The 56,500-nt window shown below is 67.0% G+C and carries 52 protein-coding genes and 1 pseudogene (2 of these 53 cut by a window edge); 22 read left to right on the forward strand and 31 right to left on the reverse strand.

What is annotated here, in order from left to right:
* Positions 1-222: the 5' end (the start) of a GNAT family N-acetyltransferase gene (locus tag FPJ27_RS18670; protein WP_072440052.1), read on the reverse strand. 279 nt of this gene lie to the left of the window's left edge; 222 of the gene's 501 nt are visible here — the first part of the coding sequence; the start codon lies at positions 220-222; its stop codon lies beyond the left edge, outside the window.
* Positions 223-812: 590 nt separating this feature from the next.
* Between FPJ27_RS18670 and FPJ27_RS18675 the strand changes: the two genes are divergently transcribed.
* The 3 genes from FPJ27_RS18675 to FPJ27_RS18685 all read left to right on the forward strand — a co-directional run bounded on the left by FPJ27_RS18675 (position 813) and on the right by FPJ27_RS18685 (position 4,874).
* Positions 813-3,176, forward strand: a complete 2,364-nt coding sequence (locus tag FPJ27_RS18675) for a phospholipase C, phosphocholine-specific (protein ID WP_204422091.1) — start codon at positions 813-815, stop codon at positions 3,174-3,176.
* 278 nt (positions 3,177-3,454) lie between these two features.
* Entirely contained in the window at positions 3,455-3,724 is a 270-nt protein-coding gene (locus tag FPJ27_RS18680) for a hypothetical protein (protein ID WP_072440048.1), read from the forward strand.
* Between the two features lie 154 nt (positions 3,725-3,878).
* A complete protein-coding gene (locus FPJ27_RS18685; RefSeq protein ID WP_072440046.1) occupies positions 3,879-4,874 on the forward strand; it encodes a DedA family protein/thiosulfate sulfurtransferase GlpE in 996 nt (331 codons plus the stop codon).
* A gap of 55 nt (positions 4,875-4,929) precedes the next feature.
* On the opposite strand, the gene FPJ27_RS18690 is transcribed toward FPJ27_RS18685, so the two are convergent.
* The 7 genes from FPJ27_RS18690 to FPJ27_RS18720 all read right to left on the reverse strand — a co-directional run bounded on the left by FPJ27_RS18690 (position 4,930) and on the right by FPJ27_RS18720 (position 12,817).
* Positions 4,930-6,402 carry an OprD family porin gene (locus tag FPJ27_RS18690; RefSeq protein ID WP_204422092.1) on the reverse strand — a complete coding sequence of 491 codons (1,473 nt, stop codon included), beginning with the start codon at positions 6,400-6,402 and terminating at the stop codon, positions 4,930-4,932.
* Positions 6,403-6,566: 164 nt separating this feature from the next.
* On the reverse strand, positions 6,567-7,586 hold the full coding sequence (locus FPJ27_RS18695) for an oligopeptide/dipeptide ABC transporter ATP-binding protein (RefSeq protein ID WP_072440042.1): 1,020 nt from the start codon (positions 7,584-7,586) through the stop codon (positions 6,567-6,569).
* Positions 7,583-8,575: an ABC transporter ATP-binding protein gene (locus FPJ27_RS18700; RefSeq protein WP_204422093.1), complete on the reverse strand. Its 993-nt coding sequence runs from the start codon at positions 8,573-8,575 to the stop codon at positions 7,583-7,585. Before FPJ27_RS18700 ends, FPJ27_RS18695 begins: the two co-directional genes overlap by 4 nt.
* A 1-nt stretch (position 8,576) precedes the next feature.
* Complete coding sequence (locus FPJ27_RS18705; RefSeq protein ID WP_072440038.1) at positions 8,577-9,479, reverse strand: ABC transporter permease subunit; 903 nt, start codon at positions 9,477-9,479, stop codon at positions 8,577-8,579.
* A gap of 13 nt (positions 9,480-9,492) precedes the next feature.
* The gene (locus FPJ27_RS18710) at positions 9,493-10,431 is read right to left on the reverse strand and encodes an ABC transporter permease subunit (protein ID WP_047902206.1); all 939 of its coding nucleotides are present in this window, start codon (positions 10,429-10,431) and stop codon (positions 9,493-9,495) included.
* A gap of 11 nt (positions 10,432-10,442) precedes the next feature.
* Positions 10,443-12,056 (reverse strand): peptide ABC transporter substrate-binding protein, encoded by a 1,614-nt coding sequence (locus FPJ27_RS18715; protein WP_204422094.1) that lies wholly within the window; start codon positions 12,054-12,056, stop codon positions 10,443-10,445.
* Between the two features lie 179 nt (positions 12,057-12,235).
* The gene (locus FPJ27_RS18720) at positions 12,236-12,817 is read right to left on the reverse strand and encodes a cupin domain-containing protein (RefSeq protein WP_034181602.1); all 582 of its coding nucleotides are present in this window, start codon (positions 12,815-12,817) and stop codon (positions 12,236-12,238) included.
* 498 nt (positions 12,818-13,315) lie between these two features.
* On the opposite strand from FPJ27_RS18720, the gene FPJ27_RS18725 reads away from it, so the two are divergent.
* Positions 13,316-14,836 carry a peptide MFS transporter gene (locus tag FPJ27_RS18725; protein WP_072440034.1) on the forward strand — a complete coding sequence of 507 codons (1,521 nt, stop codon included), beginning with the start codon at positions 13,316-13,318 and terminating at the stop codon, positions 14,834-14,836.
* Between the two features lie 117 nt (positions 14,837-14,953).
* The gene (locus tag FPJ27_RS18730; RefSeq protein WP_072440289.1) at positions 14,954-15,160 is read left to right on the forward strand and encodes a hypothetical protein; all 207 of its coding nucleotides are present in this window, start codon (positions 14,954-14,956) and stop codon (positions 15,158-15,160) included.
* A 46-nt stretch (positions 15,161-15,206) separates the two neighbouring features.
* On the opposite strand, the gene FPJ27_RS18735 is transcribed toward FPJ27_RS18730, so the two are convergent.
* The 3 genes from FPJ27_RS18735 to FPJ27_RS18745 all read right to left on the reverse strand — a co-directional run bounded on the left by FPJ27_RS18735 (position 15,207) and on the right by FPJ27_RS18745 (position 17,957).
* The gene (locus tag FPJ27_RS18735) at positions 15,207-16,331 is read right to left on the reverse strand and encodes an OpgC domain-containing protein (RefSeq protein WP_072440032.1); all 1,125 of its coding nucleotides are present in this window, start codon (positions 16,329-16,331) and stop codon (positions 15,207-15,209) included.
* 413 nt (positions 16,332-16,744) lie between these two features.
* On the reverse strand, positions 16,745-17,644 hold the full coding sequence (rarD, locus tag FPJ27_RS18740) for an EamA family transporter RarD (RefSeq protein WP_204422095.1): 900 nt from the start codon (positions 17,642-17,644) through the stop codon (positions 16,745-16,747).
* A 16-nt stretch (positions 17,645-17,660) separates the two neighbouring features.
* A complete protein-coding gene (locus FPJ27_RS18745; RefSeq protein WP_034187849.1) occupies positions 17,661-17,957 on the reverse strand; it encodes an acylphosphatase in 297 nt (98 codons plus the stop codon).
* A 201-nt stretch (positions 17,958-18,158) separates the two neighbouring features.
* On the opposite strand from FPJ27_RS18745, the gene hpnA reads away from it, so the two are divergent.
* Complete coding sequence (gene hpnA / locus FPJ27_RS18750; RefSeq protein WP_204422096.1) at positions 18,159-19,166, forward strand: hopanoid-associated sugar epimerase; 1,008 nt, start codon at positions 18,159-18,161, stop codon at positions 19,164-19,166.
* A 108-nt stretch (positions 19,167-19,274) separates the two neighbouring features.
* Positions 19,275-20,666, forward strand: a complete 1,392-nt coding sequence (locus FPJ27_RS18755; RefSeq protein ID WP_204422097.1) for a phage tail protein — start codon at positions 19,275-19,277, stop codon at positions 20,664-20,666.
* Positions 20,667-20,789: 123 nt separating this feature from the next.
* Here FPJ27_RS18755 and FPJ27_RS18760 read toward each other — a convergent pair whose 3' ends face one another.
* Positions 20,790-21,977: a glycosyltransferase gene (locus FPJ27_RS18760; RefSeq protein ID WP_204422098.1), complete on the reverse strand. Its 1,188-nt coding sequence runs from the start codon at positions 21,975-21,977 to the stop codon at positions 20,790-20,792.
* A gap of 397 nt (positions 21,978-22,374) precedes the next feature.
* Between FPJ27_RS18760 and ispH the strand changes: the two genes are divergently transcribed.
* Complete coding sequence (gene ispH, locus FPJ27_RS18765; protein ID WP_034181594.1) at positions 22,375-23,316, forward strand: 4-hydroxy-3-methylbut-2-enyl diphosphate reductase; 942 nt, start codon at positions 22,375-22,377, stop codon at positions 23,314-23,316.
* A gap of 12 nt (positions 23,317-23,328) precedes the next feature.
* On the forward strand, positions 23,329-24,489 hold the full coding sequence (gene hpnH / locus FPJ27_RS18770) for an adenosyl-hopene transferase HpnH (protein WP_034181593.1): 1,161 nt from the start codon (positions 23,329-23,331) through the stop codon (positions 24,487-24,489).
* A 225-nt stretch (positions 24,490-24,714) separates the two neighbouring features.
* Here the strand turns inward: hpnH and FPJ27_RS18775 are convergent, their stop codons facing one another.
* Both FPJ27_RS18775 and FPJ27_RS18780 read right to left on the reverse strand, forming a co-directional pair.
* Positions 24,715-25,203 carry a hypothetical protein gene (locus FPJ27_RS18775; RefSeq protein ID WP_072440021.1) on the reverse strand — a complete coding sequence of 163 codons (489 nt, stop codon included), beginning with the start codon at positions 25,201-25,203 and terminating at the stop codon, positions 24,715-24,717.
* A gap of 223 nt (positions 25,204-25,426) precedes the next feature.
* Positions 25,427-25,804 carry a hypothetical protein gene (locus FPJ27_RS18780; RefSeq protein WP_204422099.1) on the reverse strand — a complete coding sequence of 126 codons (378 nt, stop codon included), beginning with the start codon at positions 25,802-25,804 and terminating at the stop codon, positions 25,427-25,429.
* A 489-nt stretch (positions 25,805-26,293) separates the two neighbouring features.
* Here FPJ27_RS18780 and FPJ27_RS18785 point away from each other — a divergent pair, with 489 nt between their 5' ends.
* Positions 26,294-26,647 (forward strand): DOPA 4,5-dioxygenase family protein, encoded by a 354-nt coding sequence (locus FPJ27_RS18785; protein ID WP_072440019.1) that lies wholly within the window; start codon positions 26,294-26,296, stop codon positions 26,645-26,647.
* Between the two features lie 119 nt (positions 26,648-26,766).
* A complete protein-coding gene (locus FPJ27_RS18790) occupies positions 26,767-27,198 on the forward strand; it encodes a nuclear transport factor 2 family protein (RefSeq protein ID WP_204422100.1) in 432 nt (143 codons plus the stop codon).
* Between the two features lie 57 nt (positions 27,199-27,255).
* Here the strand turns inward: FPJ27_RS18790 and FPJ27_RS18795 are convergent, their stop codons facing one another.
* The 6 genes and pseudogenes from FPJ27_RS18795 to FPJ27_RS18820 form a co-directional block, all read right to left on the reverse strand.
* Positions 27,256-27,876: a hemolysin III family protein gene (locus FPJ27_RS18795; protein ID WP_047902192.1), complete on the reverse strand. Its 621-nt coding sequence runs from the start codon at positions 27,874-27,876 to the stop codon at positions 27,256-27,258.
* Between the two features lie 196 nt (positions 27,877-28,072).
* The gene (locus FPJ27_RS18800) at positions 28,073-28,279 is read right to left on the reverse strand and encodes a YbdD/YjiX family protein (RefSeq protein ID WP_006480280.1); all 207 of its coding nucleotides are present in this window, start codon (positions 28,277-28,279) and stop codon (positions 28,073-28,075) included.
* A gap of 12 nt (positions 28,280-28,291) precedes the next feature.
* Entirely contained in the window at positions 28,292-30,370 is a 2,079-nt protein-coding gene (locus tag FPJ27_RS18805) for a carbon starvation CstA family protein (RefSeq protein WP_204422101.1), read from the reverse strand.
* A 373-nt stretch (positions 30,371-30,743) separates the two neighbouring features.
* On the reverse strand, positions 30,744-31,142 hold the full coding sequence (locus FPJ27_RS18810; RefSeq protein WP_072440013.1) for a type II toxin-antitoxin system VapC family toxin: 399 nt from the start codon (positions 31,140-31,142) through the stop codon (positions 30,744-30,746).
* Entirely contained in the window at positions 31,139-31,384 is a 246-nt protein-coding gene (locus FPJ27_RS18815) for an AbrB/MazE/SpoVT family DNA-binding domain-containing protein (RefSeq protein ID WP_072440283.1), read from the reverse strand. The genes FPJ27_RS18810 and FPJ27_RS18815 overlap by 4 nt, the downstream gene beginning before the upstream one ends.
* A 117-nt stretch (positions 31,385-31,501) precedes the next feature.
* Positions 31,502-32,990: pseudogene (locus tag FPJ27_RS18820) on the reverse strand (alanine/glycine:cation symporter family protein).
* A gap of 237 nt (positions 32,991-33,227) precedes the next feature.
* Between FPJ27_RS18820 and dapF the strand changes: the two are divergent.
* Positions 33,228-34,058, forward strand: coding sequence for a diaminopimelate epimerase (gene dapF / locus FPJ27_RS18825; protein ID WP_204422102.1), 831 nt, complete (start codon positions 33,228-33,230; stop codon positions 34,056-34,058).
* 217 nt (positions 34,059-34,275) lie between these two features.
* Here the strand turns inward: dapF and FPJ27_RS18830 are convergent, their stop codons facing one another.
* The 3 genes from FPJ27_RS18830 to FPJ27_RS18840 all read right to left on the reverse strand — a co-directional run bounded on the left by FPJ27_RS18830 (position 34,276) and on the right by FPJ27_RS18840 (position 37,495).
* The gene (locus tag FPJ27_RS18830) at positions 34,276-34,704 is read right to left on the reverse strand and encodes a PRC-barrel domain-containing protein (protein WP_072440007.1); all 429 of its coding nucleotides are present in this window, start codon (positions 34,702-34,704) and stop codon (positions 34,276-34,278) included.
* A gap of 153 nt (positions 34,705-34,857) precedes the next feature.
* A complete protein-coding gene (locus FPJ27_RS18835) occupies positions 34,858-35,988 on the reverse strand; it encodes a 3-deoxy-7-phosphoheptulonate synthase (protein ID WP_072440005.1) in 1,131 nt (376 codons plus the stop codon).
* Between the two features lie 190 nt (positions 35,989-36,178).
* Positions 36,179-37,495, reverse strand: a complete 1,317-nt coding sequence (locus tag FPJ27_RS18840) for a lipase family protein (protein WP_204422103.1) — start codon at positions 37,493-37,495, stop codon at positions 36,179-36,181.
* Between the two features lie 410 nt (positions 37,496-37,905).
* On the opposite strand from FPJ27_RS18840, the gene FPJ27_RS18845 reads away from it, so the two are divergent.
* The 3 genes from FPJ27_RS18845 to FPJ27_RS18855 are packed head-to-tail and all read left to right on the forward strand — an operon-like array spanning position 37,906 to position 40,179.
* Positions 37,906-38,460, forward strand: a complete 555-nt coding sequence (locus FPJ27_RS18845; protein WP_072440001.1) for a hypothetical protein — start codon at positions 37,906-37,908, stop codon at positions 38,458-38,460.
* A gap of 16 nt (positions 38,461-38,476) precedes the next feature.
* Positions 38,477-38,914: a hypothetical protein gene (locus tag FPJ27_RS18850; RefSeq protein ID WP_239483228.1), complete on the forward strand. Its 438-nt coding sequence runs from the start codon at positions 38,477-38,479 to the stop codon at positions 38,912-38,914.
* The gene (locus FPJ27_RS18855; protein ID WP_204422104.1) at positions 38,914-40,179 is read left to right on the forward strand and encodes a hypothetical protein; all 1,266 of its coding nucleotides are present in this window, start codon (positions 38,914-38,916) and stop codon (positions 40,177-40,179) included. Before FPJ27_RS18850 ends, FPJ27_RS18855 begins: the two co-directional genes overlap by 1 nt.
* A 96-nt stretch (positions 40,180-40,275) precedes the next feature.
* Here FPJ27_RS18855 and FPJ27_RS18860 read toward each other — a convergent pair whose 3' ends face one another.
* Positions 40,276-40,983 carry a YceH family protein gene (locus FPJ27_RS18860; protein ID WP_072439997.1) on the reverse strand — a complete coding sequence of 236 codons (708 nt, stop codon included), beginning with the start codon at positions 40,981-40,983 and terminating at the stop codon, positions 40,276-40,278.
* Positions 40,984-41,414: 431 nt separating this feature from the next.
* Between FPJ27_RS18860 and FPJ27_RS18865 the strand changes: the two genes are divergently transcribed.
* Entirely contained in the window at positions 41,415-42,170 is a 756-nt protein-coding gene (locus FPJ27_RS18865) for an SDR family oxidoreductase (RefSeq protein WP_204422105.1), read from the forward strand.
* A gap of 221 nt (positions 42,171-42,391) precedes the next feature.
* Positions 42,392-43,129, forward strand: coding sequence for a histidine utilization repressor (hutC, locus tag FPJ27_RS18870; RefSeq protein ID WP_204422106.1), 738 nt, complete (start codon positions 42,392-42,394; stop codon positions 43,127-43,129).
* A 92-nt stretch (positions 43,130-43,221) separates the two neighbouring features.
* On the opposite strand, the gene FPJ27_RS18875 is transcribed toward hutC, so the two are convergent.
* A complete protein-coding gene (locus FPJ27_RS18875) occupies positions 43,222-44,070 on the reverse strand; it encodes a phytanoyl-CoA dioxygenase family protein (protein ID WP_204422107.1) in 849 nt (282 codons plus the stop codon).
* Between the two features lie 45 nt (positions 44,071-44,115).
* The gene (locus FPJ27_RS18880; RefSeq protein WP_204422108.1) at positions 44,116-44,901 is read right to left on the reverse strand and encodes an ABC transporter substrate-binding protein; all 786 of its coding nucleotides are present in this window, start codon (positions 44,899-44,901) and stop codon (positions 44,116-44,118) included.
* A gap of 482 nt (positions 44,902-45,383) precedes the next feature.
* Between FPJ27_RS18880 and FPJ27_RS18885 the strand changes: the two genes are divergently transcribed.
* Entirely contained in the window at positions 45,384-45,863 is a 480-nt protein-coding gene (locus tag FPJ27_RS18885) for a helix-turn-helix domain-containing protein (RefSeq protein WP_072440281.1), read from the forward strand.
* Positions 45,864-46,091: 228 nt separating this feature from the next.
* Entirely contained in the window at positions 46,092-46,952 is an 861-nt protein-coding gene (locus FPJ27_RS18890) for a LysR family transcriptional regulator (RefSeq protein ID WP_204422109.1), read from the forward strand.
* A gap of 55 nt (positions 46,953-47,007) precedes the next feature.
* Here the strand turns inward: FPJ27_RS18890 and FPJ27_RS18895 are convergent, their stop codons facing one another.
* From FPJ27_RS18895 to FPJ27_RS18905, 3 genes are all read right to left on the reverse strand, one after another.
* Complete coding sequence (locus FPJ27_RS18895) at positions 47,008-47,481, reverse strand: nuclear transport factor 2 family protein (protein ID WP_204422110.1); 474 nt, start codon at positions 47,479-47,481, stop codon at positions 47,008-47,010.
* A 56-nt stretch (positions 47,482-47,537) separates the two neighbouring features.
* The gene (locus FPJ27_RS18900) at positions 47,538-48,722 is read right to left on the reverse strand and encodes an amidohydrolase family protein (protein WP_072439982.1); all 1,185 of its coding nucleotides are present in this window, start codon (positions 48,720-48,722) and stop codon (positions 47,538-47,540) included.
* An 80-nt stretch (positions 48,723-48,802) separates the two neighbouring features.
* Positions 48,803-50,002, reverse strand: a complete 1,200-nt coding sequence (locus FPJ27_RS18905; RefSeq protein ID WP_204422111.1) for an amidohydrolase family protein — start codon at positions 50,000-50,002, stop codon at positions 48,803-48,805.
* 541 nt (positions 50,003-50,543) lie between these two features.
* Between FPJ27_RS18905 and FPJ27_RS18910 the strand changes: the two genes are divergently transcribed.
* Together FPJ27_RS18910 and FPJ27_RS18915 are read left to right on the forward strand one after the other, a co-directional pair.
* A complete protein-coding gene (locus FPJ27_RS18910; RefSeq protein ID WP_204422112.1) occupies positions 50,544-51,155 on the forward strand; it encodes a glycine zipper 2TM domain-containing protein in 612 nt (203 codons plus the stop codon).
* A 427-nt stretch (positions 51,156-51,582) separates the two neighbouring features.
* The gene (locus tag FPJ27_RS18915) at positions 51,583-52,092 is read left to right on the forward strand and encodes a GNAT family N-acetyltransferase (RefSeq protein WP_072439975.1); all 510 of its coding nucleotides are present in this window, start codon (positions 51,583-51,585) and stop codon (positions 52,090-52,092) included.
* A 69-nt stretch (positions 52,093-52,161) separates the two neighbouring features.
* On the opposite strand, the gene FPJ27_RS18920 is transcribed toward FPJ27_RS18915, so the two are convergent.
* Positions 52,162-54,162: a glycoside hydrolase family 28 protein gene (locus FPJ27_RS18920; protein WP_204422113.1), complete on the reverse strand. Its 2,001-nt coding sequence runs from the start codon at positions 54,160-54,162 to the stop codon at positions 52,162-52,164.
* 262 nt (positions 54,163-54,424) lie between these two features.
* On the reverse strand, positions 54,425-55,003 hold the full coding sequence (locus FPJ27_RS18925; RefSeq protein ID WP_204422114.1) for a CS1 type fimbrial major subunit: 579 nt from the start codon (positions 55,001-55,003) through the stop codon (positions 54,425-54,427).
* Between the two features lie 508 nt (positions 55,004-55,511).
* Here FPJ27_RS18925 and FPJ27_RS18930 point away from each other — a divergent pair.
* Positions 55,512-56,500: the 5' portion of an aspartate aminotransferase family protein gene (locus FPJ27_RS18930; RefSeq protein ID WP_204422115.1), read on the forward strand. 370 nt of this gene lie beyond the right edge of the window; 989 of the gene's 1,359 nt are visible here — the first part of the coding sequence; the start codon lies at positions 55,512-55,514; the stop codon falls past the right edge of the window.

The following is a 56,500-nucleotide window of genomic DNA, read 5'->3' on the forward strand; positions in this document are numbered from 1 at the left end:
ATTCGGCTCGAACTGCAGGCCGAGATGGCCGACCACCGCGCCGTCGATTTCGGCGACGAGGCTCACGCCGCGCTCGTGCGCGTTTTCGAGTCGCTTCCGCCATTTCTCGAGCGACGGAAACGGATACTGCAACGTATTCATGTACACCGCGGGATGGGCGGCGATCTGCCGGATCGCATCGACGTCGTGCGTCTCGCTGTGCCGGATCTTGATGTCGGTCATGAGTGGGCCGGTTCCGAAAAGTCGCGCCGGCGGCGCGGACTGCGCACACGCGCAGCGACGTTTCGAGCTTAGCCGATTTCATGCATTTGAAACATGGGCGACACGTCGTCGTGCGATGCCGTTGTATCTGCAACGACACACGATCACGCCGTAGGCCGCGATTCGGAAAAATATGACCGGTTCCGCATGCGGCGATCGGTAATTCCTTACCCTCTTCCGTCACGCATCGTGTCCGGAATAATAGTTGCGCACACAACGTCACGCGCACGACATGCGATGTCATTTCTTCATCACGTCGACGTCATGTCGGCTCCCTAGACTGGACGCCGCCCAGCCCGGCATGCGCCGGGCCGGTGTGTGCCGACGTCCTGCCCGCGCATCACGAGCGCGCGGCGCGCAGGACCGCGACGACGGCCGATGCATCCGCGCGACACCGCTCGACGCCACGCGTCGCGCGATGCACGCAGATCCGCCACGCGCGGCCGACGTACTCGCACGCACACGCGTCGCGGCTCGTCCCGGGGGGAACGACGCACGGGCGCATCCAGACGAAGTCACGAACGCTCCCACCATCACAGGATCCGAACGCCATGACGTCACGCCGCAAATTCCTTCAGCAGACGGCCACTTCCGGCCTCGCCGCCGCCGCGCTCGCCGCGTTTCCGCCAAGCATCCGCCGCGCTCTCGCCATTCCCGCGTTTCACGAAACGGGGACCATCAAGGACGTCAAGCACGTCGTGCTGCTGATGATGGAGAACCGCGCATTCGACAGCTACTTCGGCACGTTCAAGGGCGTGCGCGGCTACGGCGACCGCTTCGCGGTGCCGTCGCCGAACGGCCGCGACGTGTTCTACCAGACGTACACCAAGGCGACGCCCGCCACGACCTGCACGCCGTATCACCTCGACGCGAGCCAGGGCAACGCGCAGCGCGCGGGCGGCACGCCGCACGCGTGGGCCGATGCGCAGGCCGCATGGGATCACGGCCGGATGAACCGCTGGCCCGACGCGAAAACGCCGCTGTCGATGGGCTATTACGACGCCGCGGAAGTGCCGTTCCAGCGCGCGCTCGCCGATGCGTTCACGCTGTGCGACCACTACCACTGCGGGATGCACACCGGCACGATCGCGAACCGCCTGTTCTACTGGAGCGGCACCAACGGCCCGAACGGCATCAGCCCGGCCGACGGCAGCCGCGTGAAGATCGCCGCGCTGAACAACCAGTTCAACGGCGGCAACGACATCGGCCCGTCGAGCCAGGGCTGGACCTGGACGACCTATGCCGACCGGCTGCAGCAGGCCGGCGTGAACTGGAAGGTCTACCAGAGCCTGATCGACAATTTCGGCTGCAACGAGATGATGAGCTTCCGCCACTGGCGCGCGGCGATCGAGCAGATGCCGGCCGAGCGCCGGCCCGCCTACGTCGCGTCGACGGACATCACGCAGCCCGTGACGGCGGCCGGCGCGTTCTACGATCCGGCGATCGACGATCCGCTGAGCCCGCTCGCGAAGGGCTTCGGCAACACGATGCCGTACGGCTTTCTCGAAACGTTGCGCGACGACATCCGCAACGGCAAGCTGCCGGAAGTGTCGTGGATCATCCCGCCGTCCGCGTACAGCGAACACCCGGGACCGTCGAGCCCCGCGCAGGGCGGCTGGTACGTGCAGGCCGTGCTCGATGCGCTGACGGCGAACCCGGAGGTGTGGAGCAAGACGGTGCTGCTGGTCAACTTCGACGAGAACGACGGCTTCTTCGACCACATGCCGTCGCCGGCCGTGCCGTCGCGCAACGCCGACGGCACGCTCGCGGGCGGCCACACGCTGCGGGACGCCGACGTCGCCGTCGAGTACCACGACTTCGCGCCGGCCACGTCGAGCCAGCCGGCGGCGGACGGCCGCCCGTACGGCCCCGGTCCGCGCGTGCCGATGTGGGTCGTGTCGCCATGGAGCCGCGGCGGCTGGGTCAATTCGCAGGTGTTCGACCATACGTCGACACTGCTCTTCCTCGAGAAGCGCTTCGGCGTTGCCGAACCGCAGATCAGCGCGTATCGCCGCGCGGTGTGCGGCGACCTGACGAGCGCGTTCAACTTCCGCTCGCCGAACAACGAACCGCTGCCGACGCTCGCGGGCCATACGACGAAAAGCCAGGTCGACGCGCTGAGCGCCGCGCAGCAGGCCGCGCCGAAGATCGTGCCGCCGGCCGCGCCGGCGCTGCCCGCGCAGGCCACCGGCGTGCGCCCGTCGCGCGCGCTGCCGTACGAGCTGCATGCGAGCGCGCGCACCGATGCCGCCACCGGCACGGTCACGCTGAAGTTCGCGAACACGGGCCGCGCCGCCGCCGTGTTTCACGTCTATGACAAGCTGCACCTCGAGCGCCTGCCGCGGCGCTACGTCGTCGAGCCGGGCAAGACACTGCACGGCGACTGGGCCGCGCGCGCCGACAACGGCGGCAAATATGACCTGTGGGTGCTCGGCCCGAACGGCTATCACCGCCGCTTCACCGGCGACCTGAGCCGCCTGGCCGGCGCCCGCGCGCCTCGTCCGGAAGTGCGCGTCGGTTATGCGGGCGCGAGCGGCAACCTCCACCTGCGGCTGCGCAACGACGGCGGCGGCACGGTGCGCTTCACGGTGAAGTCGAACCAGGTCTACGGGCCGCTGCCCAGCCGCGGCGCGAACGACGATCGCGGTCACGGCCACGGCCACGGCAACGAGGACGGCAACAACCAGGGCCACTATTACGGCAATGGCAACGGCACGGGCACCACGTGGATTGTCACGGTGCGCGCCGGCGACCAGTCCGAGCTGCACTGGAAGCTCGACTCGACCGGCCACTGGTACGACTTCATCGTCACCGCCGACAGCGACGCGAGCTTCTCGCGCCGGGTGGCCGGCCGCGTCGAAACGGGCCGCCACTCGGTCAGCGACCCGGCGATGGGGCTGGCCGACCGCTTCTGACGCCGCCGCGGCGATGCGGCGACGCGTGTTGCACCGCGTGTCGCCGCCCGCGCCGGCGCTGCCGAGAACGCCGGTCAGGCGCCGGCCCCAGCCGCGCGCGATCCGGCTGAAACGCCCGCCCGGCGCGGGTCAAACATCAGAAGGATGTGCGGTACAACCCTCATTTCACCCCAACGAAAATGCTCCGTGTTGCGGCCCGTTCGCGTTAAACTGCGACAAGCTGTATTCAACAAACACATCTTCGCCGTTACGGCACCCACGACACGAGGATAGGTTCGATGCGCACAACCGGCTCATCCGGGGCAATGACCCTGCTCACCGAACACGACGCGGCCGACGGTCGCCAACTGCGGTCGCTCCGGCTCGAAGCAACCGGCGACGGCAAGAGCGTGTTGCTGATCGAGATCGACGAACGCAAGCCCGGCATCCACCGCGAGGTCCGCTACGAGATCACGCCGGCCGAACTGATCGCGGCGATCCGCTCGCACGGCGCCGAGCTGCCCGGCGAAAACCATGGCGCCGCGTCGCTTGCCCGCACTCCCTCCTGATTTCGCACGGTGAGCCGCGCGCAACGCGCCGGCTCACCGGCATTCCCCTGCCGCCGTCAGGCGCTTTGCGTCATTCCCGCCGCTGTCTTGAAAATGGCCGATAATCGGCCCATCTGCGTTTCCTGCCCACGCACTTCCTTTTCGGCCAGCCGTCATGCTCCTCCGTGACCTCGTCGCCCAGTACGGGCCGCTTCTCGTGTTCGCCAACGTGCTCGCGGCGGCCATCGGCCTGCCGGTGCCCGCGATGCCGACGCTCGTGCTGTTCGGGGCGATGTCCGCGATGCATCCGGCGATGATCGGCTCGCAGCTCGTGACGGTAGTCGCGCTGTCGGTGCTCGGCGCACTGATCGGCGACACCGTCTGGTACGTCGCCGGGCGGCGTTACGGCGGCACGACGCTGAAGACGATCTGCCGGCTGTCGCTGTCGCGCGATACCTGCGTGCGCAAGACCGAGCGCTTCTTCGGCCGCTACGGCGTGCGCGTGCTCGCCGTCGCACGCTTCATCCCCGGGCTGTCGCTCGTGTCGGTGCCGATGGCCGGCGCGCTCGGCACGCGGTATCGCACGTTCGCCGGCTACGACGCGCTCGGCGCCGCGGTGTGGACCATCGTCGGACTGGTGGCCGGAATCGTGTTCTACCGGCAGATCGACTGGCTGTTCGCCGGCGCGAGCCACCTCGGCCGCGCGGTGCTGCTGGTCATCGTCGCGCTGCTGGCGATCTATGCGGCCGTGCGCTGGATGCGCCGCCGCGCGCTGATCCGCCAGCTCGCGAACGCACGGATCGGCGTCGACGAACTCGACCTGCTGCTGCGCGACGCCACCGCGCCGGTGGTGCTCGACGTGCGCTCGCCCGAGCACCGCAAGCTCGACCCGTTCACGATTCCCGGTGCGCAGTTCGCCGACGAGCGGCAGATCGGCGACATCGCCGCGCGCTATCCGCTCACGCAGAAGTTCGTCGTGTTCTGCTCGTGTCCGAACGAAGTGACGGCCGCGCTGATGGCGAAGCGCCTGCTCGACGCAGGCTTCACCGATGCGCTTGCGCTGCGCGGCGGCCTCGACGCATGGCGCGATACGGGCCGCCAGCTCACGTCGCTCGCGGAAGAGATGCCCGCCGCGAACGATCCGGTCGCGGGGCTGCACAAGCCGGCCTGATCGCACTGCTCGCAGGCCGGCCGCGCGATGCGGGGGGCCGTGCGCCCCCCTTCGATCAGAACGCGTGCAGCGGCAGGTTCACGACCAGACGATACTCGGTGTTGGTCGCATCCGAGTAGTGTGCCGAGCCGTTGTGCCACATCGCGATGAACGTGACCTTCGTGTCCTTCAGCTTGCCGCTCTGGAACGTGTACGACGGGATGAAGCCGAACTCGTGGTGACGGCCCTGCACCGGCGCGCCGTTGCTCCAGTAGATGCTCGACTTGCTCGGGTCGTTCGCCGCGCCCGCGCTGCCGTCCGCACCCCAGCCCGTCACGCCCCAGACCATTGCCTTGAAGCCCGGCAGGCCCGCTTCCTTGCCGTAGAACGTGTAACGCAGCTGCAGCGACTTTTCGTGCGGCGCGTTGTAGTCGACGTCCATCGAGTTGGTCAGGAAGATGCCGTTCGTTTCGTTCAGGTAGTCGAAGAACTGGTCGCCGAGCACCTGCTGGAAGCCGAGCAGCAGCTCGTGCGGGCCGTGCTGCGCGGCCACCGACAGGCTGTATGCGTTGTTGTCGATCTTGCCCTGCCGCGCATCGCCCGTGTCGTGCGTCGAATAGACGTTGCCGAAGCCCGTCCACTTGATCGTCTGCGGGCTGCCGATGCTGTGCTTCACCGACGCGTAGTATTGGTGCCACACATCGTCGGCCTGGTTCGCGTACAGCGCGACTTCGCCGTTCGGCGAGTAATCCCACGTGCCGCCGACATACGACAGGCGATTGATGCGCGTGCCGCCGTATTGCGTCGTCAGGTTGGTGAGCGTCGTATGACCGCGCGCGTCGGTCTTCGTGAAGCTGCCGGCCTCGAGCATCACGTTCTTGAATTCATTGCTGACGATCGTCGCACCGAGGAACGTCGGCGGCAGCGCACGGTTGTCGTGCTGCTCCATGAACGGGTTGTCGACGGCCTGCAGACCGTACTTGACCACCGTGTTCGAGATGCGCGCCTTGATGTCGTAGATGCCGGGGTAGGCCCACGCGAGCTGGTTGCCGCCGCCGCCGCCCTTCGCGATGTGCACCATGCTGCCGGCGCCCTGGCCGCCGTCGAGCTTCAGTGCCGCATACAGCGACGCGTCGAAGCCGATACCGATCAGGCCCGTCGTATAACCCGACTCGAAGTTCGCCATCGCGCCCTGGACCCACGCGTGGCGATGCGGGCCGCCCTTGTTGTCGAGCACGTCCGCATAGTTGCGGAACAGGAAGTCGAGATGGCTGTCGGCGATGAAGCCCTTCGACTTCGACTGGGCCGACGGTTCGTCGGGCGGCGTGACGGCCTGGGTCGCCTCGGCGTTGATGACGGCGTTCGGGGTCGTTGCCTGCGCAACGGCCGTGCCCGTGCCGGCGGCCGGCGCGGCCTGCGCGACCGTCAGCGGCGCGGGGGCTGCGTCGTCGGCGTGCGCGACGCCCGTCAGCGAGACGCCGGCGAGTGCCGGCAGTCCCCATGCAAGCAGCATCTTCGATGCCGTCCCGATCGTCTTCTGCTTTTTCATCGTGATTCTCGTCTTGTGTTGATATCGTCCACGCCGGTTGCGATCCGCTCCCGGCCCCCCGGCGTGCCCGGCTAAGGACGCGCCTGTACCCGCGGCGCGAAGATCGTTCGCGCCGTACCTACCCCTGTTGACCTGCCTGGTTTTATTTGTTGCGTTGCTTCAAATCACGCCGCGCCCGCGCGGATGCACGCGACACGCGCCGCCGACCCCTGCCGTACTTCCGGCAGCGGCACGTCCTGCGCGCACGCGTCGATCGCGACCGGGCAGCGCGTGCGGAACGCGCAGCCCGACGGCGGGTTGAGCGGCGAGGGCATCTCGCCCGCCAGCAGCATCGGACGGCGAGCACGCTCGCGCGCCGGCTCCGGCGTCGGCGCCGCATCGAGCAGCGCCTTCGTGTACGGGTGCTGCGGCACGCCGTACACGTCATGCCGCGTGCCGAACTCCATCACGCGGCCGAGATACATCACGAGCACACGCTGGCTGATCGCCTTCACCACGGCGAGATCGTGTGCAACGAACAGATAGGACAACGACAATTCCCGCTGCAGGTCGCGCAGCAGGTTTACGATCTGCGCCTGGATCGACACGTCGAGCGCCGAGACAGGTTCGTCGCAGATCACGAGCTTCGGCTCGCCGATCAGCGCGCGTGCGATGCCGACCCGCTGGCACTGCCCGCCGGAGAATTCGTGCGGATAACGCAGCAGGTGATGTGCGTTCAGGCCGACGCGTTCGAGCATCGTGACCACACGGCGGCGCACCTCGGTGCGGCCGAGGCCGGCGTGGTGCGTGACGAGCGGCTCGGCGACGACCTGCTCGATCGTCATGCGCGGATCGAGCGACGCGAGCGGATCCTGGAAGATCATCTGCACTTCGCGCCGCATCGCGTTGCCGCGCAGGTGATCGGGCACGACGGCTTCGCCGCGCCATTTCACGGTGCCGGCCGTCATCGGCACGAGGCCGATCAGCGCGCGCGCGAGCGTCGACTTCCCGCAGCCCGATTCGCCGACGAGCCCGACCGTCTCGCCGCGCTTCACGTCGAACGACACGCCGTCGACCGCGCGCAGCGTGCCCTTCGGCGACCACGGATAGCCGCCGAGCGGCACGCGGAAATGCACCTTCAGATCGTCGACGGACAGCAGCGTGTCGTCCGTCGCGCCGGCATCGCGGCTTTCATTGACGCTCATCGCAGACCTCCCGCCAGATCGGCCACCGGGCGGTGGCATGCGCGCACCGCGCCCACGGCGCCATAAGTTTCGAGCGCGGGGCGCGCGACACCGCAGCGTTCTTCCGCATACGTGCAGCGCTTCGCGAACGCGCAGCCGGCCGGCGCGGTGCCGGGCATCGGCGGGTTGCCGGGAATCGCGACGAGCGGCGCATCGTCCGCATCGGTCAGGCGCGGCAGCGCGTTGAGCAGGCCGATCGTGTAAGGATGCGACGGCGCCGCGAAGATCGAATCGGCCGGCGCGTATTCGACGGTGCGGCCCGCATACATGACCATCACGTCGTCCGCGAGGCCGGCGACCACGCCCATGTCGTGCGTGATCAGCACGATCGCGGTGCCGCGCTCGCGGTTCAGCTCGCGCAGCAGGTCGATGATCTGCGCCTGCACGGTCACGTCGAGCGCGGTGGTCGGCTCGTCGGCGATCAGGATTTCCGGCTCGGACAGCAGCGCCATCGCGATCATCACGCGCTGGCGCATGCCGCCCGAGAATTCGTGCGGATACATGCGGATGCGGCGCGCCGCGTCGGGAATGCGCACCGATTCGAGCGCCTCGATCGCGCGCTTGTTCGCTTCCCTGCGCGACAGCTTGCGATGCAGCTGCAGCGTCTCGGTCATCTGCCGCTCGATCGTCAGGAACGGATTGAGCGACGTCATCGGATCCTGGAAGATCATCGCGATCCGGTCGCCGCGCACCGCGTTCAGCGCGCGCGTATCCATCTCGAGCAGGTTGTCGCCGCGGTAGCGCGCGGTGCCGGTCGTCGTGCCGTTGCCGGCCAGCAGGCCGAGCAGCGCCATCACGGTCTGGCTCTTGCCGGAGCCCGATTCGCCGACGATGCCGAGCGTCTTGCCGGCTGCGAGCGAGAACGACACGCCGCTCACGGCGTCGATCGGCGGCGCGTCCTTGCGCGTGAAGCGCACGCCGAGGTTGTCGACTTCGAGTAGTGCACCCATCTCAGCGATCCTTCGGGTCGAGCGCGTCACGCAGGCCGTCGCCAACGAAGTTCACGCAGTAGAGCGTCACGCACAGCATGACGGCCGGGGCCAGCAGCAGCCACGGCATCGATTCCAGTTTCTGCGCGCCGTCCTGAATCAGCACGCCCCAGCTCGTCATCGGTTCCTGCACGCCGAGGCCGAGGAACGACAGCACCGATTCGGTCAGCACGATGTTCGGCACCGAAACAGTTGCGTACACAACGACGACGCCAAGCAGGTTCGGCACGACGTGGCGCAGCACGATCGACGCCGGCGTCACGCCGATCGCGCGTGCCGCGTCGACGAATTCGCGGCTGCGCAGCGACAGCGTCTGGCCGCGCACGACACGCGCCATGTCGATCCACGAGAACGCGCTGATGGTCAGCACGACCAGCATGAACGAGCGGCCGAACAGGGTCATCATCAGGATTGCGATCAGCAGGTACGGGATTGCGTACATCATGTCGACGATGCGCATCATCACGGAGTCGACGCGGCCGCCCGCGAAGCCCGCGGTCGCGCCCCACGCGACGCCGAACAGGCCCGACACCAGCGTGCCGAGCAGGCCGACCTCGATCGACACGCGGCCGCCGATCAGCGTGCGCACGAGCAGGTCGCGGCCGAGCTCGTCGGTGCCGAACCAGTGCTGGTTCGTCCACGTCGGCGGGAGACTGATCGAGCCCCAGTCGCTTGCGGCGGGATCGGCCGCGAGCACCCACGGGCCGACGAAGCACGTGATCGTGATCAGTGCGAGCAGCACGAGGCTGAACACGGCCGCGCGGTTGTGAAGGAAACGCGCCATCGCAAGCGCGAGCGGCGAGCGCGAACGCGGCGGCGAGTCGGTCTGCACGGGCAGGCCGACGACGGGAGTAGTCGGAGTCATCGCAGTGCCTCGCTCAATAACGGATGCGCGGATCGAGCCACGCGTACGCGAGGTCGACCAGCAGGTTGAACAGCACCGCGCAGACGGTCGTCAGCACGACGAGGCCGAGCACCAGCGTGTAGTCGCGGTTGATCGCGCCGTTCACGACGAGCTGCCCGAGCCCAGGCAGCGCGAACACCGATTCGGTGACGACGGCTGCGGTGATCGACGAGATGCAGACCGTGCCGAACAGCGAAACGACCGGCATCAGCGCAGGCTTCAGCGCGTGGCGCAGCACGATCGTCGAGCCCGGCAGGCCTTTCGCGCGCGCGGTGCGGATGTAGTTGCTCGACAGCGTCTCGATCATCGAGCCGCGCATCACCCGCGCGAGCAGCGACATGTTGATGAAGGTCAGCAGCACGATCGGCAGCAGCCGGTACTGCCAGCCGCCGTCACCCCAGCCGCCCGCCGGCAGCCAGCCGTTGCCGGCCGAGGTTTTCAGCAGGATCGCGAAGATCCACACGAGCACCGGGCCGAGCACGAACGGCGGCACGACGTTGCCGATGTTGCCGATCAGCATCACGATGCGGTCGATGAAGCTGTCGCGGCGCACGGCCGCGACGGTGCCGAGCAGCACGCCGAGCCCGATCGAGATCGGGATCGACACGCCGCCTACGCCGAGACTCACCGGCAGCGCCTTGCGCACGAGATCGTTCACGGACCAGTCGACATAGCGAAACGACGGACCGAGATCGCCGTGCAGCAGCGCGTCGAGATACAGCAGGTACTGCTTCCACAGCGGCTGGTCGAGGTGGTACTTCGCGTTCAGGTTCGCGAGCGTTGCCGCGGAAAGCTGCTTCTCCGTATCGAACGGGCCGCCGGGCGTGAAGTGCAGCAGCAGGTAGCAGACGGTGACGACCGCGAGGATCGTCGGCACCGCCCACAACGTGCGCCTCAAAGCGTAGGCCAGCATGATCGCTCCGCTCAGTGCTTGATCAGGTACATGTCCTGCGAAGCACGCATGTCGATCACGTTCTTCAGCGAGTACCCGCCCACATAGGGCTTCACGAGACGGTCGGCCGAGTACTGGAACAGCGGCACCATCGGCGTGTCGTTCAGCGCGAGGTCGTGTGCCTGCGTGAGCAGCGCGGCACGCGCCTTGTCGTCGAGCTTCTGGTTGCCTTCGTCGACGAGTGCGTCGGCCTGCTTGTTGCAGTAGCCGACAGTGTTCTGCGCGCTGCCGCAACGCAGCAGGTCGAAGAACGTCATCGCGTCGTTGTAGTCGGCGAACCAGCCGTCGCGCGCGATCTGCACCTTGCCGTCATGCCGCTCCTTCATCAGCACCTTGAACTCGACGTTCTCGAGCTTGGTGTTGACGCCGAGCTTCGTGCGCCATTCCGACGCGGCGAACAGCGCGACCTTCTTGTGCAGGTCGTTGGTGTTGTACGTCAGCGTGAACGACAGCGGCTTCGCATCCGAGTAGCCGGCCTGCTTCAGCAGGTTCTTCGCTGTCTCGACGCGCTTGGCCATCGGCCACGACGCCCAGTCCGGCGTGAACGGCTGCACGCCCTTCGTGCCGTTCGGCATCAGCCCGTACATCGGCTTCTCGCCGGCCTGCGTGAGCTTCGAGGTCAGCACCTCGCGATCGAGCACCATCGACAGCGCCTGGCGCACGCGCTTGTCCTTCAGCGCCGGATCGTTGTTGTTCAGGTAGTAGTAGTACGTCGCGAGTTGCAGGCCCTGGCGCAGTTCGCCGCCGAACTGCTTGCTGACCTGCTGGAAGATCCCCGACGGAATCGAGTAGCTGTAGTCGATCTGGCCGGCCTGGTACATGCGCATCGCGGTCTCGTCGCTTTCGATCGGCAGGTACGTGACCTTGTTGATCACGACCTTCGGCGCGTTCCAGTATTTCGCGTCCTTCGAGATCACGATGCGGTTGTTCGGCTGCCAGTCGACCAGCTGGAACGGGCCGTTGCTGACGATGTTGCCCGGGCGCGTCCACGCGTCGCCGAGCTTCGTCACCGTGTCCTTGTTCACCGGCGCGAGCGGCACCATCGCGGTCAGCTCCGGGAAGAACGCGACGGGCACGTCGGTCGTCACCTCGAGCGTGTACGGGTCGACGGCGCGCACGCCGAGCGTCGACGGCGCGGCCTTGCCGGCGATGATGTCCTTCGAGTTCTTCACGAACTCGACGAGGATCGTGTATTTCGAGCCCGTCTTCGGATCGACGAGGCGCTGCCACGCATAGACGAAATCGGCGGCCGTCACCGGCTGGCCGTTGCTCCACTTCGCGTCGTGGCGAAGCTTGAAGATCCACGTCTGCGGCGTCTTGCGCTCCCACGACAGCGCGACGCCCGGCACGACCTGGCCGGCCGCATCGATGCGGGCGAGCCCTTCGAACAGGTCGAGGCCGATCGTGTTGCCGGTCCACGATTCGATGTGCGCGGGGTCGAGCGACTCGACCTCGGCAGGCACCTGTCGCGTCAGGTCCTGCTGAGGAGCGAGCGCGACGTTCGACGGAACGGTAACGGCGTGGGCGACGGGCGTCGTCAGGGCGAGCGCGGCCAGCACGGCCGACATGGCATGCAAGGATTTCATCGTGGCAGTCTTGAGAAAGTGGGTTCGGTGAGCGTCGCGCGGCGAATGCCGCGGATTACGCGTGAGACGCTGACGGGTGCAGCGATCGAGGAGGCCCGTGATTCCCGTATTTCATCTTAGTATTCCTTACGTTTCTTTCGACAGGCATCCCGTCTTGGAAACGAAGGAATACCTGTGCGTTAGAACAGCCTCGGCGTACCGACCCAGACCACCACCGACTCGATCTTCGCGGTGTTGACCCAGCTGTGCGGGACCGTCGACTGATAGTGCGAACTGTCGCCGGCCTGCAGGACGAACGTCTTGCCTTCCAGCGTCAGAGACACTTCCCCTTCAATCACATACAGGAACTCTTCTCCTGCATGTGTCGTCACTTCCGACCGCTTCTGCCCCGGCGGCAACCTCACGAGGATCGCCTCGAGCTGTCGCCCTTCGGATACGTTCGTCAGCCGCGCGAACAGGTTCGCCGAATCGGCAAACCCGAAGAAGCGCAACTGCTCGCCTCGGCAGACCGAGCGTTCCTCGCTCGGCGTATCCACGAAGTACTGCACCGTCACACCGAGCGCGTGCGCGATACCGGCCAGCGACGTCAGTGACGGCGACGCGAGCCCGCGCTCGACTTGAGACAGAAACGGCTTCGAAATCCCCGCGGCGGTAGCGGTGTCGTCGAGCGTGCGCTTGAGTCGTTGGCGCAACGCGCGAATCTTGCTGCCCAGTACGGCGGCAGCGTCTGCTGACCGCGAGTTTTCAGTGGGGGGAACCATAGCAGGCCGAAAAGTGATCGTCAAAAAATGTTTGATGGAAAATAACTAAGTTAGATCGATATAGCTTAGTCTTCAGGTTCGCACACGCCTTCGGCGTTGAGCCCGGTGCGCTAAACAGGGCACGAAGCAAGCGAAACGACGCGCTATCTTGCCAGACTCGCCGGCTTCACAGGCAAGCTGCAAGCGGCTCTCCGGGAATCTTCGGAGGGCCCGCCCAGAAGTTTACAAATAGATGATGAGACGAATCTTCCTGAAAGTTGCTGCCATATCGGGAGTTTCCCTAAGTGGCGCATACCGGACGCACCGGACCGGCGAACGTTACCATCCGCGCGCCGGTCGGGGTCGCTCCCCGCCTCATCGGGCGGTGTTCGCTCCCGGCCCGGGCTAACCGCCCGACTGTTCCATCGCCGATGCCAAGCCTACCCGGCCCATTGTGCACAGGCGCCAGTTAGACCCAAGACGACGCGTGATCCGTGCCGTCCGTTTCAACCGAGATTGATGATGCATTCACCTGTTTCACAAACCCGATCGTTCACGACGGTCTTCCTCATCGAAATGTGGGAGCGCTTCGGCTACTACGGCATGGCCGCGCTCCTGGTCCTCTTCATGGTCGACCGGCTCGGTTTCACCGACAGCCATGCGAACCTGACCTGGGGTGCGTTCACCGCGCTCGTCTATGCGGCACCGTCGATCGGCGGCTGGATCGGCGACAAGGTGCTCGGCGCCCGCCGCACGATGATCATCGGCGCGGCCGTGCTGTGCGCCGGCTACCTGATGCTCGCGGTACCGAACGATCACCTGACGTACATGTACGCGTCGCTCGGCGTGATCGTCGTCGGCAACGGCCTGTTCAAGGCCAACGCGGCGAACCTCGTGCGCCGCATCTATGAAGGTGACGATGCGCGCATCGACAGCGCGTTCACGATCTACTACATGGCGGTCAACATCGGCTCGACGGTGTCGATGCTCGCGACGCCGTGGATCAAGGATCACTGGGGCTGGCACGCCGCGTTCGCGGTCTGCTGCGGCGGCATGCTGCTCGCGATCCTCAACTTCATGCTGATGCACCGCACGCTCGCGCATGTCGGCTCGCAGCCGGACGAACAGCCGATCCGCTGGAAGCGCCTCGGCGCGGTCGCGGCAGGCGGCGTCGCGCTCGCGCTGATCACGCTGTACGTGCTGCAGCACAAGCAGCTCGCGGTCGCCAGCGTGTGGACGGCAGCGTTCGCGATCCTCGCGATCTTCGCGTACATGATCGCGAAGTCGGAGCGCTCGGAACGCGCGGGCCTGATCGCGGCGCTCGTGCTGATCGGCCAGGTGATCCTGTTCTTCATCTTCTACGTGCAAATGTCGACGTCGCTGACGCTGTTCGCGCTGCGCAACGTCGATCCGCGCTTCATCCTGTTCGGCACGACGCTGTTCACGTGGAGCGCCGCGCAGTTCCAGGCGCTGAACCCGATCTGGATCATGCTGCTGAGCCCGGTGCTCGTGTGGGTCTACAACGCCGTCGCGAAGGGCGGCCGCGACCTGCCGGTCGCCGCGAAGTACGCGCTCGGCTTCGGCGCGGTCGCCGCGGGCTACCTGGTGTTCACGATCAGCGGCCGCTACGCGGTCGACGGCCGCGTGTCGTCGTGGTTCATGGTGTGGGGCTACGGCCTTTACTCGCTCGGCGAACTGCTGGTGAGCGGCCTCGGCCTCGCTATGATCGCCCGCTACGTGCCGGCGCGCATGAGCGGCTTCATGATGGGTGCGTATTTCGTCGCGACGGGCGTGTCGCAGTATCTCGGCAGCGTCGTCGCGAACTTCGCGCAGATGCCGTCGCACGAGCTGCCGGCCACCGAATCGCTGCCGCTCTACCTGTCGCTGTTCGAGAAGCTCGGCTGGCTCGCCGCGATCGGCATGCTGCTCGCGCTGCTGCTGCTGCCGCTGATGAACCGCCTGTCGCGCCAGCATCAGCGCTGCGCGGAAGAGCGGCGCGAGGAAGCGCTGCAGGCGCAGGCCGTCACCGCGGCCCAGTAAGTACTATCCCTTGGCGTGCGGCATGCACGCCACATTCCCCTGCCGGTTGCGCGATCGCGTCCTACACTGGTGGAAACGCATCCGATCCGTCGCGATGCGCACTGGCGGGAGAAAATCATGAAAAGCAAGACCACGAGGCTGCTGAGGATACTGTCGGACATCCGGCACGCTCAGCGCTGCACCGCGATTCGCGCCGCCCGCGCCGCAGCCGAAGCCGACGCGGTACTCGCGGAGCGCGACGACCCGGCGCCGGACGACCGAGACGACGCCGAATCCGACGACGCAACCGCCGTTCCCCGCTCCCGTATCGGCTCACCTCACTGACGCCGCGCGGCACGTTGCGTGCCGCACGCGCCTCTTCCCGCGCCGCTCACGCGGCCGCACTGCGCCACCGCGCGATCCACGTTCCCGAACCGGCCACGGCCATCATCAGCCCGAGCGCGCATGCGTCGGCCACGAGGCCCACGCCGACGTGCCGCAGATCGGCGCCGTGCGCGACCGGGTGCAGCAGCGAATCGATGACGAGCGAAATCGCCGCGCCCGCGACGAAGCAGATCAGCCCGCGCTGGCCGATCGCGACGACGGGCCGCACGCCCTGCGCGATCCGCGCGATCCAGCCGTAGCGCACGCAATCGGCCATCAGCCACGCGACGGCCGCGAAGCTCACGACGCGCGGCAGCGCGAGATCGCGCTTGAGCACGCCTTCGGGCAGCGGCAGCCCCGAGAACAGCTTGTAGCTCGCACAGCCGAGCACGACCGCGCACGCGACGCCGGTCGCCGCGGCGCCCCACCGCCCGAGCGCGATGCGCCGGTAGAACGGCTGGCAGCGCGCGAGCACGCCGGCGACGAACATCAGTTGCCATGCAAACGGGTTGAAGCTCCAGCGAAAGCCGTCGGTATCCAGCAGTTCGGGGCCGAGCCAGCCCGCCGCCAGCCACGACGCGACGCCGAGCGCGACCAGCAGCCACGGATGGCGGCGCGCGAACGGCACGAGCACCGGCGACGCGAGCGCGAACAGCACGTACATCGGCAGTACCGACGCGAGATACGGCTGGCGCTGGAACGTCAGCAATTCGGCGAGGCCCGTGAGCGGCGAAGCAAGCATCACGCTGACGTCGTCGAGCGCGAGGTTCGGCGCATCGATCCCGTAGTGATCGAGCACGGCCGACACGACGAGCATCAGCGTCGACGTCGCGAGAAACGCGCGGTAGATCTGCATCGCGCGGCGCACGAACCGGCGCTGCGCGGCGCGCGCGCCCTGCCGTTCGGCGATCGCGCCGTACGCGCTCGCGGTCGCGAAGCCGCCGAGGAAGACGAACACCTCCGCCGCGTCGCACAGCGCGAACGCGTGCAGCGTCATGCGCGACAGCACGCTCGCGCCGATGTGATCGACGACGATCATCAACAGCACGAGCCCACGGAAGAAATCGACTTCGATCAAGCGGCCGCTGTGCGACGGCTGGACCGCGACGGACGACGGCATGCTCAACGACATGAGCGCACCTGCGCAACGGCGGCGCGACAGGCGCCGGGGAATGGATCGGGAATGAGAAGGCGAGCGCGATCAGCGGCGATGCGCGTATGCCCGCATCGCGCCAAACCAGCCGGCCAGGCACGGAGATGACCGTTCATTGGAAAGCTGCATACGAAGGGAAGTCGGTCAGGCCAGTCTAATGGCCGATCCGGGGAGACCCTAAGTAACAAAATGCAACCGAATCTTCTGTTCGATTACAAGCGTGAGACCGGCGACATGAAGCGGGCAGAGCCGCCAGATTCACGCCAGCGCGTCGCCAGTTTGCGGTCAGTATCGATGTGTTCGATCACGGTTCGACCGCTGTTCGATCGTCGAGCGATACACGATGCGCGGCACGTCCCGCGCGGCCGCCGCACCGCGATCGAGATCGAAACTTATCCGCGCGCGGGCAAGCGCCGCATCAGCATTGCGCTGTGCCACGCGGTCAGCGCGACGGCGACCCAGATCGGCCCGTATGTCGCGAGCTTCGCGATGCTCAGCGTCTCGCCGAGCAGCAGCAGCGACACCGCGACGAGCAGCACGGGCTCGACGTAGCCGAGTATCCCGAACAGCGCCATCGGCAGCATCCGGCTCGCCTTCAGGTAGCTCGCGAGCGCGAGCGTGCTGAGCACGCCGAGCCCCGGCAACAGCACGGCCCACAGCACCGGATTGCTCGCGACGCGCGTCGTGCTCGCCGCGACCATCGCAAACGCGAACGGGCACAGCAGCACGATCTCGATCGCGAACGCGGCCAGCGAATCCGCGTTGATCCGGCGACGCAGCACGAAATACGGCGGATAGCCGAGCGCGACGACGAGCGTCGGCCACGCGAACGCGCGCGTCGCCCACACTTCGTGCACGACGCCGAGCGCGGCGCACGCGACCGCCGCCCATTGCAGCGGGTCGAGGCGTTCGTGATAGTAGAAGCGGCCGACGAGCACCATCGTCAGCGGCAGCAGGAAATAGCCGAGCGACACCTCGAGCATGCGGCCGTGCAGCGGCGCCCACAGGAACAGCCACAACTGCAGGCCGAGCAGCGCCGCGCTCGCGGGCAGCGCGATCAGCAGACGCCAGTCGCGCACGCTACGCCGCGCGAGGTCGACGAGCGCGGGCCAGCGGTCGCGCAACGCGATCAGCGCGAGCGCGCCCGGCGCGGTCCACAGTACGCGCCACGCGAAGATGTCGAGCCCGGTGAGCGGCGCGAGCAGCTTCGCGTAAACCGACATCAGCGCGAACAGCGTCGATGCCATCACCGACAGCATGAGGCCGCGCCCGGCTTCCGGATACCCCGTCATGGTTGTCGTGCGCCTGTTACTGCTGCTGGAAACGCTCGAAGCGCCTTTCGGTCCGGCGTTCCTCGAACGTCACCTCGGTCACGCGCGCGGCCGGCGGCCCGTGGCGCAGCCACGCGAGCATCCGGTCGATCTGCGCGCCGGGGCCCTGGATCATCGCCTCGACGCTGCCGTCCTCGAGATTCGCGACCCAGCCGCGCAGCTTCAGCGCATGCGCCTCGCGCACCGTCGCGTGACGGAAGCCGACGCCCTGCACGACGCCGCGCACCCGCACGTAGTAGGTCTCGATCCGTTCGTCCAGTTCATTGCGGCTCATCGCGTCGCCCTCCCGTTGCATTCAAGCCCGGCATTGTAGTCGGGTCGGCCGCTTCGCACACGCGTGGCGGACCGGCCGCACGCCGCCACGCAAGCACGGCCCGCCGGGGCGCCGGCGTTGCGTCGCCGCACGCGCCGACCACGTACAATCTCGCCGACGCTCAACCGCCGCGCCGCTCGCGCGCGGCCCTGAAGGAAACGCATGACTGATACCTCCCGCGATCTCGTTCTCGTCACCGGCGCGTCCGGTTTCGTCGGCTCGGCCGTCGCGCGCATCGCGCAGCAGAAAGGCTTTGCGGTGCGCGTGCTCGTGCGCCCGACCAGCCCGCGCACGAACGTCGCGGATCTCGAAGCCGAGATCGTCACCGGCGACATGCGCGACGAGGCGTCGATGCGCGCCGCGCTGCGCGGCGTGCGCTACCTGCTGCACGTGGCGGCCGACTACCGGCTGTGGGCGCCCGATCCCGACGAGATCGAGCGCGCGAACCTCGAAGGCGCGGTCGCGACGATGCGCGCGGCACGCGCCGAAGGCGTCGAGCGGATCGTCTATACGAGCAGCGTCGCGACGCTGAAGGTCACGAGCGCGGGCGACCCGTCCGACGAAAACCGGCCGCTCACGCCCGAGCAGGCGATCGGTGTCTACAAGCGCAGCAAGGTGCTCGCGGAACGCGCGGTCGAGCGGATGATCGCCGACGAAGGGCTGCCGGCCGTGATTGTCAACCCGTCGACGCCGATCGGCCCGCGCGACGTGAAGCCGACGCCGACCGGCCGCATCATCGTCGAAGCCGCGCTCGGCAAGATTCCCGCGTTCGTCGACACGGGGCTGAACCTCGTGCACGTCGACGACGTCGCGCACGGTCACTTCCTCGCGCTCGAGCGCGGCCGGATCGGCGAGCGCTACATCCTCGGCGGCGAGAACCTGCCGCTGCAGCAGATGCTGGCCGACATCGCGCAGATGACGGGCCGCAAGGCGCCGACGATCGCGCTGCCGCGCTGGCCGCTGTACCCGCTCGCGGTCGGTGCCGAAGCGGTCGCGAAGTTCACGAAGAAAGAGCCGTTCGTCACCGTGGACGGGCTGCGGATGTCGAAGAACAAGATGTATTTCACGTCCGCGAAGGCCGAGCGCGAGCTCGGCTACCGTGCGCGCCCGTACCGCGAAGGGCTGCGCGATGCGCTCGACTGGTTCGGCTCGGCGGGGTACCTGAAATAACACAAAGCGGCGCACGGCGCGCCGCCTTGCGCACTTTGTTACACGTCGCGCGCGGACCGGCACCGGCGCAGCGGTTAAAATCGCGGGTCTTACGCAGAGAAGACACGCATGAACCTGAACGATCAGATCGATTCGCTCAACGCGGGCGTCGATCAGCTCCTCCACGATCACCACGCCGCGCAGCAGGCGGCCCGCAGCGCGGAAGCCTTCGCGCGCGCCGCAGCAGCGGAAGCCCAGGCCGCGGCGCAACGTCACGCCGCCGCGGAAGCCGAAGCGCAGGCCGCAGCGCAGCGCCACACGGCGGCAGCCGCCGAGGCCGAAGCCGCGCAGCAGCGCCACGCGGAAGCCACCGCCGCCGCCGAAGCCGCCGCCCACCGTCATACGGATGCCGCCGCGCAAGCCGAGGCCGCCGTGCTGCGCCATACGGAAGCCACCGCACGGACCGAAGCACTCGCGCAACGTCATGCGGATGCCGAAGCCGCATCGCAACGACACGCAGCCGCGATCGCCGAGGCCGAGGCCGCCGCGCAACGCCATGACGCCGCCGCGACCGAAGCCGATGCGGCCGCGCAGCGCCATGCGGCAGCGGCCGCCGAAGCCGAGGCCGCCGCGAAGCGTCACGCGCAAGCGACCGCCGAAGCCGAAGCGGCCACGCAGCGCCATACAGCCGCGATCGCCGAGGCCGAAGCGCTCGCGCAGCGTCACGCGGAAGCGATCGCCGAAACGCAGGCCGCCGCGCAGCGTCATGCCGATGCGACCGCCGAGGCCGAAGCCGTCACGCAGCGCCACGCCGAAGCGATCGCGCAGGCCGAAGCCGCCGCACAACGCCACGCCGAAGCCACCGCGCAGGCCGAAGCCCTCACGCAGCGCCATACCGAAGCGATCGCGCAGGCCGAAGCCGCCGCACAGCACCACGCGAAGGCCGTCGCCGACGCCGAAGCGCTGGTCGAGGCCGTCGTCAACGAAGCCGCGACGAACGCGGTTGCCGCCCCGGCCGTTGCCGCCGAAACCGTCGAACCGGCACCGGCGGACACGCCGGCGGCGGAACCGGCTGTGAACGCATCCGCGCCGGCTGCGGCCGATACGACAGCCGACGCCGGAACCGCGATCGTCGCGCCGGCGCAAGCCGAAGCCGCGACCGAAGCCGAAACCGAAGCCGCCGCCGCCCCGGCCGACAAGGCGACGCTGCACGTGGCGCGGCCGTCGCAAAACGAGATCGCGCTGACCATCAACGGCGAATCGATCACGCTGAATCCGGACCAGCTCGGCCAGCTGATCGAGGAACTGGCGCATGCGCGCGCGTCGATGCAGCCGGAACCGCCGCAGGGCATCCCGCCTGGCTGGCGTTTCGTGTCGACGAAGAACCCGATGATGGCCGTGCAGAAGCAGTCGAACGGCGACCGCCTGCTGGTCGCCCGCCACACCGGCTTCGGCTGGGTGCCGTTCACGTTCTCGCCCGACGTGGTGATCCAGATGTACATGATGCTGACCCAGCGGTAAGCACCGGCAGCCAGCACCGCCGAAAACGACACAGCCCGACCGGTTTCCACCGATCGGGCTGTTTGCTTTCCGGCTGCCGGAACGGCAGCGTCCCGGGACGCGCGCCAACGGCGCGCGAAACGCTCAGCGCTCCACCGGCGCCTGCACGCGCGCCTTCCACTGGCCGCCCTTGCCGCGCCAGTAGCGCCACGCGGACGCGAACGTCGCGCCGACGTAGAACAGCGCGACGAGCGGCAGCGCGGGCGCCCACAGCGGCGAGCGCCGGTAGTAGCGCAGCATCGGCGCATACGCGGCGCACATCGACGCCCACGCGAGCCACGCCGGCCACGCGCGCGCGCCGTACGCGAGCGCCGCGACGGGCGGCACGAGGTAGATGACCGCCATCCCGAGCAGCGTGCCGGCCAGCAGCAGCGGCGAATAGTGCAGCTGCGTGAACGCGGTGCGCGCGATCATGTTCCAGATGTCGCGCCAGCTGTCGTACGGGCGCAGCGACACACTGCGGTCGGCCAGGTCGAGCCGGATCGGATGGCGGCCGCTGCCGCGATGCTTGATCTGCGCGGCGAGGCTGCAGTCGTCGATCAGCGCGCCGCGGATCGACTCGATGCCGCCCGCTTCCTCGAGCGCCGTGCGCTTCACGAGCATGCAGCCGCCCGCGGCGCCGGCCGTCCGGTTGCGCGGGTTGTTGATCCACGAGAACGGGTAGAGCTTCGCGAAGAAGAACACGAACGCCGGGATCAGCGCCTTTTCCCAGAACGAATCGCAGCGCAGCCGCACCATCAGCGACACGAGATCGCGGTGCTCGGCCTGCGCGCGCGTGACGAGCTGCGCGACGGCATCGGGCGGGTGGCCGATGTCGGCATCCGTCAGCAGCAGGTAGTCGGCCGGCAGGCCGAGCGTCTGCACCGCGGCGATCCCCTGCGACTGCGCCCACACCTTGCCCGACCAGCCGGCCGGCAGCGGCTTCGCGGCCAGCACCGTCAGCCGGTCGGCGCGGTTGATCGCGAGCGCCGCCGCACGGGCCGCGTCGGCGGTGCCGTCGTCGCTGTGGTCGTCGACGATGATCAGATGAAAGTCGCCCGGATAATCCTGCTCGAGCAGCGAAGTCGCCGCGCGGGCGATCACGTCGGCCTCGTTGCGCGCCGGCACGACCGCGACGACGGCCGGCCAGCCCGCGTCGGCCGCCGCACCGCGCGCGTCGGGCGGCAGCGGCCGCGCCGGCACCGCGCGCCAGAAGCCGCCGCGCGCGACGAGCAGCACGATCCAGATCATCAGCGACAGGCCGGACACCAGGAAAGCGATCACCAGCATCATCGGCGCGCCTCCGGCCGGACGCCGGCGTTTTGAATGGGGGTCAGGAACAAAACGCCCGAAACCGCTCGGGCGGCCGGGCAATACGCGTAAGAATCGACGGTCATCGAATGGCCTTGAAATGAGCGCGACGCCGGGCAGCCGGAGCGGCCGCCCGCGAAACCGCGTAGTTTACTGGGTTCCGCGCGCGCCAGCGCCGACGCGGCTCTCACGCAATTGCAACACGGAAGATACGGCACCAGAGCAAGGACTGCCCGATAGGGTTAAAATGCGCGATTAATTCGGGGTTCCGGGGCCTGGTCTGGCCGGTTCGTTCCTGCCTTCATAACTTCAAGCCGGGGCGATCGAGTTGGTGCCAGCTCTTCGAACCCCGGCGTCTGTCGTCGGAGTTCGCTCACTTATGCGAGTCATCCTTGCCCAGCCCCGCGGCTTTTGTGCGGGGGTTGTCCGTGCGATCGAGATCGTCGATCGCGCGCTGCAACAGCACGGCGCGCCGGTTTATGTGCGTCATGAGATCGTTCATAACCGGCATGTCGTCGAAAACCTGCGTAATAAAGGGGCACGATTCGTTGAGGAACTCGACGAGGTGCCGCACGGCGCTGTCGCGATCTTCAGCGCGCACGGTGTCGCCCAGACGGTCGAGCGCGACGCGGAAACGCGCGGGCTCGACGTGCTCGACGCGACCTGCCCGCTCGTCACGAAGGTGCACGTGCAGGGCCGCCAGTATGTCGCGGCGGGCCGCCGGCTGATCCTGATCGGCCACGCGGGCCACCCGGAAGTCGAGGGTACGATCGGCCAGATTCCGGCCGAGGTGATCCTCGTGCAGAGCGAAGCCGAAGTCGCGACGCTGACGCTGCCCGTCGATACGCCGGTCGCGTACATCACGCAGACCACGCTGTCGGTCGACGATACGCGCGGCATCATCGAAGCGCTGCAGCGCCGGTTCACCGACCTGGTCGGCCCGGACACGCGCGACATCTGCTATGCCACACAGAATCGCCAGGCCGCCGTGCGCGAGCTGAGCGAACAGGTTGACGTGCTGCTCGTCGTCGGCGCGACGAACAGCTCGAACTCGAACCGCCTGCGCGAGATCGGCACCGAAAGCGGTGTGCCGAGCTATCTCGTCGCCGACGGCTCGGAAGTGAAAGCCGAATGGTTTGCGGGCGTGCAGACGGTCGGCCTGACCGCCGGCGCGTCGGCGCCCGAAGAGATGGTCGAGGATGTAATCGGCGCGCTGCGCGCGCTGGGGCCCGTCGATGTCGCGACGATGGCGGGCCGTGAGGAAAAAGTCGAATTCAAGCTGCCGGCGAAGCTCACGCAAGCTGTCGCCCGCGAAGTTTAAGGAGGACATCCCTTGTCTATTCCGCTGCTCCAGCAAGTCCGTGTCGGCGCGTATATCGTGCGCCAGCACCTGTCCGGCAACAAACGCTATCCGCTCGCGCTGATGCTCGAGCCGCTGTTCCGCTGCAACCTCGCGTGCAACGGCTGCGGCAAGATCGATTATCCGGACCCGATCCTGAACCAGCGCCTGTCCGTCGAGGAATGCCTGCAGGCCGTCGACGAGTGCGGCGCGCCCGTCGTGTCGATCGCCGGCGGCGAACCGCTGCTCCACAAGGAGATGCCGGAAATCGTCAAGGGCATCATGAAGCGCAAGAAATTCGTGTACCTGTGCACGAACGCGCTGCTGATGGAAAAGAAGATGGACGACTACGCGCCGAGCCCGTATTTCGTCTGGTCGGTCCACCTCGACGGCGACCAGCAGGCGCACGATCACTCGGTGTCGCAGGAAGGCGTGTACGACAAGGCCGTCGCGGCGATCAAGGAAGCGAAGCGCCGCGGCTTCCGCGTGAACATCAACTGCACGCTGTTCAACGATGCGGTGCCCGAGCGCGTGGCGAAGTTCTTCGACACGCTGGGGCCGATCGGCGTCGACGGCATCACGGTGTCGCCGGGCTACGCGTACGAGCGCGCGCCGGATCAGCAGCACTTCCTGAACCGCGACAAGACGAAGAACCTGTTCCGCGAAATCCTGAAGCGCGGCGAAGGCGGCAAGCGCTGGTCGTTCAGCCAGTCGTCGCTGTTCCTCGACTTCCTGGCCGGCAACCAGACGTACAAGTGCACACCGTGGGGCAACCCGGCGCGTACGGTGTTCGGCTGGCAGAAGCCGTGCTACCTGGTCGGCGAAGGTTACGTGAAGACCTTCAAGGAACTGATGGAAACGACCGAGTGGGACAACTACGGCGTCGGCAACTACGAGAAGTGCGCTGACTGCATGGTCCACTGCGGCTTCGAGGCAACGGCCGTGATGGACACGATCGCGCACCCGCTGAAAGCGCTGCGCGTGAGCACGAAGGGCATCAAGACCGACGGCCCGTTCGCACCGGACATCTCGATCGCGAAGCAGCGCCCTGCCGAGTACGTATTCTCGCGCCACGTCGAGATCAAGCTCGAGGAAATCCAGCGCGCCGGCAAGGGCAAGCTGCAGAAGCCGGCGAAGCCGGCAACGGCGGCTTAAGCTTAAGCGCATTTCGCCGCGCGGCGGCCGTGCCTCCGCGCCGGCGGGCATGAATGAAGCGCCACGGAGTTCGCTCCGTGGCGCTTTTGTTTTGGGCCGCTGGATTGTGCCCGCACCACATTGTCGCGGCGGCCGCGCAATCGCCGACGTCGCGCGATTGCATCGGCCGCGCCGGTGCGGCCGGCCCTGTCTCCTCCATCCTCCCTGCAAAACTGGCGCGCGGCACTACGCAACCAGCGATGCGGCCGCGTTCATACGCATCTTCTCCGCCGCGCTCGCGACGAGCGCCGGCTGGCCGCTCGTCGCGAACACGCAGACATGACGCCACAGCTCGGCAAGCCGATGCCGCGTAAGCGTCGCAACGCAGGTATCGTGCGCCGCAAGCACGCGCTCGAGCACTGCGCATTCGTCGTCGCGCAGCGCCCATGCGCCGCTTTGCGCCGCGCGCGCCACGCCCGCATCGAGCGCACGCTCCGCGTCGACGCACAGGTCGATGTCCGCGCCCCCGCACACCGCATCGTCGATCGCCAGGAACACCAGATAGACGCTCGTGCGCAACCGCATCAGCAGCGCCTCGTTGCCGTGCTCGCCGCGCAGCGCGACGAGCGCCATGTGGCATTTCAGCGAGATGTCGCGTGCATGCGCGGGCGGCAGCGGCAGCAGCCATTCGCGGGTCAGCGGCACGCGGCGACGGTTCTTCCGGCCGGCCTTCATGATTCGCGCTCGCCCTCGGCAGCATCGCTCGACGCGAAATCCGGCCACGCGGCGCGACACGCGGCCGTGCCGCGCCCCGCAGTGCGGTTGTCCTTCGCACGGCGCCGCGCGCCGTGCCCGTCGTTGCGTCGCGGCGTCGCTCGCGCATCCGGCAACCGGCTCGGTGCCGACGCGCGCGCGACGTTGGCGAATCGAAGCTGGCAAGCCATGCTCGTCTGCCGCATCAGAACGTGTTCTCGCCTTTCAGGTAGTACGCGGTCTTCACGAAGAACGCCTTGACCGGATGGCCGCCCTGCACGTCGCGCGCGGCGCGCGCTTCCATCGCGGCCCGCTCTTCGCGCGACCGGTCGGGCACCGGATTGCGGACACGTTCGAGCGCACGCTGCATCGCGAGCGGATAGTTCTGGTTGCCGGCCGTCGTCGCGCGATAGCCGGCACGCGCCATCTGCATCAGTTGCGCGTCGGTTTCGGCACGCGCCGCCGACCAGCTCAGCCGTGCGGCATTCGGCGACCAGTCGGAACCGGCCGACTGCGCGAAGCTGACGGCGGGCAGCGCAACGAGTGCGCAAGAAAGAACGGCAACAGGAACGAGGGATCGCATGGTGGCCTCCAGATGGTTGTCCCCGCATCGATCGCGATCGTCGATGCGTTGAAACCATCGTATGTCGCGCCGCATTCCGCTTGAATAGCCGATTTCGCAATTGATATTTTCAGCCTTGCATTCGGCGTGCGATCTGCGTCATTCCCCCATCCCGCCGAAACGGAATTTCTTTATTTCATTCAACTGCCTGATTGCATTTTTCCGGTTTCCTCAAAGCACGCTCGCACCGCTTTTTCAATTTCCGAAATGACGTGTTGCCGGTGCCACCCCGGCCAGCGCACGTGCCGGCGCGGCTTCCGGCGTGATATCGCGCATGCCGATACCACAAGCCCGGTTTCGTCGGATCAAACGGTTCTTCTGATACAGGACAAATCATCGGCTTCGGATTGCCGGACCGTGACACGACGCATACGGCAAGGACGCGCGATAATCACGCATCGGCCGTTTCGCACGGCGCTTCATGCATTCCCATTTTTATCGAGTCCTTCCATGGCTGCCCTCGACACTACCGCCATCGACAGTTGGCACGCGCACGTCTATTTCGATGCGGCCAGCCGCGACGCGGCCTGGGCGTTTCGCCAGGTCGTCGACGAACGGTTCGGCGCGGTCATCGAACTCGGCCGCTTTCACGAACGCCTCGTCGGCCCGCATCCGGCATGGTCGTACCAGATCGCGTTCGACGCCGCGCGATTCGACGACATCGTGCCGTGGCTCGTGCTGAACCACGGCGCGCTCGATATCTTCCTGCATCCGAATACCGGCGACGACCTGCGCGACCATCGCGATTGCGCGGTGTGGATCGGCAAATCCTATGTGCTGAATCTCGACGCGCTGGCCGGATAAGGTCTGACGCGCGGCCGCCTTCAACCAGGGCCGCATCCACGTTTCGGGCCGACGTGAAACGTCTCGCGGCGTCGCGCTCATACAGTGGGTTCCGTTATCGACACTTCAGGGAACCCGCCATGACACACGCCGACGCCGATGCCCGGCGCATCCATGCAGGCTGGCACGCCGCCGTCGTCGCTCGCGATCTCGATGCGCTGATGTCGCTGTACGCGGACGACGCGGTGCTCGAAACACCGCTCGCCGTCGTCACGCTGCCCGACCACGGCTCGGGCGTGCTGCACGGCAAGGCCGCGATCGGCGAGTTCTTCGCGGCCGGCCTGCGCAATCCGGGCAACAGGCTCGGACGCTGGTACCGGACCGGGTCGTTCTTCTCGAACGGCCGCCAGCTCACATGGGAATATCCGCGCGAAACGCCGGAAGGCGACCAGGTCGATCTCGTCGAGGTGATGGATCTGCGCGACGGGCTGATCGCGCATCATCGCGTGTACTGGGGATGGGTCGGCTTTCTCGCGCTGCAAGCCGCGAAGCCGGCGCCCGACCGCGCCTGACGGCCGCCGGCGAGCGGGCCGCGGCCATGACCGCCGCGCGCCGACAGCGCATTCCGCTCACGCCACATACATCGCGACACTGACGAACTGGCACAGGCTGCCGGCCAGCACGAACAGGTGCCAGATACCGTGCCCGTGACGGATGCGTTCGTCGTTGATGAAGAAGTAAATCCCGGCGCTGTAGATCACGCCGCCGGCCACGAGCCACGCGGTGCCCACCGGCGGCAGCGCATGGATCAGCGGGCGCACCGCGACGAGCGCGAGCCAGCCCATCAGCACGTACAGGATCATCGACAGCATGCGCGTGCGCCGCCCGAGCGTCAGTTCCTGCACGATGCCCAGCACGGCGAGCCCCCAGCTCACACCGAACAGCGACCAGCCCCACGGGCCGCGCAACGTGACCAGCGTAAACGGCGTGTAGCTGCCGGCGATCAGCAGGTAGATCGCCGAATGGTCGCATTTCTGCAGGATCGCTTTCAGGCGCGGGTTGCGCACGCTGTGGTACAGCGTCGAGATCGCATAGAGCAGGATCAGCATCGCGCCGTACACGCTGAAGCTCACCACCTTGTACGGGTCGCCTTCGAGCGCGCCCATCGTCACGAGCGCCACGAGGCCCGCCACCGACAGCACCGCGCCGACGAGATGGGAAATGCTGTTGAAACGCTCACCGACATGCACGACGTGTTCTCCTGCGGGTTCACCGGGGAAAAATGAGTTCTATGATACCGGCCGCCGGACGTTGCCGTGCTGCGCGCCGGCAAACGACGCGGCGATATCCGCGACAGGCGCGCCGTCTGCCCCGCCAAAGAAAAAGCGCCGCGAAATCCATCGCGGCGCTTCCTTGTAAATCACAGAACCCTTTCACCGGCCCGGTTCAGCAGCACTTCCCTGCTCCCGACCCGTACCGCGCATTCTGACGCTCGCGGAAAAATTCCTCGTACGTCATCGGCTCGCGGTCCGGATGGGTTTCGCGCATGTGCGCGACATAGGTGTCGTAGTCGGGCAGGCCGACCATCAGCCGCAACGCCTGCCCGAGGTAACGCCCCGCGCTGCGCAGGTCGCTGCCAAGATCGCTGAACATCGCGGCCTCCCCTTAACGTCCGCTGCCGAGCGCCTGCGCGGCCGGCATCGCTTCGTACGGCGTCTCGCGCACGGTCGGCTTCGACTCGCGGCGCGCGCGCAGCACGGCGATCACGCCGTACACCGCGATGCAGATGACGACGAAGATGAACAGCCCGGCCAGCGCCGCATCGATATAGTCGTTGAAGATGATCCGCTTCATCTGCGCGATCGACTTGGCCGGCGCGAGCACCTTGCCTTCGTCCACCGCGGCCTGCAGCTTCGCGGCGTGCGCGAGGAAGCTGACCTTCGGGTTCGCGTCGAAAATCTTCTGCCAGCCGGCCGTCAGCGTGCAGATCAGCAGCCATGCCGTCGGCACGATCGTCACCCATGCATAGCGCTCGCGCTTCATCTTGAACAGCACGACGGTGCCGAGCACCAGCGCGATCGCGGCGAGCATCTGGTTCGAGATGCCGAACAGCGGCCACAGCGTGTTGATGCCGCCGAGCGGATCGACCACGCCCTGGTACAGGAAGTAGCCCCATGCGGCCACGCACAGCCCGGTGGCGACCAGGTTCGCGGGCAGCGACTCGGTGCGCTTGAGCGCCGGGTGGAACGTGCCGAGCAGATCCTGCAGCATGAAACGGCCCGCGCGCGTGCCGGCGTCGACGGCCGTCAGGATGAACAGCGCCTCGAACAGGATCGCGAAGTGATACCAGAACGCCATCATCGCTTCGCCGCCGATCACCTGGTGCAGGATGTGCGCCATGCCGACAGCCAGCGTCGGCGCACCGCCCGCGCGCGCGATGATCGTCGTTTCGCCGACGGCCTTCGCGGTCTGCGTGAGCATGTCAGGCGTCAGCACGAAGCCCCACTGCGTGACGGTGTTCGCGACGGCTTCCGGCGTCGAGCCGAGCACGGCGGCCGGCGCGTTCATCGCGAAATAGATGCCCGGCTCGATCACGCACGCGGCGACCAGCGCCATGATCGCGACGAACGATTCCATCAGCATCGCGCCGTAACCGATGAAGCGCGCGTTGGTTTCGTTGTCGATCAGCTTCGGCGTCGTGCCCGAAGAAATCAGCGCGTGGAAGCCCGACACCGCGCCGCACGCGATCGTGATGAACAGGAACGGGAACAGGTTGCCCGACCACACCGGGCCCGTGCCGTCGACGAACTTCGTCAGCGCGGGCATCTTCAGTTCCGGCGCGACGACCAGGATGCCGATCGCGAGGCCGAGGATCGTGCCGATCTTCAGGAACGTCGACAGGTAGTCGCGCGGCGCGAGCAGCAGCCACACCGGCAGCACCGATGCGACGAAGCCATAGCCGATCAGGATCCACGTGAGCTGCGTGCCGCTGAACGTGAACCACGCAGCGAGCGCGGGCGAATCGTGCACGGTCTGGCCGAACGCGATCGACGCCATCAGCAGCACGAAGCCGATGATCGACACTTCGCCGATGCGGCCCGGACGGATGTAGCGCGTATAGACGCCCATGAACAGCGCGATCGGAATCGTCGCGGCGACGGTGAACGTGCCCCACGGCGAATTGGTCAGCGCCTTCACGACGATCAGCGCGAGCACCGCGAGGATGATCACCATGATCAGGAACGCGCCGAACAGCGCGATCACGCCGGGCACGGTGCCGAGCTCCATCTTGACGAGATCGCCGAGCGAGCGGCCGTCGCGGCGCGTCGAGATGAACAGCACGATGAAGTCCTGCACCGCGCCGGCGAACACGACGCCGGCCAGGATCCACAGCATGCCGGGCGTGTAGCCCATCTGCGCGGCGAGCACGGGCCCGACGAGCGGCCCCGCGCCGGCGATCGCGGCAAAGTGATGGCCGAACAGCACGTACTTGTTGGTCGGCACGTAGTCGAGGCCGTCGTTGAACTTGACCGCCGGCGTCATCCGCAGCCCGTCGAGCTGCATGACCTTGCTGGCGATGAAACGGCTGTAGAAGCGATACGCGATCAGATACACGCAGACAGCGGCGATCACGATCCAGAGGGCACTCACGCGCTCGCCGTGCGCGAGTGCGATCGTTCCGAACGAGAACGCGCCGAGCAGCGCGACCGCGATCCAGAGCAGGGTACTGGAAGCCCGATTCATGGCGTCTCCTGGTCTCCAATGTGGTTTTGATGGCATGCGGCCAAGTGGCCGCACACGCGTGACGTCGATGCGTCGTGCCGCAGTCTTGCAAAGGCCGCGACAATGGGCCGTAGTATTCCGTGCGACAGGGGCGGCTTACAAGCGGATAACTACGTATGCGGGGCTACGTAGAATTACGTAGATGCGCTTTTGCCATTCGAAGGGAAGGAAAAAGGGAAATCCGTATTTTGCGGTGGATGAATGGTGCAGTACCACATCCGCCCTCCGCTCTGTGTTTTCCCATGGCTACTCAGCGGTTTTGCGCGCCTGCGCTCGCTTTGTCCGAAATCCTCTAGCAACCCAGTTGCCACACTGATATCGGCTCGCGCCGTGATTACTTGATCAACTGCATACCAGCGACCTTCGAAGCCGTCACGTCGAAAGTAGCTGTGTACTCGCACTCGGCCACGTGCCCCGACCGCTCGATCAGGCAATCCGCGAAATCCGCCTTCGCAGACGCCACGAAAACGCGAAGTGCCTTTCGCACCGTGTCAGCACCTTCAACGACCAGCTCTTTGGTGCCGATCATGGAGTCGATGATGTCGTTCATCTGCTCGCGCTCGACGCCATAGCAGCGCGCGAGCACCCATACGACCTCGACCAGGGCAACCTGCGAAACGTACCCCGGCCGTTCGGCCGACAGGGACTCCATCAGCGCCGTCGCCTTCTTCGACTGTACGGCGTCGTCCTGTGCGAAGTAACGGACCAGCACGTTCGTATCCAATCCGATCATTGCGCGGATGCCCCCTGCTCCGCGATAGCCCGGTTCATGTCCTCGATCGACACGGGTTTCGCGGGCTTCTTCACGATGCCCTTGAGGGACGCCAGCGGGCGCGTGGCCGGGTAAACCTCATACCGGCCGGTTGTCTCGTTGAGGCTGAATTCGATCCGGTCGCCAGCCTGAAGACCAAGCTGATTGCGCACGTCCACGGGGATCGTGACCTGGCCCTTTGAAGTGATGGTTGCTGCTGTCATGATGGCACCTCCAATATTCCTTACTTTATGGTAAGGGATATTGCCGTTGAAGGCAATTTCGGCGCGCACAGCTGACTCGACGCGCACAGCCGGCCCCGCGTCCGCGCCGTGCAGGCGCTACGATTGCCGTTCCGCAGTCACGACCGACGCGGTTCGACCGTCCGGTTCGCCATTTGCCGCCTCCCGCTTTTCCCAGAACGTCGCGTTCGCGATCCCGAGCGCGGCCGGATCGAACGACGGCTCGCGCCGCGCGCTTCTGCGCCTCGTAGTCGCGCAGCGCCTTGAGCGCCGGCTTCTGCAGCAGCAGGATCGCGACGAGGTTCAGCCACGCCATCAGCCCGACGCCGATGTCGCCGAGCGCCCACGCGACGCTCGCGCTCTTCACGGCGCCGTACAGCGTCGCGAGCAGGATCACCGCGCGCAGCACGAACGTGCCGGCGGCGCTGCTGCGCGTGCGGCTCAGGTACGCGACGTTGGTTTCCGCGATGTAGTAGTACGCGAGGATGGTCGTGAACGCGAAGAAGAACAGCGCCATCGCGACAAATGCCGCGCCGAAGCCGGGCAGCACCGATTCGACGGCCATCTGCGTATAGCCGGGGCCGGCCTCGATGCCCGCGGCGCCCGAGAACAGCGCGCGGCCGCTCGGCGCGACCACGTTGTAGGCGCCCGTGATGAGGATCATGAAGCCCGTCGCCGAGCAGACGAACAGCGTATCGACATAGACGGAGAACGCCTGCACGAGCCCCTGCTGCGCCGGGTGTTTCACTTCGGCGGCGGCCGACGCGTGCGGGCCCGTGCCCTGCCCCGCTTCGTTCGAATAGACGCCGCGCTTCACGCCCCACTGGATTGCCATGCCGAGCACCGCGCCGAAGCCGGCCTCGAAGCCGAACGCACTCTCGAACACCAGCGCGACGACGCCCGGCAGGCGTTCGATGTCGAGCGCAATCACCACGCACGCGATCAGGATGTAGCCGAGCGCCATGAACGGCACGACGATTTCCGCGACGCGCGCGATCCGCTTCACGCCGCCGAAGATGATCAGGCCGAGCAGCAGCACGAGCACCGCGCCGGTGACGGGCTTCGCGATGCCGAACGAATTCTCGATCGCGGACGAGATCCCGTTCGCCTGCACGCCGGGCAGCAGCAGCCCGCACGCGAGCACGGTCGCGATCGCGAACGCCACCGCGTACCAGCGGATGCCGAGCCCCTTCTCGATGTAATACGCGGGGCCGCCGCGATACTGCCCTTCGCGCCGCACCTTGTAGATCTGCGACAGCGTCGATTCGACGAACGCGGTGCTCGCGCCGAGGAACGCGACGAGCCACATCCAGAACATCGCGCCGGGGCCGCCGAACGTGATGGCCGTGGCGACGCCCGCGATGTTGCCCGTGCCGACGCGCCCCGACAGCGACAGCGCCAGCGCCTGGAACGACGACACGCCTTCCGCCGAGGCCTTGCTGCCGCGCATCAGGCGCAGCATCTCGATGAAGTGGCGGACCTGCGCGAAACGCGTGCGCAGCGAGAAGTACAGCCCTGCGGCGAGGCAGAGGAAGATGAGCGCGGGGCTCCAGATGACACCGTTGATCGAATCGACGAGTTGTTCCATAGGGCGTTTCTGTTGAGAACCGGGTGACACGTGGCGGTGGGTCGGATCCGCTGCACGAATGCACGCGATAACCGACTAGGACATATCCGAATTCAATCTTTCATTTATATTACATGCCTTACGATTCATTTCGGAATCCGGGTGAGCCCCAAGTGGTGCGTCGCACACCGACCACGTCGATTGATCCGCTCCGGCAAGCCACGTACAGTGTTCGCGTGCCTCGATTCCGGAACCGCCATGCCGATCCGATTTCAGAAGATGAACGCGAATGGCGATGACTTCGTCGTCGTCGACCTGCGCGGCCAGGATCAGGCTCAAGCACACGCGATCGACCGCGACCTCGTCCGGCGCATGGGCGACCGGCATCGCGGCATCGGCTTCAACCAGCTCGCGGTGCTATCGGACTGCGACGACGCGGCCGCCCGCGTCGCGTTCTGGAACCCCGACGGCTCGATGCTCGATACCTGCGGCAGCGCGACGCGCGGCGTTGCGTGGAAGGTGATGCGGGAAACCGGCGCGGCGTCGGTCGTGCTGCGCACCAACCGCGGGCGCCTGCTCTGTTCGCACGATGCGCACGGGCTGATCACGGTGGAGATGGGCACACCGCGCATCGGCTGGCAGGACGTGCCCGTCGCCGAAGCCGTCGACACGCTCGCTCTTCCGTTGCCCGGCGCACCGGCCGCGTGCAGCATGGGCAATCCGCACTGCACGTTCTTCGTCGACGATCTCGATGCGATCGATATCGAAGCGCTCGGCCCGGCAATCGAAACGCATCCGCTGTTTCCGCTGAAGACCAACGTGCACTTCGTTCAGGTCGTCAGCCGCTCGCATATCCGCCTGCGCATCTGGGAGCGCGGCGGCGGCGTGCCGCTTGGTTCGGGCTCGTGTTCGTGCGGCGCGGCGATCAACGGCATCCGGCGCGGGCTGCTCGACCACACGGTGCGGGTGGAATGCGACGGCGGCGACGTCGCCGTTCAATGGGACGGTACCGGCAGCGTGTTCCTGAGCGGGCCGGTCGCGTTCGGTTTCGACGGGGTGTGGGTGGGCGGGAAGATGCCGGCAAGCTGAGCACCGGCATTGGCGATATTCGCGGCGTGGTGCGAATCACGATACCGATTCGCGCCGGATGCGCGGCGGCAACGCAGCCGCATCGTCATCGATCGTCGACGCGATCCGTTCGCCGCCATGATGTGGCGCCCGGCCTCCGACGATCGCGCCGACGCGCGGAGCCATTCACGGCCCGCGGTCGGCCGGGCCCGGCGCAGCGTGCGCCGGGCCGCATCGATCAGTGCTTGTCGTCGAGCTTCTTCGGCTTCGGCGGCGACGGCACCTTCGCGTACTGGAACGCCGGCGTCGCCTTCAGCGCATCCTTCGTTGCGCCAGGCAGGTAGATGTTGCCGTTGCGCACGTCGAGCGACGCGATCGGCACCGCGACGTCGTGCGCGGCCACGCCGAGGAAACCGCCGGCCGACACGATCGCCGCCGACACCGAGCCGTCCGGCGCGACGATCAGGTCGCGCACGGTGCCGACCTTCTGGTTCGCGTCGTTGTAAACGGTCTTGCCGAGTACGCTCTTCTTCACGCTCCAGCCTTCGAGCAGTGCCTGCGATTGCTCGACGGTCACGCTGAGCGGCTGCGCGCCGGCGATCTGCGCGTGTGCGCTGACGCTCGATGCGAGGACGGTTGCTGCGATGAGGGTTTTGTAGAACGCCATGTTTTTATGCACTCCGGTGAATTGTTGTCGATATCGGCGGCCGGCCTCGCCGCCTCCGTGCGCGCGACACATCGCACCGGCGCCATGTTAGCGCCACTCGCGAGATGCTGCATCGGACGTGATGACGCAGCACGCATATCGGCGCCGCCCCCGTCACGCATTCCGCGAATACACCCTGCGATGCCGCACCGCCTCCGCCAGCACATCGAGCACCGGCTCCGTCTGCGTCCAGCTCAGGCACGCATCGGTAATCGACACGCCGTACTGCAACGGCACACCCGGCTTCAGATCCTGCCGCCCGGCCTCGAGATGGCTCTCGACCATCACGCCGACGATTCGGTGCTCGCCCTGCGACAGTTGCCGCGCGAGATCCTGCGCGACGTCGATCTGCCGCTCGTGCGACTTGTTCGAGTTCGCATGCGAGCAGTCGACCATCACCTGCTCGCGCAGCCCGGCCTTGCGCAGCACCGCGCAGCACGCCTCGACATGCGCGGCGTCGTAGTTCGGGCCGCTCTTGCCGCCGCGCAGGATCACGTGCGCATCGTCGTTGCCGCGCGTCTCGAAGATCGCGGCCATCCCCATCTTCGTCATCCCCATGAACGCATGGCTCGCGGCCGCGGCGACGATCGCGTCCGACGCGACCTGCACGCCGCCGTCGGTGCCGTTCTTGAAGCCGATCGGGCAGCTCAGCCCCGACGCGAGCTGGCGGTGGCTCTGGCTCTCGGTCGTGCGCGCGCCGATCGCGCCCCACGCGATCAGGTCGGCGATGTACTGCGGGCTCAGCAGGTCGAGGAATTCGGTCGCGGCCGGCAGGCCGAGCGCATTGACGTCGAGCAGCAGCTGCCGCGCGGCGCGCAGCCCTTCGTTGATGCGGAAGCTGCCGTCCAGGCGCGGATCGTTGATGTAGCCCTTCCAGCCGACCGTCGTGCGCGGCTTCTCGAAGTAGACGCGCATCGTGATCAGCAGGTCGTCCTTCAGCGCATCGGCCGCAACTTTCAGGCGGCGCGCGTAGTCGAGTGCTTGGTCGTGATCGTGGATCGAGCACGGGCCGACGACGAGCAGCAGCCGGTCGTCGCGGCCGTGCAGGATGTCGCCGATCGCGCGGCGCGTATCCTCGACGAGCGTCTGCGTGGCGGCCGGCACCGGCAATTCGTCGAGCAGCAGCGCCGGCGAAATCAGCGGGCGCACGGCGCCGATGCGGACATCGTCGATGCGCGTGGTGTCCTGCGTCGCGTCGGCGCTGCCTACCTCGCGATCGTGGGAAGGATTGTCGAGGTTCTGCATGGTGATTCTCCGGGGGACGTCTGGAATGATGTGCAGGCTCGATTATGGCACCCGGGAGAGGCGGCAGCCGGTCGCGGCGGGGCAATGCGGGTGACTGCGGTCAGGCAAATGCGACAGACGGCCAAACGCGGGACAAAAAAGGGCGATCCGCGGCGGATCGCCCTGCCCTTCACCGCGTCGCCCGGCGCGTCTAGTGCGGCGTCTCGGGCGCCAGCGAATTGCTCGGCAGCAGCGCCGTCAGCCAGCAATTGCTCGGCGCGGCTTTCCCGTTGAAGCGGTCGTAGAGCCACGGCAGCATGCCGGCCACCCAGGGCACGATCGCGCCCACATGTTCGAGCGGATACTCGGTGTACGTGACCGGCGTGCCGCTCGCGCAGAACTTCTGCGCAAGCGCGCGCACGTCGTACGCAAGCATCACGCCGTCGCCCACCTGGCTGCCGAACGTGCCGTCGAGCGCGCCCGCCGTGCCCTGGCCGATAAACATTGGAATGGTCGGCGACGCGGCCAACCCCGCATTCACCTTGTTCGCGTACGTCACATACACCGGAATGCTGTTGATGTCGTTCGCGTATTGCGGCTTGAACAGCGTCGCCCAATGCAAGCCCGTGTACTTCGGCAGGATGTATCCGAGCGACTGGCTCTGGATGTCCTTGAACACGGCAACGCCGGTGTCGCTGAGATAGGGCGTCAGGTCGAAGCCGTAGCCGCGCGACAGCCCGGCGAGCGCGGCCGCGGCGACGCCGCCCCAGACGATGCTGCCGTCCACATAGCGCAGATTGTGCGCGGGGTCGACCAGCACGCCGCCTTCCGCCGCGCCGACGAGCTGCCTGTTGATGTCGGGCGCATAGCTCGGCGCGAGTTGCGCGGCCCAGTTCGTCGCGATCGCACCGCCGGAATAACCGATCATCGCGACCTTGCTCGACGGATTCAGACCGGTCGACGGCGTGTTGAGCGCCGCGCGGATCGAATCGAGCGTCGTCATCCCGTATTCGGGGCCGGCGGCGAAGTCCGCCGTCTGGCCTTCCGTATCGGGCACGATGATGTTGTAGCCCAGCAGCAGCAGTGTCGACAGCGGAACCGATTCCGCGCTGTAGAACAACGTGCCCACGTTGATGACCTTGGTAACGTCGCGGTCGCCGGCGATCACCTGCGACGGTTCATCGTACGGGTTCAGCGAATCGTAGGCCGACTGGTACGAGATGGCCTGGCCGTTGCTGACCTGACTCCGGATCACGGACGTCACGTTGACGACCGGCTGGTTCCGCGCGTTGCTGGTGCGATACAGCAGCTGCTGCGCGGTCAGCGCGGTCGGAATGCCGGCCACGTGATAGGTGACGTTGCGCGACTTCAGCACCGTGCCCGGTGGAATCGATGCCAATGGCGTGGTGCCGGCGTACGTATAGAACGGATCGGACACGGTCGGCGCACCGGCGCTGGCCGGCGGTGCGGCGAAGGCCAGTGCAGTGGACACGGCGGCCGCGGCAATCATCAAACGTCTGGAGGACATGGGTGGAGGCCCCTTGGATAACCTGCTTTCATCGAAGGAAGTTCGGCGGTGTTGCAGACCATCGCGATTGCCGATTCACAACCGTTTCCGTGCCATCGACTGTCTCCTGTTCCTGTAGATGAATGATCCGGTTTGTTCGGAATCTGCAATTTTAGTAGGAGTACAAACCGGATGAATTGAAGCACAACGAGAACGCGTTCGATGTGCGTTTTCCATTGTTTGAAGGTAAACGTCTAAATCCGCCGCAATGCGATGCGGGCACCCCGGCCGTTCGGCCGACTGTCCGCACCCGGACGAAGTGCCGTACGATCACGGCTGTCCGTTACCGAAGCGGCCCGTCGTGCGATGCGGGCCGCGCGGCGCACCGCCTGCCTGTGACCGATCGTTTCCTGCCCAACCGACACGCCACGATGACCGTATCCGAACTGCTCCGTGCCATCCGCCAACCCTATATCGACCTGCTCGCGAAAGCGGCAGCGCAACCGGCGGTGATCGTCGAACCGGCCTACCGGCAGGCCGACGGCGCGCTGGCCACCGAAGGGCCGCTCGCGCTGCCGTGCCGGGCCGACACGATCCCGGCCGAAGGCGACGCGGCCGGCCAGCCGTCGATGATCGATTCGACCTCGCAACTGGATTTCGAACCATTCGCGTTCGATCTCGAAACGGCGGCCGTATCGATCCGCCCGTTCGTGTGGGACTGGGCCGCGATCGAGGCCGACGGTCTCGACGAAAGCGCGGCGGTCGACGCGTTCAAGACATGGTTCTTCGCGTGGTTCGATGTGGACGACGAGAACGCACCGGCCGAAGACGGGCTGCATGGCATCGTTCACTACCTGTCGGAACCGGTTCGCACGGAACAGGGGTGGCGCGTCAATGCGGATCTCGGTTCCGCGCCCGAGACGGCCGTCGAGGATCTGCTGTTCCGGCTCGTCGATGCGGGGGCTACGCGGATCAGTGTCGGTTGAAAGGCCGCTTAATCTCTTGCACACCACCATCATGAAAAAAGCTCTTGCCGCGGTACTGCTCTGTATTTCGTTGCCGGCGCTCGCCAAGGTTTCCACCGAAGTGTTCTGCTTCACATCGGATGGCGACAAACCCGTGCGCTTCGAGATGCGCACCTACTACGACGATGCGGTCAATTGGACGGGCGGCATGGTCCGGTACGCGAAATCGAAAACGGCCCTCCCGCTGGTGATCGAACACGAAGAGGACGAAGTGCTCGCCGAAGACCGTCCGCATCAGTTCACGACGACCTGGGTCGAAATGGTCGACGGCAAGATCAACGGGAGATACGAAATGATGTCCCAGGGCGCCAACATCTATTCGATGACCTACACCAATGCGCGCACCGGCAAGAAAACCGCGTTCGGCAGGGCGCTGGATGTCGATGCGTCCGCACAAGCCGGGTGCCGCTGGTGATGCGCCCGCTGATCCGGATCGCGTGGGTGCTGATCGCGCTGCGCGCGGGTGGGTCGGATGCCGCGCCGCGCACGGTCTACGAGGGAACGCTGCAAGGCGCCGGCGCCGTCGTGATGGAACTCGACAACTTCCCGGCCGCGGACGGCAATCTCTCCGGCCGCTATTTCTATGCGCAGTTCGGCGTCGATATCCCGCTGCACGGCACGCCCGCGCAATTGGTCGAACCGCTCGTGCGCACGCAGTTGCCGGACGACGCGCGCGACTCGTCGGCATTCCGCGAGCATGCCGATTTCGAGCATGTCGCGGCAACCTGGCGCGGCACGCGGGACCAGGGCGGCTATCGCGGCCGCTGGACCGATGCGCGCTCCGGCAAGACACGCACCTTCACGTTGCGCCGCGTCGCCGAATACGATCCCGACGCGATAGCGCCCGGCGCCGTCGAAACCATCACCGATCTCTCCGCAGGCGGCGTCGGCAGCGGCATCGCGCGCGGCGCGGACATCGACATGAAGCACGCGCCTTATGCCACGCTGAAGCTCGCAGGGCACGCGCGGCCGGTTGGCACCGAGATCGGCGACGGCACGGTCGCGTACCGGATGTGGAGCGACCCGCGCACGGTGCTCGCGTATCCGCGGCTGAGCCGCCATCCCGATCCGGCCGTGATGGCGCAGGTCAATCATTTGCTGGAACAGCGGCACTGGCAGATGAATCTCGCCGCGCTCGAATGCGCATCGACGCGCTATACCGACGACGGGCCGGCAGCCGGGACGCTCGGCGGCTACGACGACGAGCACGTGACGGTCACATGGCTGTCGCGTGCGGCATTGGGCATCGTGGAATCGGGCAGCACGTTCTGCGGCGGCGCGTACCCGAACAATCACTACGATCCGGTCACGTTCGACCTGCTGCGCGGCGCGTATCTCGACTGGAATCGCGTGATCGATGCAGCTTCGTCGGGCAAGGCCGGCAACATGGAAACGAGCGCCGCACTGACGCGCTTCATCGCGCAGCGGCGTGACAAGACCGAGCCGGGCGAACGGCCGACAGACGGCGAAGGCAATTCGCTGTCGTGCGCCGACGTGTTTCCCCAGTATCTTGCGTTCGAACTCGATGCGCCCGGCAAACTGTCGTTCGCCGTGTCCGGTATCAACCACGCGGAGGGCGCGTGTCTCGGGCCGCAGCTCGACGCGCCGTTTGCGGCGCTCGCACCGATCCTGAGGTCTGGCGGCGCGCGTTATCTCGTACCGGGCGTCAAGCTGAAGTAACGCGGCGGTGCGTTGCGGTATCCGCATCCGCATCGCGTATCGACCCGGCCGCGCAGTAACGACGCCGAGCGATGCGCACGCACCGCAGTCATGGCGTCAGCCCGCGCCGCCCTGCACATCGACGTCGATCCCCAGTTCGCCGGCCATCCGCTGAACCAGTGCACTCAGTCGCGCCACTTCATCCGAGAGGCGCTTCTGTTCGGCCTTCAGCGCCTCGAATTCGGAAGGCGGCACGGAATCCGCGCCGCCGGCATCCGCGCTCGCGAAGTCGGCCACGTTCACCTCGCCGCACATCAGGTGCATCCAGCGATTCTCGCGTGCGCCCGGCGCACGCGGCAGCCGGACGACGAGCGCCTGCGCACGCGCCGCGAGTTCGTCGAGAAACGCCTCGACCGACGAGATATCCGCGAAACCATGCAGGCGCGCGCTGTTCAGGCGCAGCTCGGCGGCCGTCTGCGGGCCGCGCAGCAGCAGGATCGTGAGCAGCGCAATCGCCTGGCTCGGGATGCCGAGCACGCGGTTCATGTTGTGCTCGAAACGCGGCACGCGGCTGCTGCTGCCTTCCATCACGAGGCTCAGGTGCTTCAGCCCGTCGAGCGCGGTCGTGACTTCGTCCTCGCTGACGTTCATCACCGGCGAGCGCGCGGTTTTCTGGTTGCAGCCCGCGGTCAGCGCATTCAGCGACAGCGGGTAGGTGTCCGGCACCGTGTGCTGTTTCTCGACGAGCACACCGAGAATGCGGGCCTCGAGAGGCGTGAGTTCGCGAAGGGCGCGAGGCGTGGGCGTATCCGGCGTGGTGTTCATGGTGGCTTCGCAGCGTGCAGCAGGTGAGGGGAAACGGTCGCGGCCCGTCCGGTATCGCAAACGGGCGAGCCATATGATAGCTCGCGGCGCATGGCCCGGCGCTGCTCGCCGTGCCGGCGCGCGCACTTGCCGCAGTCGCTTTCGTCCAACGTATCGGCCTCCCGGCGCCGCGCGACGATGCATGCGCGCGGCACTTGTGAACTCGCGCTTCACACACGCCGCAGCGTGCGGTGTATGCCCGCGTTTGCGCGACACGCATGCCGACGCTACGATATGCGTTCATGCGGACATCCGCGGCGCCGCGCGCAACCGCCTCTGCACACCTCTGCACATCAATACCACGCATCACCGGCCCAACACACACTGCCGCCGCGCATGCGCGCCGCTCGTCGACACCGTTCACCTTTTCACCCAATCACCCGCTCGCCACCATGACTGCATCCTCAACCGCGCCGCACGTGCGCGCCATCGTCACCGGACACACGCGCGGTCTCGGCGCATCGCTCGCCGAACAACTGCTGCAGGAAGGCATCGTCGTGCTCGGCGTGTCGCGCAGCCGCCATCCGTCGCTCGCGTCGCAAGCCGGCGACCGCTTCGCCGAAGTCGAACTCGACCTGTCGGACACGTCGGCCGTCGCGACCTGGCTGGCCGGCGACACGCTGCGCAGCTTCGTCGACGGCGCGTCGATCGTGCTGCTGTTCAACAACGCGGGGATCGTCGATCCGATCGGCCCGCTCGCCGCGCAGGACCCGGCGATCGTCGCGCGCGCGGTCGGCCTGAACGTCGCGGCGCCGCTGATGCTGTCGGCCGCGCTCGCGCAGGCGGCATCCGCCACGACCGAATGCCGGATCCTGCACCTGTCGAGCGGTGCGGCGCGCAACGCGTACGCGGGCTGGAGCATCTACTGCGCGACCAAGGCCGCACTCGATCACCATGCGCGCGCGGTCGCGCTCGATGCGAACCGAGCGCTGCAGATCTGCAGCGTCGCGCCGGGTGTCGTCGATACGGGCATGCAGGCGACGATCCGCTCGACCAGCGAAGACAACTTCCCGATGCGCGAGAAGTTCGACCAGTTGAAGTCGAGCGGCGCGCTCGCGACGCCCGAGGCGGCCGCACGCCAGTTGATCGGCTATGCGCTGAGCGACGCGTTCGGTTCCACGCCGACGGCCGACGTGCGGGAATTGTGATCCGCGTCACCGCGATCCGGCCGGCCACGCATGCCGCATGCGACGTCGCATCCCGGATGCGGACCAGCGTTGCGGACGGCATGCCCGGACAGCGCTCGAATTGCGCACGCCGGCTTGGGCGAGCTCGGTTTGCGAGTGCCCGATTGCACATGGCCAAGTCCATAGCACGCCTGCGGAAAGGCGATAGAATCGCTCCCGTATTTCATCCACAAGGATCCCCGATGGTCACAAAGGCCACCGCACCGTTCCAGCAGATCAAGACGCTCGTTCGCCAGAACGTCGAGTCGGGCGACTGGCGCCCCGGGGACCGCATTCCGTCCGAGCTCGATCTCGCCGCGCAGTTCGGCGTCGCGCGCATGACGGTCAACCGCGCGCTGCGCGAACTGACCGAGGAAGGCGTGCTGAAGCGCATCGCGGGCGTCGGCACCTTCGTCGCCGAAGCGAAGCCGCAATCGAACCTGCTGATGATCGCGCATATCCGCGACGAAATCCGCGCGCGCGGGCACGAATACCGCTGCCGCGTGCTGAGCCGGTCGAGCGAGCCCGCTTCGTTCGACGTCGCGGCCGCGTTCGGCCTGCCGGTCAACACGCCGGTCTTTCATGTAGTCTGCGTGCACGAGGAAAACGGCCGACCGATCCAGCTCGAGGATCGCTACGTGAACCCGGCCGCCGCGCCCGGTTTCATCGACCAGGATTTCCAGACCGAGCCGCCGTCCGAGTATCTGTACAACAACGTGTCGCACTACGAACTGGAAATCGAGCACGTCGTCGACGCATCGTTGCCGACCGGCGAACAAGCACGACTGCTCGACATGCGCGCCGACGAGCCGTGCCTCACGCTCACGCGCCGCACCTGGACGGACGGGCTGCCCGTCACGTTCGTGCACTTCCTGCACCCGGGCAACCGCTACCGGCTCGGCTCGCGCTTCAAGCCGGGCGCCGGGCGCCACCCGACCTGAACCTTCGTCACACGCAGACACGCCAATACGCACAAAAACGCGCGGCGGCCGTTTCGTCAGGAAACGGCCGCCGCGCTCGTTACATGCGCCGGTCAGATCGCGCCGACCTGCCCCGCGTCGCGCGACCACACGACCGGAAACAGCGGGTGTTCGAGCGGCGCGCCGTCGGGCAGCTGCTCCGCGAGCCCGGGGAAATCGGGCGACGTTTTCCAGCGGCGCGGCGCGTGACGGATGTCGTCGCCGACGAAGCGGATCGAGAACGCGCGCCGGCGGTTCTGCGTGCCGCCCGACGCATGCAGCGTGAGCATCCGGAAGCACACCATGTCACCGGGCTCGAGCGCCCAGTGGCGGATCGGGAACGCCGCGCGATCGGCTTCGATGTCGGGCAGGTCCGCGAGGCTGCCTTCCGGAAACCACTTCGCCTCCTTGTCCATGAACGTGCGCGGCATCAGCCACGGCCCGCGATGCGAGCCCGCGACGAATTCCAGCGTCGATTCGAGCGGCACCGGATCGACCGGAATCCACATGCTGACGTTGTCGTCGCCTTCGATGTTGTAGTACGGCTGGTCCTGGTGCCACGGCGTGCGCTGCCGCGTGCCGGGTTCCTTCACGAGCAGGTGGTCGTGATGCAGCCGCACGTGCTCCGTGCCCATCAGCGCGGCGGCCACCGACGGCGCCGGCGAGCGCACGATGAAGTCGCGGTACGCGTCGTTGTGCTGCCAGTTGCAGAAATCCTCGAAGAACCAGCCCGGATCGTCGGGCCGGCTCGCAACTTTCGCGCGCTCGCTCGGCTGCGCGAGATTCGCGTCGATGCCGGCCCGGAGCGCGGCCACTTCGTCGGGCGAAAAGATGCCCTTGATGCAGACCGCGCCTTCCTCGCGGAACGCGGCGATCAGTTCGGGCGTCACGGCTTGCGCGACGCGGTCCTGGATACTCGTCATGGTTTGCCTGTCGATTGAATGGATCACGAAGTCACGGTGCGACGCTCACTGCTTCGCGCCGTAGATGTCGAAGTCGAAGTATTTCGCGGCGATCTTCTGGTACGTGCCGTTCGCGCGGATCGCGGCGATCGCGCCGTTCAGCCGCTTCTTCATGTCGGCATCTCCCTTTCGCAGCCCCATCGCGACGCCGTAGCCGGTGATCCGCGCATCGGTCACGTCAGGGCCCGCGAATGCGTAGCCCTTGCCGCGCGGCGTCTTCAGGAACGAGTAGCCGGCCTGCGTCTTGTCCTGGAAGGTCGCGTCGAGGCGGCCGTTGACGAGATCCTGGTACACCTGGTCCTGGTTCTGGTACGAGACGATCGTCACGCCCTTGGTCGCCCATTCGGCCTTCGCGTACGCCTCCTGCGTCGTGCCCTGGTCGATCCCGATGCGCTTGCCCGCGAGCGACGCCGCGGTCGGCAGCAGTTTCGAGCCGACCGGCGCGACGAGCGCGCCCGGCGACGCATACAGCTTGTTCGAGAAGTCGATCTGCTTGAGCCGCTCGTCGGTGGCCGTCATCGCGGACATGATCACGTCGAACTTGCGCGCGCGCAGCGCCGGAATCATCCCGTCGAAGCCCTGCTCGACCCACACGCACTTCGCGCGCAGTTCCTCGCAGATCGCATTGCGCAGGTCGATGTCGAAGCCGGCGAGCGAGCCGTCGGGCTGCTTCGCCTCGTACGGCGGATACGTGGGATCGATGCCCCAGCGGATCGTCGACGTGTCCTGCGCGAACGACACGAGCGGCGCGAACGCCAGCGCGGTAACGAGGAGCTTTGCAGTGCGGTTCATGGCGTGTCCTTGAAGGTCTCGACGCGGCGGGCGAGCGCCGGCGTCCGGTGGATGGCACCGAGCCGGGAGGCCGACGCGGTGCGGTGCGCGAAAGACGGGACTTCGTTGAAGCTGCGATGCAGTCTAGACCGCTCAATTTTCGAGCGCAAGCGGGAACACGCGGGGACGAGGTGGGGTGAGGCCGGGCGGGGGCGAAAAGGAAGGGATGGCGCTTGAAATACGGCTTTTTGGCGGGATTTTCGCGGTTTTTTTGGTGTTTACCCTGCGCGACGAACGCCTGCCACAGAGCGCGTTTTTCCGGATATCTGCGGTGTGACGATGTCTATACAGGCGATCGATGCGGAGCCTTGTCCGATGCGGCTTCGGCGGCATTGGTAATGCGACCTATACCGCATCAGAAATTGCTCGGAGGCAATAGCTCATCCGAGCATGTAAGATATATTTTACATTTGAGGGCGCTGAACGTGCGCCGGGAGGTCGACATGCAACTCTATGAAATCGGTCAGGCCGTTGCAAAACGAAGGGCGGAACTCGACCTCACACAGGCCCAGCTTGCCAAGCTCGCCGGGCTGTCTCGGTTCACCGTCAACCAGCTCGAAGCCGGCAAGGTCAAGGATCTCGGCATCAACAAGCTGATCCCGTTGCTCAGCGTGCTCGGCATCGAACTCCTGGCGCTGCCACGCCAGGCTCACAACGGCCTCTACAAGGCCGTTGTGAGCGCGAACGTCAGCTACAAGGGCGAATTGACCGAGCGCTTGCTGGCCGACGCGTTGACCACAGGACACATTCCGGAAGGATACGAATCGCAGTTCTCCGTCATCCTCGACGAAGTGCCGCTGCCTGTCGTGGTGAAGGCGGCAGAGGAAGCCGCCGAACGCTCGGGCACCCCGCTCCGGACCATCTGGAAAAACCTCGCAGCTTGGTCGAAGGATCTTCACCTGTATCGGGAGGTATGGGTTTGACCGCAGCACCTTCCCGTCCCGGCTGAAACCTACCGCCCCCCGCCAGCACCCGCCCGATCTCCCCATACCCGCGCCGCCGCGCATGCTGCAACGGCGTCTTGCCGTTCGAATCCACGAGATTGACGTCCGCGTGCCCGGCGAAACCGCGATTGCCCGCGGCGTCCGGCCATGTTAAAAGTCGTCGCACGCATTAGGAAACGAAATGCTCAGATCCGAAAAAGTGCATAAATGAATAGACCTCTGTTCGACCTCGACCTGCTGCGCGCGCTCGTGATGGTCGCCGACTGCGGCAGCTTCACGACCGCCTCCGCGCGCCTGCACTCGACGCAGTCGACGGTCAGCCAGAAGGTGCGCCGGCTCGAGGAAATCGCCGGGCACCGCCTGCTCGACCGCGGCACGCGCGACGTGCGGCCGACCGACGCGGGCGTGACGGTGCTCAGCTACGCGCGGCGCATGCTCGCGCTGAACGACGAGATGCTGGAAGCGCTGTCGGGTGCGACGGTCGCGCTGACGATCCGGCTCGGCGTGCCCGACGATTTCGCGGCGGGCCGCACGACCCATGCGCTCGCCGCGTTCAATCGCACACATCCGCAGGTCAAGCTCGAAGTGACCTGCGGGCTGAGCCGCGACATCAGCGCCGCATACGACCGCGGCGAGCTCGACCTCGTGCTGATCAAGCAGCGGCGCGACAGCCGCGAGGCCGTCGTGCGCTGGCCCGAGAAGCTGCGCTGGATCGACAGCGCGAAGCATCCGTCGATCGATCTCGACCCGGTGCCGATCGTCGTGTTTCCGCCGCGCGGGCTCTATCGCGACGACATGATCAAGGCGATCGAGGAGCGCGGCCGCCGCTGGCGGATCAGCTTCACGACGTCGAGCCTGAGCGGTATCCAGGCCGCCGTCGCCGACGGGCTCGGCATCAGCGTGCTGCCGGCGCGCGTGGTGACCGACGAGCACACCGTGCTGACCGCGAAGCAGGGTTTCGCGCCGATCGAGCACATGGACATCGCCATCCTGCATCGGCCGACGGCCGACCCGATGGTCAGCGTGCTGACGAAGACGCTCGCGGCGATGCTGGAGCACGAGGAATAGTCGCGCGGCGAGGTTCGTTCAGGAACGAGGAAGGGGGCTGCACGCTCCGGACAACTCAGAACATCGTGTTCCCGTTCGCGGCCTGTTCTGGCACCGGCTGGTTGACGTCCCAGTGCTCGACGATCTTGCCGTTCTCCAACCGGAAGATGTCCATGATCGCGCTGCCGCGCGTGCCGGGTTCGCGCACCGCGTGCACGTGCAGGATCACGTAGTCGCCGTCGACGAACGAGCGTTTGATCTCGCTGTGCGACTGCGGATACTTGTCGCGCAGGAACGCGACGAACTTGCGGAAACCGTCGCGGCCGTCGGCCGCGTTCGGGTTGTGCTGCACGTAGCGCTCGCCGACATACGCAAGCGCGGCGTCCGCGTCTTTCTCGTTCAAGCCTTTTTCGTAGAACGCGAGCACCGTCCGCCGATTGGCTTCCTGCTGCGCGTCGTTCGGGCCGGCCGCCACCGCATGCGCGGCAGTCACGGCGAACAGGGCCGCCGCCATCCATCGTGCGGCCCGTGCCGCTGTCGTGCGTTGCATCGTCGTCTCCCGGGAAATCCGGCTGAAAACCGGATCATACCGGCGCGACGCTACGCTCAGACCAGCGCGCCGTTGCGCGCGACGATCTTCCCCGACGACACGACGAGACGCCGCACCGGCCGCGCGACGACCGCCTCGGCGAACGTCAGCGCATCGACAAGCACGACATCCGCGCGACTGCCCGGCTGCAGCCCGTAGTCGGCGAAACCGCACCCGCGCGCGGCACTGTGCGTCACGCAGTCGAGCGCGACTTCGAGCGCGTCGTCGCGGCGGAAATCGTTGCGCATACCGATCAGCATCGCGCGTTCGAGCATGTCGGGCGAGCCGTACGGCGTCCACGTGTCGCGCACGCCGTCGTTACCGCCGATGACGGTCACGCCCGCCGCGCGGCACGCGGCCACCGGCGGCACCGGCACATCCGCGGGCGCGGTCGTGACGATCGCGACGCCAAGTTCGGCCATCCGCGCGAGCAGTGCATCGCGCTCGCGTTCGGCGATATCGCCAAGACAGAACCCGTGGCTGATCGCGACCTTCCCGTGCATGCCGTGCGCGGCCGTGCGCTGCAGGATCAGGTCGAGCGAGTACGCGCCCATCGACGCACGCTCGTGCAGGTGGATGTCGAGCCCGCGGCCGTGGCGCCCGGCGATCGCGAACAGCACGTCCACCGCCTCGACCGGATCGCCTTCGATCGCGCACGGGTCGAGCCCGCCGAGCAGATCGGCGCCCGCGCCGAGCGCGTCGGACAGCAGCGCGTCGGTGCCCGGCCGCTTGAGCACGCCCGATTGCGGAAACGCGACGATCTGGATGTCGACCTGCCCGCGCAGCGTCTCGCGCGTCGCGAGCACGCCGTGCAGGTGCCGCAGCCCGGCCTCGGTATCGACGTCGACGTGCGTGCGGATGCGCGTCGTGCCCGCCGCGAGGAACGCGCGCGCCAGCGCGAGCGATGCGGCGCCCGCGTCATGGCCGCTCGTCGCGCGATAGTGCCGTTCGTTCTCGATGCGGTCGACGAGGCGCGGCCCGACCTGGTTGCGATACCACGGCATCCCCCAGTGCGTCTTGTCGAGGTGCGTGTGGCCTTCGACGAGGCCAGGCAGCGCGAGCGCGCCCGCGCCGTCCTCGATCGCGCAGCCTGCAGGCGCGTCGAGCGACGGGCCGACGCGCGCGATGCGATCGCCTTCGATCAGGATGTCGAGCGCAGCGTCGGCGCTCGTGCGGACATTGCGGATCAGCAGGTTCGTCATGTCGGTTCCGGTGTGGTCGGTCAGCGCGAGGCGGGCGGGAAGCGGGCACGGCGCGTGCGCGCTGCCCGCGGTCGGGTCGGTCAGCGCGTGAAGCGCAGCGCGGGGGCGAACGGTGCGCCCGTATCGCTTTCGCCGCGGCGGAACACCCAGCGTTCGGCCGGCACGCCCGCGACGGCCGCCGCCGCATTCGGCGCGCGCACCGCGACGAACGTCGCGTCGCAGCCGACCGCGATTCCGTAGTTCTCCTTGCCGATCACGCGCGCGCCGGCGTGCGTCGCCATGTCGAGCGCGACGCCTAGCGCTTCGTCGGTGTAGAAGCCCGACCGATAGCCGACCATCATCGCGCGCTGCAGCATGTCGCCGTTGCCGTACGGCCACCACGCGTCGCGGATGTTGTCGTTGCCCGCGAACACGTGCACGCCCGCGTCGCGCAACTGCCGCACCGGCGGAAACGCGCAGTCGCCCGGCGCGTTCGTCAGGATCGACACACCGGCTTCGGCGAGGGCCGCCGCCGTGCGTTGAACATCGTCGTGGCCTACTTCGCCGAGTGCATACGCATGACTCACGTTTACGCGCCCGCCGAGCCCCGCCGCGCGCGTGCGCGCCGCGATCCGCAGCAGTTGCGCGATGCCCGTTTCGCCCGGCTCGTGCAGGTGGATGTCGACCTTCGCGCCGCGCTTCTCGGCGATGCCGAACACGATGTCGAGCTGGCCGTCCGCATCGCCGTCGAGCGTCGTCGGGTCGATCCCGCCAACCACGTCCGCGCCTTCGCATATGGCCGCGTCGAGGATGTCGGCGGTGCCCGGGCACGTCACGACGCCGGCCTGCGGAAACGCGACGAGTTCGATGTCGACGATCCCGCGCCATTGCTCGCGCGCGGCCATCACGGCCTGCAGGTTCGACAGGCCGGTCGTCGCGTCGACGTCGACGTGGCTGCGCATCGCGACCGTGCCGAATGCGGCGGCCTGCGCGATCAGTGCGTTCGCGCGCTCGACGATCGGCGGCGCAGCCGCGAGCTGGCGCTTCTCGACCGCGAGCCGCTCGCGCAGCGAGCCGACCGATTCGTGCGGCACCCAGCGATCGCCGACGAAACTCTTGTCGAGGTGGATGTGGCCATCGACGAAGCCGGGCAGCACGACGCGGCCGTCGAGGTCGATCGTCTGTGCGCCGGGCGCGGCCGCGCAATCGGTACCGATTGCGGTGAAGCGGCCGTCGCGGACGACGAGGTTGATGGGCTGTCCGCCGGCGTCAACGGCGTTGATGAAAATGCGATCGGTCATGGCTCGGAGTCTGTGGGGCGGTCGCTGCGCGACACCGGCGCGGACAGGGGAAGGCACCGCAGCCGGCGCGGCGCGACCGTTGGCAGGGAATCCGGCCACGATATCGGACGCCACCGCCCGAGGCCAATTAAATGTCGCGATGCCGCGCATTCGATTTCGCGATGGGCGGCGCAGACGCCACGCCAGCAAGGTGCGGCGGCGGGGTCCGATCTCGTCGGAGACGGCCTGTATGCCAACGGCCCGTCGGGGGCGTCGCGGAAGCCGAGATTTCGGGCGCCGGAATCGAGAGGCCAACCGCCTCAAAAAATACTCCGCAGGACCGCTGTCGATACGCGTAATCGAAGCCGCCGAACGAGCGCCGCCGCCCTTGCCGGCCATTGCGCGACCGCCCCGCGCAAGCCGGCGATTTGCGCGGCAACAGACTTTACACGTTGTTACCCGGCCGCACCGGACACGCATTCGGCCATTCCTTATACTCACGCCGAGTTCGCCACCCGTCCCGGTATCCGTCGGCGAACACGTTGCCGATGCAGGAACCATCATGATGCGCATTCCTTCCACGAAGACCGTTTTGTTCGCCTCGCTCGTCGCCGTGGCGGCGCTTCCGCTGACCGCCTGCGTCGCGCCCGGTTATTACGGCGCACAGCCGGGTTATCCGCAGCAGCAATATGCGACGCCCGCGTATTCGCAACCCGGCTACGTGCAGCAGCCGTACGACCAGTACGGCAACCAGCCGCAATACGGGTCGCAGCCGTATGATCAATACGGCAATCAGCAGCAATACGGCAACCAGTACGGGAGCGGCTACGGCACGCAGTACGGCACGGTCGCGAACATCCAGCCGGTCAGCGGTTCGGTTGGCCCGGCGGGCGTCGCCGGCACCGTCGTCGGTGCGCTGGTCGGCGGCCTGGTGGGCAACCAGTTCGGCCGCGGCCACGGCCGCGATGCGGCCACCGTGATCGGCGCGCTCGGCGGCGCGGTTGCGGGCAACCAGATCGGCCAGCAGATGGGCGCCGCGCAACCGCCGAGCAGCTACCGGATCGACGTGCAGGTCAGCGACGGCTCGACGCGTTCGTTCGACGTGCAGTCGCCGGGCAACCTGCGGCCGGGCGACCGCGTACAGATCAACGGCAATCAGTTGTCGCGGTATTGATGCCGATTCAGTGCGCCTGACCTGAGCTGGCGCATCCCGCGCGTTAGATGTCGTGTGCCGGTGCGGCGCGACGGCGCGCCTGTTTTACTTCATCCTCATCCTTCTCGTGTCGACGCGGCGCGCATGACGCGCCGCCGGTACTTTCGCAGTCCGTCCACATTCGCGTCCGCCTCCGGCGGCACGTCGCACGGCAGTTTCACCGCTCGCCTGCACAGTTCAATCACGTCGCAATCACATGTACTCAGCACCGAACGCGATCCGCGTTAACCGCGCGACGCGATCTGAGGACCAAGGCGCGGCGGCCTGGTCGCACGACGCATCGAGCGCCGTCACACGTCATCCGGATTCCGATTAGCATAGCCACGATGCATCGCGCGGCCGCGGCAGCCCGCGCCGGCACGTACAGCCCTCTACCGGAATCCCCTCGATGACGATCACGACCCGCCTGCTCGACGCGGCCGACGCCGCCCGTTTCCAGACCCTCCGCCTGCGTGCGGTCGACACCGCGCCCACGTCTTTCCTGCCCACGCTCGACGAAGAATCGCAGGTGCCGGTCAACGAATTTGCGACGCGCATCACGCCGAGCCACGAGCGCGCCGTGTTCGGCGCGTTCGACGGCGACACGCTCGTCGGCATCACGGGCGTGCGTCGCGATGCGCGCGCGAAGATCGCGCACAAGGCGACGATCTGGGGCGTGTTCGTCGATCCCGCGTATCGCGGGCAGGGCATCGCGCAGGCGCTGCTCGAGAGCGCGACCGCTCATGCGGCGCAAGCGTGGCGGTGCAAGCAGTTGATGCTGTGCGTGAACGAAGTCAACGGCACCGCCGAGCGGCTGTATGCGTCGCAGGGGTTCGTCCGGTTCGGCACGGAACCGCGCTCGCTGTTCGTCGACGGCCGTTTCTACGACGAACATCACATGGTCAAGACGCTGGCTTGACGCGTTCAGTCATGCTTGCGTTCGCGTGCATCGACCACCGCACGCGAACGCCCTTCACTTCACCTCACGTCACCGCTTGTCGGTAATCGTCGTGTTGACGATCTGCCCGGCGATCGTCACGTTCGTCAGCGTCAGCGCGCTCACGTTGAACGCATAGATCGGCCCCGGCGACGTGACCGTCGGCGTGCCCGACGCGACGGGCGTGCCGAAGTCGCAATTGCTGATCGTCACGCCGGAGATCGGCTGCACGGCCGGCGCGGGCGGCGTGCCGTTGTAGTCGAACGCAACGGGCCCCTGCGCGACGATCGCCTGGAAACACGACGCGGTCACGCCGTTCAGCGTCACGTTGCCCGCCTTCACGTCCGAGATCGTCACGTTCTGCACGACCGGCGCGCGCGTGCGCACCGCATCGTTCGCGGGCTGGTAATCGCAATCGAACGTGACGATGCCGCCCTGCGCGGCCGACGGGTTGCCGGCCGACGGCGTGACGACGCCGAGCGGCACGCTCGCGTTGACCGGGCTGCCCGCGAGCAGTGCGCTGCCGTAGCCGCCGCCCTTCAGCGTCACGCCGTTCGGCAGCGTGACGCCCTTCACGTGGAAGTCCTTCACGTAGCCGCCGCGATTCATGTTGGTCTTCACGCGAATCGCGATGTTCAGCGGGTTGGTCTGCCAGTTCGCGTTCAGCATCGACAGGTTGGCCGCATAGATCTGCTCGACGCCGCCGCCCATTTCGCTGCCGAGCGTGATGCCGCCGTGCCCGCTGTTCATCGTGCAGTTGCGGATCAGGTGCCGCTTCGCCGGCCCGTATTCGGTGTCGCGATCCTTGCCGGACTTGATTGCAATGCAGTCGTCGCCGGTGTTGAACGTGCAGTCCTCGCACAGCACGTCGGTGCACGCGTCCGGATCGAAGCCGTCGTTGTTCGGGCCGATGCTGTTGGTCGCCACGCCGCGAATCACGACATTGCGGCTCGCGGTCGGGTGGTGCTGCCAGAACGGCGTGTTCTGGGTCTGGTAGTTCGCCATCAGCACGTTCGTGCAGCCAATGAATTCGACCATGCACGGCCGCAGGTAGTGACCGAGGCCGAAGATGCGCTTCTCGACCGGCACGCCGGCCTCGGACAGCGCCGGCAGGTAGTTCTGGTCCTGCTGCCACGGCGTGACCGGCGACGTGAGCAGCGCGTAGAGCGCGTCGGGGATCGCGGGCGCGACGATCCGCAGATCGGCGTTGTTCGGATTCGCATAGGCCTGGCTCGGCACCGACGCGCCTGCACCGTACGCGCCCGACGAGCCCTTGTAGGTCCACCAGCAGACGCTGCCGGCCCCGCTGCCGGAGAACGACGTCATCGCCTGCCCGTTGAGCACCGACGTCGGGCCTTCGCCCGTCAGCGCGATGTTCGTCGCGTTGCGTGCGTAGACGGGCGCGCCGTAGTTCAGGCAATCGTTCGCCTGCCAGCGGCTGTAGTACAGCCGGCCGTTCGCGCCGCAATCGACCGGGCCGTCCTTCGCGTAGTCGGCCGGGTTCGGGCTGAAGTAGATCGTGCAGTTCGCGCTCAGGTGGAACGTGACGTTGCTCTGCAGCACGATCGGCCCCGCGCAGTACCAGTTGCCGGACGGCACGATCACGCGCCCGCCGCCTTCGCGGCGGCACGCGTCGATCGCCGCGAGAAACGCCGGCCGCGAATCGAACGCGCCGGGCGCGGTCGTCAGTTCGGAACCCGGGCTCACCGGCGATTTCGCGACGTTCGTGTACGGCGACGTTTGCGCGACCGTCGCGCACGGGCGCGCGCCGTAGTGCGTCACGTCGAAGTCGCGCCCGCGCAGCGCGAGCCGCGACACGTGCGCGAGCGATGCGGCGATGCGCGCCGCCGCGCCATGCTCGCCCCAGACGAGGTCGACCGCCGACGCATTGGGCATGTGGCCTCCCGCAAACGCCCGGGTCGCCGCGAGCGGTCCGCCGAGCACGGCGCCGCCGGCGAGCGCGCCGCTCCAGCCGATGAATGCGCGGCGCGATACCGGCTTCGACGACGGCGATCGGGCAGACGAAGACGAACGGCGGCTGTTCGCGGCCATGGGCACTCCTTCAGTGTATGGGGTATCGATGCGCCGGGCGACGGATCGTTATTTATACGTCGTCGTACTACAAACCGCAGTCTAAATGCGATCGAAGCCGCACACGTATTTGTCGTTTACCCTGTTTTTACTGAGCCAATGCCTCTGATGTGTGCGCCCACTCACATCAGAGAATGCGCCTCTAGAGATCTGTTGTCGTATGTTTATGCGCAAAAACTTCTACTGAAACGCCCCGGCCGACGACGTCCGCCGGGGCAACGACCTACTCGCCAGCCGCCGCTACCACACCCGTTGCCGGCTCACGCCCGGCCGAAGCGGCCGGTTCGAACATCAGCACCAGATCGCCACGGTAACTCCCGTTGGTCGAGGCTGCCCCACTGACGGCCGGCACATGGGCGCTGACTTTCAGGTTGCGCGTTTCGTCGTAGCCGTCAAAGCCGTCGTGACCGGGCTTGACCAGCGTGAGCGTGCGAGCCGCGCCGGACGCGATTTCCGCATCGCCTGCCTTGCCCGTCAGCACGACCTTCGCGTTGACCATCTCGTCGCGACCGTTCGACAGCCGCAGCGGCTGCAGCAGCGTGACGTTGATATCGGGGTTCGTCGTACGCACGCGGATCGGCAGCGTCGTGGCGAAGTTCTGCCGCGCACGGTCCGTCGCGTTCAGTTCGACCACGTCGTACCACGCGGAATTGTCCGGCTTCGACACGAACAGGCTGTCGCCGATATGCGCCGTCAGCGTGATCTTCTTGACGACCGCTTGCGGCGACGCCGGGCCTGCGTGAGCAATGCCGGTCAATGCGCCGCACGCAGCGAGTGCGGCAAGATGTTTTCCGATCTTCATTGTGTTGCTCCGCATTCTGGATGATTGAAATCCGATCGCCGAAAAACCGGCCCGCTTCGAGCTCACGATCCCGCCATTGCAGGAAAATCCGATATTCGCTTATCTCGAAATTAACAAGCAAATCCCTGCGGAATTCGAAATGCCCAGCCGCATGCGCGACCGATCGAGTCGACCGGATGCATTCTCAACCGCGTATCAGATTCCCCCGTCAGCCAGCAACGACCGACTCTGACGAACACCTCGCGCCACGGCGTGCAATAACGATAGGCCACGAAAGTCCGGATAAATATCCATGGAAACCTTCACGGTTCTTTTCGACTTCCATTCACCAGTGCCATCTCCAAATCAAATAACACTCGTGCGCAAAACGCCTGCCTTCAGGCGCGGCAATGTCATCGCCAGTCGCAACGGATAATCGCGCTTCCGTTCGCCTCGGTAATTCCGCCCCTGTTCAGCCCCCTGCCGCCCGCGCTATCGTTTCCTCATCTTCACTGCCCCGGAGCCCCACTTGCCTTCCCGCCACGGAGTCGACCTCATCCGCGCCCGCGCGCTGTTCGATCGCGAGCGCCGTGCGTTCACCGAAGCCATGCCGGCGTCCCGCGCACTGTCCGCGGAAGCGTCCGAGCACCTGCTGTTCGGCGTGCCGTTGCACTGGATGCAGGACTGGTCGACGCCGTTCTCGCTGTACGTGAAGGAAGCGCGCGGCGCGACCTTCACCGACGTCGACGGCCATCGCTATGTGGATTTCTGCCTCGGCGATACAGGCGCGATGTTCGGCCATGCGCCCGAGCCCGTTGCACGCGCGCTCGTCGAGCAGGCCACGCGCGGCTACACGACGATGCTGCCGAGCGAGGACGCCGCGTGGGTCGCGCGCGAGCTCGCGCGCCGCTTCCGGCTGCCGGTCTGGCAGTTCGCGCTGAGCGCGAGCGACGCGAACCGCTTCGTGCTGCGCTGGGCGCGCGCGGCCACCGGCCGCAACACGATCGTCGTGTTCAATGGCTGTTATCACGGCACGGTCGACGATGTGTTCGTCGACCTCGTCGACGGCCGCCCCGTGCAGCGCGACAGCCTGCTCGGGCAGTCGTACGACCTGCTCGCGAACACGCGCGTCGTCGAATTCAACGATCTAGACGCGCTCGAAGCGGCGCTGAAGGACGGCGACGTCGCATGCGTGCTCGCCGAGCCCGCGATGACGAACATCGGCATGGTGCTGCCCGATCCGGGCTTCTGGAATGCGGCGCGCGAACTGACGCGCCGCTACGGCACGCTGCTCGTGATCGACGAGACGCACACGATCAGCAGCGGCCCGGGCGGCTATGCGGTCGCGCACGATCTCGAACCGGACATGCTGGTGGTCGGCAAGCCGATCGCGGGCGGCGTGCCGTGCGCGGTGTACGGTTTCAGCGCCGAATTCGCGGAACGCGCGAAGCAGGCGAAGCTGAACGCGCCGCCCGGCCATTCGGGCATCGGCACGACGCTCACCGCGAACATGCTCGC

This window comes from Burkholderia sp. MS455 (assembly GCF_016899445.1).
Classification (GTDB): Bacteria; Pseudomonadota; Gammaproteobacteria; order Burkholderiales; family Burkholderiaceae; genus Burkholderia; species Burkholderia pyrrocinia_C.

Coding starts and splice junctions, on each gene's coding strand:
- FPJ27_RS18895 (WP_204422110.1), bottom strand. CDS start 47,481: ATGCAACGCACGACAGCGGCACGGGCCGCACGATGGATGGCGGCGGCC.
- FPJ27_RS18805 (WP_204422101.1), bottom strand. CDS start 30,370: ATGAATCGGGCTTCCAGTACCCTGCTCTGGATCGCGGTCGCGCTGCTC.
- FPJ27_RS18695 (WP_072440042.1), bottom strand. CDS start 7,586: ATGAGCGTCAATGAAAGCCGCGATGCCGGCGCGACGGACGACACGCTG.
- FPJ27_RS18920 (WP_204422113.1), bottom strand. CDS start 54,162: ATGGCCGCGAACAGCCGCCGTTCGTCTTCGTCTGCCCGATCGCCGTCG.
- FPJ27_RS18905 (WP_204422111.1), bottom strand. CDS start 50,002: ATGACCGATCGCATTTTCATCAACGCCGTTGACGCCGGCGGACAGCCC.
- FPJ27_RS18890 (WP_204422109.1), top strand. CDS start 46,092: ATGAATAGACCTCTGTTCGACCTCGACCTGCTGCGCGCGCTCGTGATG.
- FPJ27_RS18840 (WP_204422103.1), bottom strand. CDS start 37,495: ATGTCCTCCAGACGTTTGATGATTGCCGCGGCCGCCGTGTCCACTGCA.
- FPJ27_RS18775 (WP_072440021.1), bottom strand. CDS start 25,203: ATGAAGGCCGGCCGGAAGAACCGTCGCCGCGTGCCGCTGACCCGCGAA.
- FPJ27_RS18760 (WP_204422098.1), bottom strand. CDS start 21,977: ATGATGCTGGTGATCGCTTTCCTGGTGTCCGGCCTGTCGCTGATGATC.
- rarD (WP_204422095.1), bottom strand. CDS start 17,644: ATGACGGGGTATCCGGAAGCCGGGCGCGGCCTCATGCTGTCGGTGATG.
- FPJ27_RS18725 (WP_072440034.1), top strand. CDS start 13,316: ATGATGCATTCACCTGTTTCACAAACCCGATCGTTCACGACGGTCTTC.
- FPJ27_RS18685 (WP_072440046.1), top strand. CDS start 3,879: ATGCTCCTCCGTGACCTCGTCGCCCAGTACGGGCCGCTTCTCGTGTTC.
- FPJ27_RS18910 (WP_204422112.1), top strand. CDS start 50,544: ATGATGCGCATTCCTTCCACGAAGACCGTTTTGTTCGCCTCGCTCGTC.
- FPJ27_RS18730 (WP_072440289.1), top strand. CDS start 14,954: ATGAAAAGCAAGACCACGAGGCTGCTGAGGATACTGTCGGACATCCGG.
- FPJ27_RS18780 (WP_204422099.1), bottom strand. CDS start 25,804: ATGCGATCCCTCGTTCCTGTTGCCGTTCTTTCTTGCGCACTCGTTGCG.
- FPJ27_RS18675 (WP_204422091.1), top strand. CDS start 813: ATGACGTCACGCCGCAAATTCCTTCAGCAGACGGCCACTTCCGGCCTC.
- ispH (WP_034181594.1), top strand. CDS start 22,375: ATGCGAGTCATCCTTGCCCAGCCCCGCGGCTTTTGTGCGGGGGTTGTC.
- FPJ27_RS18680 (WP_072440048.1), top strand. CDS start 3,455: ATGCGCACAACCGGCTCATCCGGGGCAATGACCCTGCTCACCGAACAC.
- FPJ27_RS18735 (WP_072440032.1), bottom strand. CDS start 16,331: ATGTCGTTGAGCATGCCGTCGTCCGTCGCGGTCCAGCCGTCGCACAGC.
- FPJ27_RS18835 (WP_072440005.1), bottom strand. CDS start 35,988: ATGCAGAACCTCGACAATCCTTCCCACGATCGCGAGGTAGGCAGCGCC.
- FPJ27_RS18865 (WP_204422105.1), top strand. CDS start 41,415: ATGACTGCATCCTCAACCGCGCCGCACGTGCGCGCCATCGTCACCGGA.
- FPJ27_RS18705 (WP_072440038.1), bottom strand. CDS start 9,479: ATGACTCCGACTACTCCCGTCGTCGGCCTGCCCGTGCAGACCGACTCG.
- FPJ27_RS18815 (WP_072440283.1), bottom strand. CDS start 31,384: ATGACAGCAGCAACCATCACTTCAAAGGGCCAGGTCACGATCCCCGTG.
- FPJ27_RS18800 (WP_006480280.1), bottom strand. CDS start 28,279: ATGTTCAGCGATCTTGGCAGCGACCTGCGCAGCGCGGGGCGTTACCTC.
- FPJ27_RS18845 (WP_072440001.1), top strand. CDS start 37,906: ATGACCGTATCCGAACTGCTCCGTGCCATCCGCCAACCCTATATCGAC.
- FPJ27_RS18690 (WP_204422092.1), bottom strand. CDS start 6,402: ATGAAAAAGCAGAAGACGATCGGGACGGCATCGAAGATGCTGCTTGCA.
- FPJ27_RS18830 (WP_072440007.1), bottom strand. CDS start 34,704: ATGGCGTTCTACAAAACCCTCATCGCAGCAACCGTCCTCGCATCGAGC.
- FPJ27_RS18915 (WP_072439975.1), top strand. CDS start 51,583: ATGACGATCACGACCCGCCTGCTCGACGCGGCCGACGCCGCCCGTTTC.
- FPJ27_RS18745 (WP_034187849.1), bottom strand. CDS start 17,957: ATGAGCCGCAATGAACTGGACGAACGGATCGAGACCTACTACGTGCGG.
- FPJ27_RS18855 (WP_204422104.1), top strand. CDS start 38,914: ATGCGCCCGCTGATCCGGATCGCGTGGGTGCTGATCGCGCTGCGCGCG.
- FPJ27_RS18700 (WP_204422093.1), bottom strand. CDS start 8,575: ATGGGTGCACTACTCGAAGTCGACAACCTCGGCGTGCGCTTCACGCGC.
- FPJ27_RS18790 (WP_204422100.1), top strand. CDS start 26,767: ATGACACACGCCGACGCCGATGCCCGGCGCATCCATGCAGGCTGGCAC.
- FPJ27_RS18885 (WP_072440281.1), top strand. CDS start 45,384: ATGCAACTCTATGAAATCGGTCAGGCCGTTGCAAAACGAAGGGCGGAA.
- FPJ27_RS18810 (WP_072440013.1), bottom strand. CDS start 31,142: ATGATCGGATTGGATACGAACGTGCTGGTCCGTTACTTCGCACAGGAC.
- FPJ27_RS18900 (WP_072439982.1), bottom strand. CDS start 48,722: ATGACGAACCTGCTGATCCGCAATGTCCGCACGAGCGCCGACGCTGCG.
- FPJ27_RS18720 (WP_034181602.1), bottom strand. CDS start 12,817: ATGGTTCCCCCCACTGAAAACTCGCGGTCAGCAGACGCTGCCGCCGTA.
- FPJ27_RS18860 (WP_072439997.1), bottom strand. CDS start 40,983: ATGAACACCACGCCGGATACGCCCACGCCTCGCGCCCTTCGCGAACTC.
- FPJ27_RS18710 (WP_047902206.1), bottom strand. CDS start 10,431: ATGCTGGCCTACGCTTTGAGGCGCACGTTGTGGGCGGTGCCGACGATC.
- FPJ27_RS18715 (WP_204422094.1), bottom strand. CDS start 12,056: ATGAAATCCTTGCATGCCATGTCGGCCGTGCTGGCCGCGCTCGCCCTG.
- FPJ27_RS18880 (WP_204422108.1), bottom strand. CDS start 44,901: ATGAACCGCACTGCAAAGCTCCTCGTTACCGCGCTGGCGTTCGCGCCG.
- FPJ27_RS18785 (WP_072440019.1), top strand. CDS start 26,294: ATGGCTGCCCTCGACACTACCGCCATCGACAGTTGGCACGCGCACGTC.
- FPJ27_RS18755 (WP_204422097.1), top strand. CDS start 19,275: ATGAACCTGAACGATCAGATCGATTCGCTCAACGCGGGCGTCGATCAG.
- hpnA (WP_204422096.1), top strand. CDS start 18,159: ATGACTGATACCTCCCGCGATCTCGTTCTCGTCACCGGCGCGTCCGGT.
- dapF (WP_204422102.1), top strand. CDS start 33,228: ATGCCGATCCGATTTCAGAAGATGAACGCGAATGGCGATGACTTCGTC.
- FPJ27_RS18925 (WP_204422114.1), bottom strand. CDS start 55,003: ATGAAGATCGGAAAACATCTTGCCGCACTCGCTGCGTGCGGCGCATTG.
- hutC (WP_204422106.1), top strand. CDS start 42,392: ATGGTCACAAAGGCCACCGCACCGTTCCAGCAGATCAAGACGCTCGTT.
- FPJ27_RS18875 (WP_204422107.1), bottom strand. CDS start 44,070: ATGACGAGTATCCAGGACCGCGTCGCGCAAGCCGTGACGCCCGAACTG.